Annotated in this window: 55 protein-coding genes (2 of these 55 only partly in view); 26 read left to right on the top strand and 29 right to left on the bottom strand. The window is 58.8% G+C overall.

Annotated features, from left to right (window positions below):
• The 3 genes from AC07ZE_RS24265 to AC07ZE_RS24255 form a co-directional block, all read left to right on the top strand.
• A protein-coding gene (locus tag AC07ZE_RS24265) for a nuclear transport factor 2 family protein (RefSeq protein WP_207266947.1) crosses the window boundary here: on the top strand, positions 1–377 show its 3' portion. The gene continues 94 nt to the left of window position 1, outside the view; the window shows 377 of its 471 coding nt (coding positions 95–471); the start codon falls outside the window, past its left edge; its stop codon occupies positions 375–377.
• A gap of 40 nt (positions 378–417) precedes the next feature.
• Positions 418–729 carry a GIY-YIG nuclease family protein gene (locus AC07ZE_RS24260; protein ID WP_404940873.1) on the top strand — a complete coding sequence of 104 codons (312 nt, stop codon included), beginning with the start codon at positions 418–420 and terminating at the stop codon, positions 727–729.
• Between the two features lie 88 nt (positions 730–817).
• Positions 818–1,753, top strand: coding sequence for a glutathione S-transferase family protein (locus AC07ZE_RS24255; RefSeq protein ID WP_207266945.1), 936 nt, complete (start codon positions 818–820; stop codon positions 1,751–1,753).
• 147 nt (positions 1,754–1,900) lie between these two features.
• Here AC07ZE_RS24255 and AC07ZE_RS24250 read toward each other — a convergent pair whose 3' ends face one another.
• Positions 1,901–2,251, bottom strand: coding sequence for a glutaredoxin family protein (locus tag AC07ZE_RS24250; RefSeq protein WP_207266944.1), 351 nt, complete (start codon positions 2,249–2,251; stop codon positions 1,901–1,903).
• On the bottom strand, positions 2,251–3,255 hold the full coding sequence (gene yejK / locus AC07ZE_RS24245; RefSeq protein WP_207266943.1) for a nucleoid-associated protein YejK: 1,005 nt from the start codon (positions 3,253–3,255) through the stop codon (positions 2,251–2,253). The genes AC07ZE_RS24250 and yejK overlap by 1 nt, the downstream gene beginning before the upstream one ends.
• Positions 3,256–3,649: 394 nt before the next feature.
• Between yejK and AC07ZE_RS24240 the strand changes: the two genes are divergently transcribed.
• Complete coding sequence (locus tag AC07ZE_RS24240; protein WP_003221909.1) at positions 3,650–3,931, top strand: HU family DNA-binding protein; 282 nt, start codon at positions 3,650–3,652, stop codon at positions 3,929–3,931.
• A 110-nt stretch (positions 3,932–4,041) separates the two neighbouring features.
• Here the strand turns inward: AC07ZE_RS24240 and rlmF are convergent, their stop codons facing one another.
• The 5 genes from rlmF to AC07ZE_RS24215 all read right to left on the bottom strand — a co-directional run bounded on the left by rlmF (position 4,042) and on the right by AC07ZE_RS24215 (position 11,888).
• Positions 4,042–5,067: a 23S rRNA (adenine(1618)-N(6))-methyltransferase RlmF gene (gene rlmF, locus AC07ZE_RS24235; RefSeq protein WP_207266942.1), complete on the bottom strand. Its 1,026-nt coding sequence runs from the start codon at positions 5,065–5,067 to the stop codon at positions 4,042–4,044.
• 133 nt (positions 5,068–5,200) lie between these two features.
• Positions 5,201–8,047, bottom strand: coding sequence for a valine--tRNA ligase (locus AC07ZE_RS24230; protein WP_207266941.1), 2,847 nt, complete (start codon positions 8,045–8,047; stop codon positions 5,201–5,203).
• Positions 8,048–8,260: 213 nt separating this feature from the next.
• Entirely contained in the window at positions 8,261–9,577 is a 1,317-nt protein-coding gene (locus AC07ZE_RS24225; protein WP_095193053.1) for an MFS transporter, read from the bottom strand.
• A gap of 241 nt (positions 9,578–9,818) precedes the next feature.
• Positions 9,819–11,063: an HlyC/CorC family transporter gene (locus AC07ZE_RS24220; protein ID WP_207266940.1), complete on the bottom strand. Its 1,245-nt coding sequence runs from the start codon at positions 11,061–11,063 to the stop codon at positions 9,819–9,821.
• Between the two features lie 12 nt (positions 11,064–11,075).
• Entirely contained in the window at positions 11,076–11,888 is an 813-nt protein-coding gene (locus AC07ZE_RS24215) for a cytochrome C assembly family protein (RefSeq protein ID WP_207266939.1), read from the bottom strand.
• 210 nt (positions 11,889–12,098) lie between these two features.
• On the opposite strand from AC07ZE_RS24215, the gene ffh reads away from it, so the two are divergent.
• The 10 genes from ffh (at position 12,099) to AC07ZE_RS24165 (ending at position 21,201) form a co-directional block, all read left to right on the top strand.
• Entirely contained in the window at positions 12,099–13,475 is a 1,377-nt protein-coding gene (ffh, locus tag AC07ZE_RS24210; protein ID WP_095193056.1) for a signal recognition particle protein, read from the top strand.
• 250 nt (positions 13,476–13,725) lie between these two features.
• Positions 13,726–13,977 carry a 30S ribosomal protein S16 gene (gene rpsP, locus AC07ZE_RS24205; protein ID WP_003198088.1) on the top strand — a complete coding sequence of 84 codons (252 nt, stop codon included), beginning with the start codon at positions 13,726–13,728 and terminating at the stop codon, positions 13,975–13,977.
• Between the two features lie 5 nt (positions 13,978–13,982).
• Positions 13,983–14,519 carry a ribosome maturation factor RimM gene (rimM, locus tag AC07ZE_RS24200; protein WP_207266938.1) on the top strand — a complete coding sequence of 179 codons (537 nt, stop codon included), beginning with the start codon at positions 13,983–13,985 and terminating at the stop codon, positions 14,517–14,519.
• A 2-nt stretch (positions 14,520–14,521) separates the two neighbouring features.
• The gene (gene trmD / locus AC07ZE_RS24195; RefSeq protein ID WP_047532757.1) at positions 14,522–15,274 is read left to right on the top strand and encodes a tRNA (guanosine(37)-N1)-methyltransferase TrmD; all 753 of its coding nucleotides are present in this window, start codon (positions 14,522–14,524) and stop codon (positions 15,272–15,274) included.
• Positions 15,275–15,319: 45 nt separating this feature from the next.
• The gene (gene rplS, locus AC07ZE_RS24190; RefSeq protein WP_003175895.1) at positions 15,320–15,670 is read left to right on the top strand and encodes a 50S ribosomal protein L19; all 351 of its coding nucleotides are present in this window, start codon (positions 15,320–15,322) and stop codon (positions 15,668–15,670) included.
• A 99-nt stretch (positions 15,671–15,769) separates the two neighbouring features.
• Positions 15,770–16,666, top strand: a complete 897-nt coding sequence (xerD, locus tag AC07ZE_RS24185; protein ID WP_207266937.1) for a site-specific tyrosine recombinase XerD — start codon at positions 15,770–15,772, stop codon at positions 16,664–16,666.
• Positions 16,667–16,924: 258 nt separating this feature from the next.
• Positions 16,925–17,656 (top strand): bifunctional protein-disulfide isomerase/oxidoreductase DsbC, encoded by a 732-nt coding sequence (gene dsbC, locus AC07ZE_RS24180; RefSeq protein WP_207266936.1) that lies wholly within the window; start codon positions 16,925–16,927, stop codon positions 17,654–17,656.
• 134 nt (positions 17,657–17,790) lie between these two features.
• A complete protein-coding gene (locus tag AC07ZE_RS24175) occupies positions 17,791–19,095 on the top strand; it encodes a homoserine dehydrogenase (RefSeq protein ID WP_095193059.1) in 1,305 nt (434 codons plus the stop codon).
• 105 nt (positions 19,096–19,200) lie between these two features.
• Positions 19,201–20,610, top strand: a complete 1,410-nt coding sequence (gene thrC, locus AC07ZE_RS24170) for a threonine synthase (protein WP_207266935.1) — start codon at positions 19,201–19,203, stop codon at positions 20,608–20,610.
• 303 nt (positions 20,611–20,913) lie between these two features.
• Positions 20,914–21,201 carry a DUF3509 domain-containing protein gene (locus AC07ZE_RS24165; RefSeq protein WP_207266934.1) on the top strand — a complete coding sequence of 96 codons (288 nt, stop codon included), beginning with the start codon at positions 20,914–20,916 and terminating at the stop codon, positions 21,199–21,201.
• A 170-nt stretch (positions 21,202–21,371) separates the two neighbouring features.
• On the opposite strand, the gene AC07ZE_RS24160 is transcribed toward AC07ZE_RS24165, so the two are convergent.
• Positions 21,372–22,340: a TIGR02285 family protein gene (locus tag AC07ZE_RS24160; RefSeq protein ID WP_207266933.1), complete on the bottom strand. Its 969-nt coding sequence runs from the start codon at positions 22,338–22,340 to the stop codon at positions 21,372–21,374.
• Positions 22,294–23,493, bottom strand: a complete 1,200-nt coding sequence (locus AC07ZE_RS24155; RefSeq protein WP_207266932.1) for a CaiB/BaiF CoA transferase family protein — start codon at positions 23,491–23,493, stop codon at positions 22,294–22,296. The genes AC07ZE_RS24160 and AC07ZE_RS24155 overlap by 47 nt, the downstream gene beginning before the upstream one ends.
• A gap of 148 nt (positions 23,494–23,641) precedes the next feature.
• Here AC07ZE_RS24155 and AC07ZE_RS24150 point away from each other — a divergent pair, with 148 nt between their 5' ends.
• From AC07ZE_RS24150 to AC07ZE_RS24140, 3 genes are all read left to right on the top strand, one after another.
• Positions 23,642–24,184, top strand: a complete 543-nt coding sequence (locus tag AC07ZE_RS24150; RefSeq protein WP_007971297.1) for a YaeQ family protein — start codon at positions 23,642–23,644, stop codon at positions 24,182–24,184.
• 62 nt (positions 24,185–24,246) lie between these two features.
• Positions 24,247–25,956, top strand: coding sequence for a single-stranded-DNA-specific exonuclease RecJ (gene recJ / locus AC07ZE_RS24145; protein WP_207266931.1), 1,710 nt, complete (start codon positions 24,247–24,249; stop codon positions 25,954–25,956).
• A gap of 266 nt (positions 25,957–26,222) precedes the next feature.
• Positions 26,223–27,329 (top strand): NADH:flavin oxidoreductase/NADH oxidase, encoded by a 1,107-nt coding sequence (locus AC07ZE_RS24140; RefSeq protein ID WP_207266930.1) that lies wholly within the window; start codon positions 26,223–26,225, stop codon positions 27,327–27,329.
• Between the two features lie 70 nt (positions 27,330–27,399).
• Here the strand turns inward: AC07ZE_RS24140 and glpD are convergent, their stop codons facing one another.
• The 4 genes from glpD to AC07ZE_RS24120 all read right to left on the bottom strand — a co-directional run bounded on the left by glpD (position 27,400) and on the right by AC07ZE_RS24120 (position 32,517).
• Positions 27,400–28,938, bottom strand: coding sequence for a glycerol-3-phosphate dehydrogenase (gene glpD, locus AC07ZE_RS24135; protein ID WP_207266929.1), 1,539 nt, complete (start codon positions 28,936–28,938; stop codon positions 27,400–27,402).
• Positions 28,939–29,233: 295 nt separating this feature from the next.
• The gene (locus AC07ZE_RS24130) at positions 29,234–29,989 is read right to left on the bottom strand and encodes a DeoR/GlpR family transcriptional regulator (RefSeq protein WP_095193067.1); all 756 of its coding nucleotides are present in this window, start codon (positions 29,987–29,989) and stop codon (positions 29,234–29,236) included.
• A 95-nt stretch (positions 29,990–30,084) separates the two neighbouring features.
• The gene (gene glpK, locus AC07ZE_RS24125; protein WP_207266928.1) at positions 30,085–31,590 is read right to left on the bottom strand and encodes a glycerol kinase GlpK; all 1,506 of its coding nucleotides are present in this window, start codon (positions 31,588–31,590) and stop codon (positions 30,085–30,087) included.
• Between the two features lie 75 nt (positions 31,591–31,665).
• Complete coding sequence (locus AC07ZE_RS24120; RefSeq protein WP_207266927.1) at positions 31,666–32,517, bottom strand: MIP/aquaporin family protein; 852 nt, start codon at positions 32,515–32,517, stop codon at positions 31,666–31,668.
• A gap of 360 nt (positions 32,518–32,877) precedes the next feature.
• On the opposite strand from AC07ZE_RS24120, the gene ybaK reads away from it, so the two are divergent.
• On the top strand, positions 32,878–33,348 hold the full coding sequence (gene ybaK / locus AC07ZE_RS24115; protein WP_207266926.1) for a Cys-tRNA(Pro) deacylase: 471 nt from the start codon (positions 32,878–32,880) through the stop codon (positions 33,346–33,348).
• 102 nt (positions 33,349–33,450) lie between these two features.
• On the top strand, positions 33,451–34,233 hold the full coding sequence (locus AC07ZE_RS24110; protein ID WP_207266925.1) for a PhzF family phenazine biosynthesis protein: 783 nt from the start codon (positions 33,451–33,453) through the stop codon (positions 34,231–34,233).
• Positions 34,234–34,364: 131 nt separating this feature from the next.
• Here the strand turns inward: AC07ZE_RS24110 and AC07ZE_RS24105 are convergent, their stop codons facing one another.
• Positions 34,365–35,474, bottom strand: a complete 1,110-nt coding sequence (locus tag AC07ZE_RS24105) for an ABC transporter ATP-binding protein (protein WP_207266924.1) — start codon at positions 35,472–35,474, stop codon at positions 34,365–34,367.
• A complete protein-coding gene (argF, locus tag AC07ZE_RS24100) occupies positions 35,471–36,391 on the bottom strand; it encodes an ornithine carbamoyltransferase (RefSeq protein ID WP_207266923.1) in 921 nt (306 codons plus the stop codon). The genes AC07ZE_RS24105 and argF overlap by 4 nt, the downstream gene beginning before the upstream one ends.
• 455 nt (positions 36,392–36,846) lie before the next feature.
• On the opposite strand from argF, the gene AC07ZE_RS24095 reads away from it, so the two are divergent.
• Positions 36,847–38,955, top strand: coding sequence for a molybdopterin oxidoreductase family protein (locus AC07ZE_RS24095; protein ID WP_207266922.1), 2,109 nt, complete (start codon positions 36,847–36,849; stop codon positions 38,953–38,955).
• 97 nt (positions 38,956–39,052) lie between these two features.
• Entirely contained in the window at positions 39,053–39,394 is a 342-nt protein-coding gene (gene grxD, locus AC07ZE_RS24090; RefSeq protein WP_007938922.1) for a Grx4 family monothiol glutaredoxin, read from the top strand.
• 122 nt (positions 39,395–39,516) lie between these two features.
• Here grxD and bfr read toward each other — a convergent pair whose 3' ends face one another.
• On the bottom strand, positions 39,517–39,993 hold the full coding sequence (bfr, locus tag AC07ZE_RS24085) for a bacterioferritin (RefSeq protein ID WP_207266921.1): 477 nt from the start codon (positions 39,991–39,993) through the stop codon (positions 39,517–39,519).
• Positions 39,994–40,191: 198 nt separating this feature from the next.
• The gene (locus AC07ZE_RS24080; protein ID WP_008057530.1) at positions 40,192–40,410 is read right to left on the bottom strand and encodes a bacterioferritin-associated ferredoxin; all 219 of its coding nucleotides are present in this window, start codon (positions 40,408–40,410) and stop codon (positions 40,192–40,194) included.
• Between the two features lie 302 nt (positions 40,411–40,712).
• Here AC07ZE_RS24080 and AC07ZE_RS24075 point away from each other — a divergent pair, with 302 nt between their 5' ends.
• On the top strand, positions 40,713–41,315 hold the full coding sequence (locus AC07ZE_RS24075; RefSeq protein ID WP_207266920.1) for a peroxiredoxin: 603 nt from the start codon (positions 40,713–40,715) through the stop codon (positions 41,313–41,315).
• An 85-nt stretch (positions 41,316–41,400) separates the two neighbouring features.
• Here the strand turns inward: AC07ZE_RS24075 and rnt are convergent, their stop codons facing one another.
• Positions 41,401–42,078, bottom strand: a complete 678-nt coding sequence (gene rnt / locus AC07ZE_RS24070) for a ribonuclease T (protein WP_095193077.1) — start codon at positions 42,076–42,078, stop codon at positions 41,401–41,403.
• Positions 42,075–43,121 carry a dihydroorotase gene (gene pyrC / locus AC07ZE_RS24065; RefSeq protein WP_207266919.1) on the bottom strand — a complete coding sequence of 349 codons (1,047 nt, stop codon included), beginning with the start codon at positions 43,119–43,121 and terminating at the stop codon, positions 42,075–42,077. The genes rnt and pyrC overlap by 4 nt, the downstream gene beginning before the upstream one ends.
• A gap of 159 nt (positions 43,122–43,280) precedes the next feature.
• Between pyrC and AC07ZE_RS24060 the strand changes: the two genes are divergently transcribed.
• Both AC07ZE_RS24060 and AC07ZE_RS24055 read left to right on the top strand, forming a co-directional pair.
• On the top strand, positions 43,281–44,186 hold the full coding sequence (locus tag AC07ZE_RS24060) for a flagellar protein MotY (RefSeq protein ID WP_207266918.1): 906 nt from the start codon (positions 43,281–43,283) through the stop codon (positions 44,184–44,186).
• Between the two features lie 129 nt (positions 44,187–44,315).
• Entirely contained in the window at positions 44,316–45,533 is a 1,218-nt protein-coding gene (locus AC07ZE_RS24055; RefSeq protein ID WP_095193080.1) for an argininosuccinate synthase, read from the top strand.
• Positions 45,534–45,658: 125 nt separating this feature from the next.
• Here AC07ZE_RS24055 and AC07ZE_RS24050 read toward each other — a convergent pair whose 3' ends face one another.
• Entirely contained in the window at positions 45,659–46,339 is a 681-nt protein-coding gene (locus AC07ZE_RS24050) for a hypothetical protein (protein WP_207266917.1), read from the bottom strand.
• A gap of 547 nt (positions 46,340–46,886) precedes the next feature.
• On the opposite strand from AC07ZE_RS24050, the gene AC07ZE_RS24045 reads away from it, so the two are divergent.
• Entirely contained in the window at positions 46,887–47,513 is a 627-nt protein-coding gene (locus AC07ZE_RS24045; RefSeq protein WP_095193082.1) for a response regulator transcription factor, read from the top strand.
• Positions 47,514–47,603: 90 nt separating this feature from the next.
• Here the strand turns inward: AC07ZE_RS24045 and AC07ZE_RS24040 are convergent, their stop codons facing one another.
• The 8 genes from AC07ZE_RS24040 to metG all read right to left on the bottom strand — a co-directional run bounded on the left by AC07ZE_RS24040 (position 47,604) and on the right by metG (position 54,492).
• Positions 47,604–47,783, bottom strand: a complete 180-nt coding sequence (locus AC07ZE_RS24040; RefSeq protein ID WP_095193083.1) for a PA3496 family putative envelope integrity protein — start codon at positions 47,781–47,783, stop codon at positions 47,604–47,606.
• 106 nt (positions 47,784–47,889) lie between these two features.
• Positions 47,890–48,528, bottom strand: coding sequence for an endonuclease III (nth, locus tag AC07ZE_RS24035; protein WP_095193084.1), 639 nt, complete (start codon positions 48,526–48,528; stop codon positions 47,890–47,892).
• A 25-nt stretch (positions 48,529–48,553) separates the two neighbouring features.
• On the bottom strand, positions 48,554–49,141 hold the full coding sequence (locus tag AC07ZE_RS24030; protein ID WP_207267881.1) for an Rnf-Nqr domain containing protein: 588 nt from the start codon (positions 49,139–49,141) through the stop codon (positions 48,554–48,556).
• Positions 49,134–49,745: an RnfABCDGE type electron transport complex subunit G gene (locus AC07ZE_RS24025; protein WP_207266916.1), complete on the bottom strand. Its 612-nt coding sequence runs from the start codon at positions 49,743–49,745 to the stop codon at positions 49,134–49,136. The genes AC07ZE_RS24030 and AC07ZE_RS24025 overlap by 8 nt, the downstream gene beginning before the upstream one ends.
• Positions 49,742–50,728, bottom strand: coding sequence for an RnfABCDGE type electron transport complex subunit D (locus tag AC07ZE_RS24020; protein ID WP_207266915.1), 987 nt, complete (start codon positions 50,726–50,728; stop codon positions 49,742–49,744). The genes AC07ZE_RS24025 and AC07ZE_RS24020 overlap by 4 nt, the downstream gene beginning before the upstream one ends.
• Positions 50,715–51,731: an electron transport complex subunit RsxB gene (gene rsxB / locus AC07ZE_RS24015; protein WP_207266914.1), complete on the bottom strand. Its 1,017-nt coding sequence runs from the start codon at positions 51,729–51,731 to the stop codon at positions 50,715–50,717. Before rsxB ends, AC07ZE_RS24020 begins: the two co-directional genes overlap by 14 nt.
• The gene (locus tag AC07ZE_RS24010) at positions 51,728–52,297 is read right to left on the bottom strand and encodes an Rnf-Nqr domain containing protein (RefSeq protein WP_207266913.1); all 570 of its coding nucleotides are present in this window, start codon (positions 52,295–52,297) and stop codon (positions 51,728–51,730) included. The genes rsxB and AC07ZE_RS24010 overlap by 4 nt, the downstream gene beginning before the upstream one ends.
• Positions 52,298–52,440: 143 nt before the next feature.
• A complete protein-coding gene (gene metG / locus AC07ZE_RS24005; RefSeq protein ID WP_207266912.1) occupies positions 52,441–54,492 on the bottom strand; it encodes a methionine--tRNA ligase in 2,052 nt (683 codons plus the stop codon).
• A 188-nt stretch (positions 54,493–54,680) separates the two neighbouring features.
• Between metG and apbC the strand changes: the two genes are divergently transcribed.
• A complete protein-coding gene (gene apbC / locus AC07ZE_RS24000) occupies positions 54,681–55,775 on the top strand; it encodes an iron-sulfur cluster carrier protein ApbC (RefSeq protein ID WP_207266911.1) in 1,095 nt (364 codons plus the stop codon).
• A 127-nt stretch (positions 55,776–55,902) separates the two neighbouring features.
• On the opposite strand, the gene AC07ZE_RS23995 is transcribed toward apbC, so the two are convergent.
• Positions 55,903–55,973 carry the end of an SDR family oxidoreductase gene (locus tag AC07ZE_RS23995; protein WP_207266910.1) on the bottom strand. The gene runs 688 nt beyond the window's last position, so only the last 71 of its 759 coding nucleotides appear in the window; its start codon lies off the right edge, out of view; it ends in the stop codon at positions 55,903–55,905.

The raw sequence follows: 55,973 nt of genomic DNA, 5'->3' as shown, positions 1-55,973 counted from the left end.
TGGTATTCAGTGATCCGGCGTTCGGCGAGCTTCGCGGTCGTGATGCCAGCGATATGTGGCGCATGCTCACCACCCGTGCCAAGGACTTCTCCCTGACCTTCGATAATGTGCGCAGCGACGAGCGCACCGGTGGCGCCCATTGGATCGCGACTTATCTGTTCAGTCAGACCGGCAACACCGTGGTCAACGACATCCAGGCTCGCTTCGTTTTCCGAGACGGCAAGATTTGCGAACATCATGATCGTTTCGATATGTGGACGTGGTCCCGACAGGCGTTGGGTTTCAAAGGCTTGCTGCTGGGCTGGACGCCGCTGGTGCGCAACGCCGTTCGCGCACAGGCGCTCAAGGGGCTGAAGGCATTTCAGGCCAATCGCTGATAAGATTGCGGCTTGTTTCCCTTCAAGCCTTGATCGATCCGTGACCACCCACAGCGAAAATCCTGTCGACGCTGACGCTCCCATGAGCAAGCCCTGGTTCGTTTACCTTGTGCGCGCGGCCAATGGTTCGCTCTACTGCGGGATCAGCGATGATCCGATACGGCGTTTCGCCACTCACCAGAGTGGCAAGGGTGCGCGGTTCTTCCTTTCCAGCCCGGCCGTGGCCTTGGTGTACACCGAAGCGTGTCGCGACAAGAGCGAGGCGCTGCGTCAGGAACGCCTGATCAAAAAACTCAGGAAAAGCGCCAAGGAATGTCTGGTAGCCAGTGCTGCTGCCGGCTTATCAATCTGACTGATCGGTTCCCATCAGGCGGATCTGTAGGCTGCCAACCGATTGCGCGCTAAGCTGGAGGCTCATTTTGAGTGCGGCGGAGCCGAGCATGTCCGAGTTGATTCTTCATCATTACCCGACGTCCCCCTTCGCCGAAAAGACCCGACTGATGCTGGGATTCAAGGGGCTGTCCTGGCGCTCGGTGAAGATCTCGCCAGTGATGCCAAAACCTGATCTCACGTCCCTGACCGGTGGCTACCGCAAGACCCCGGTGTTGCAGATCGGCGCGGATATTTATTGCGATACAGCGTTGATCGCCCGTCGTCTTGATCAGGAAAAGGCCCTGCCGGCATTCTTCCCGGAAGGCCAGGAAATGATCGCCGCAACCTTCGCTGCCTGGGCCGATTCGGTGGTGTTCCAGCATGCGGTCAGCCTGGTGTTTCAACCGGAATCGATCGCTTTTCGTTTTGGCAATTTGCCGCAGGAAGCGATCAAGGCATTTCTGGCAGATCGCGCGGGTTTTTTCAGCGGAGGCAGCGCTACAACGTTGACGGCGGGGCAAGCGCGGCATCAATGGCCGACGATCATGGCGCGTCTGGAGCAACAGTTACAACGCGAGGAAGGTGATTACCTGTTTGGCGAGCCGTCGATTGCCGACTTCGCCATGGCGCATCCACTGTGGTTCCTCAAGGCAACACCGGTGACGGCGCCGCTTGTGGATAACTATCCGGCCGTGTCGGCCTGGTTGGCACGGGTGCTGGGTTTCGGCCATGGGGCGCCGAGCGAGATGACTTCGGAAGAGGCGCTGGTGGTAGCACGCAACGCTACGCCGGCTGCTTTACCGGAGGAGCAGTTCATCGATCCGAACGGGTTCGAGGTTGGTCAAAAGGTGGTGATCGCGGCGACTGACTATGGCGTCGATCCGGTGGCGGGGGAGTTGATGTTTGCCGGTAGCGAGGAATTGATCGTGCGTCGCGAGGATGAACGTGGTGGTTTGGTGCATGTGCACGTTCCGCGGCTGGGCTTCCGCATCGAAGCACAGTAGGCGCGAACTACCGGTTTTGGGGTCATGCACTAACTTGTGGGAGCTGGCTTGCCTGCGATAGCGGAGTATCAGACAACATCAATGTTGTTGGACTGACGTCATCCAGGCAAAGCCAGCTCCCGCAGGGGACGGTGTCGGCCTGATCAGCTATTTCAGGGCCGCCAGAATCGCATCCGGGTCATACCCGCGAATCAGCGTTCCGTTCACATCGATGAACGGAATCCCTCCACCGCCCAGCGCCTCGTAAGCCTTGCGTGCCTCGGCATCTTTTTCGATATCGAATTCCTTGTACGGAATGCCTTTCTGATCGAGAAAGCGCCGAGTCAGTTTGCAGTAGCCGCACCATTCGGTGGTGTAGAGCACGACATTGGCCGTGGCCTGGGTCTGCTCGGACACCACCTGCGAGGGATTGAACAGCCGCTCGATCTTGCCCCAGTTCTGATAAGCGACCACCACCAGCAGGATCAGCAGTACTTTTTTCAGTACGTTACCCAGCATCAGTTGCGGCGCTTGAGCTGGTCGGTGAGCGAGGTCGGCAAGCCTTTGATGATCAGGGTGCCGGCTTCTTCGTCGTACTCGATCTTCGAGCCCAGCAAATGCGCTTCGAAGCTGATCGACAGACCTTCTGCGCGACCGGTGAAGCGGCGGAACTGGTTCAGGGTGCGTTTGTCGGCCGGGATCTCCGGCGACAGGCCGTAATCCTTGTTGCGGATGTGATCGTAGAAGGCTTTCGGGCGTTCCTCGTCGATCAGTTCCGACAGCTCCTCCAGGCCCATGGGCTCACCGAGCTTGGCCTGGCTGCTGGCGTAATCCACCAGGGTCTTGGTTTTTTCCCGGGCAGAGTCTTCCGGCAGGTCTTCGCTTTCGACGAAGTCACTGAAAGCCTTGAGCAGGGTACGGGTTTCGCCCGGGCCATCGACGCCTTCCTGGCAGCCGATGAAGTCACGAAAATACTCAGAGACTTTCTTGCCGTTCTTGCCTTTGATGAAGGAAATGTACTGCTTCGATTGCTTGTTGTTCTGCCATTCCGAGACGTTGATGCGCGCCGCCAGATGCAACTGGCCCAGGTCCAGGTGACGGGACGGGGTTACGTCCAGTTGCTCGGTTACCGCCACGCCTTCGCTGTGGTGCAGCAGGGCGATCGCCAGATAGTCGGTCATGCCTTGCTGATAGTGCGCGAACAGTACGTGGCCGCCGACCGAGAGGTTGGATTCTTCCATCAGCTTTTGCAGATGTTCCACCGCCACGCGGCTGAATGCGGTGAAGTCCTGGCCGCCATCAAGGTATTCCTTCAGCCAGCCGCTGAATGGAAAGGCGCCGGACTCCGGGTGAAACAGACCCCAGGCTTTGCCTTGTTTGGCGTTGTAGCTTTCATTGAGGTCGGCAAGCATGTTCTCGATGGCTGCGGACTCGGCCAATTCAGAGTCGCGAGCGTGGAGAACCGCTGGAGTACCGTCGGGTTTTTTGTCGATCAGGTGGACGATGCAATGACGGATCGGCATGGGCTTCTCGGCTGGTTGGAGAGAGCAGGGCGGGCTCCCTGAAAAAGCGCCAAGTGTACCGCAACCGCTGGTTTTGGCGCGGCACGAAGGGCAATTGCACGGCGCCCCGGGGTGCTTATGCGTTTTTTTGCCGATTTAGAGCAATAAAGCTGACCAAATGGGTAGCTAGAGGCGGATATTTCCCCGTCTCTGTGCTAGTTTTGCCCGGTCTTACGCGAAGTCACTGCGTTAAGCGTGCAGTCAGCAATTGTCAGGTCGAACCAAACCCTGATTTCGGCATCTATAACCCGACTCGTCGCGGTTATCGCCGAGGGTGCCAGATCCAGAAGATCGGGCTCGATGGCTGACACTGCACTCTGCAATCCATATGAATTTGATAGGGAAGGAACACTACATGGCTCTTACTAAAGACCAACTGATCGCCGACATCGCTGAAGCTATCGACGCGCCAAAAACCACCGCGCGTAACGCTCTGGACCAACTGGGCCAAATCGTTGCCGATCAGCTGGAAAACGGCGGCGAAATCACTTTGCCAGGCATCGGCAAACTGAAAGTGACTGAGCGTCCTGCCCGTACCGGCCGTAACCCTTCGACTGGCGCAGCCATCGAAATCCCTGCCAAGAAAGTGATCAAGCTGGTTGTGGCCAAAGGCCTGACCGACGCTGTGAACAAGTAAGACGCAGCGATAAAAAACCGTGCGCCGGAGCAATCCGGGCACGGTTTTTTTGTACCTGTCGATCGGGTAAAAGCAGACGCAGCGATCAAGCGCCTCAGCTTCGCCTGAAATCAGCCTTTGCGAACCCAGCGTTCACGACGCCAGATCTGCTGCTCGGACTTGGTCTGGAAGGTCCAGGCGACGAAGCGGCTCTGCTTCTGCCCTTGGGACATTTCCACCACCTGGCTTTCCAGCACGCCGGCCTTTTTCAGCGCCGTTTCGATGGCGGGCAGGTTCGAGGCTTTCGAGACCAGGGTGCTGAACCACAGCACCTTGTGCTGGAAGTTGGCACTTTCGGCGATCAGTTGTGTTACGAAGCGCGCTTCACCGCCTTCACACCACAGTTCGGCCGACTGACCACCGAAGTTCAATACCGGCAGTTTGCGTTTCGGGTCGGCCTTGCCCAGGGCTCGCCATTTACGCTCGCTGCCTTTGGTCGCCTCGTCCATCGAGGCGTGGAACGGCGGGTTGCACATGGTCAGGTCAAAGCGTTCACCAGGTTCCAGCAGGCCGATCAGGATGTGTTTGCGGTTCTCCTGCTGGCGCAGCTTGATGACTTTGTTCAGATCGTTGGACTGGACGATGGCTTTGGCGGCGGCCACGGCCGTCGGGTCGATTTCCGAGCCAAGGAAGTGCCAGCGGTATTCGCTGTTACCGATCAGCGGATACACGCAGTTGGCGCCCATGCCGATATCCAGCACATTGACGATGGCGCCGCGCGGAACCACGCCGTCGTTGTTGCTGGCCAGCAGGTCAGCCAGGAAGTGTATGTAGTCGGCACGGCCCGGCACCGGTGGGCACAGATAATCTGCCGGGATGTCCCAATGCTGGATGCCGTAGAACGACTTGAGCAGCGCCCGGTTGAACACACGCACCGCGTCGGGGCTGGCGAAGTCGATGCTTTCCTTGCCGTACGGGTTGATGATCACGAACTTCGCCAGTTCCGGCGTGGTTTTGATCAGCGCCGGGAAGTCGTAACGACCCTGATGGCGATTGCGCGGGTGCAGGCTGGCCTCTTTTCGCGGCTCCACGGGCTTGGCCGGGGTGGCGGGATCAGGCTTCTTGTGCGCGGGGCGAGGTGTGCGGGGGGCGTTCATGGGCGTGGTCGATTCGGGTATGGCTGAAAGTGGCGGGTATTGTCCCACAGGGGATCGTGTTGTAGGCCGGAAAAGTGCCAGGCACAAAAAAGGGAGGCCGTTGCGGGCCTCCCTTGTTCATTGCGATTTACCGTTACAGGCTGGCAATCCGCGCATGTTGCTCGGCCAGCTTGCCCAACGCCTGTTCGGCCTCGGCCAGTTTGGCGCGCTCCTTGTCGATGACTTCAGCCGGCGCCTTGTCGACGAAACCAGCGTTCGACAGTTTGCCGCCGACACGCTGCACTTCGCCTTGCAGACGCTGGATTTCCTTGTCCAGGCGTGCCAGTTCCGCACCTTTGTCGATCAGGCCGGCCATCGGCACCAGCACTTCCATCTCGCCGACCAGCGCGGTCGCGGACAGCGGTGCTTCTTCACCGGCGGCCAGTACGGTGATCGACTCGAGGCGTGCCAGTTTCTTCAGCAGCGCTTCATTTTCGGTCAGGCGACGCTGATCTTCGGTGCTGACGTTCTTCAGGAACAGCGGCAGCGGTTTACCCGGGCCGATGTTCATCTCGCCACGGATGTTGCGCGTGCCGAGCATCAGGCCCTTGAGCCATTCGATGTCGTCTTCGGCGGCCTGATCGATGCGCTCTTCGTTGGCCACTGGCCAAGGTTGCAGCATGATCGTCTTGCCTTCGATGCCAGCCAGCGGCGCGATGCGCTGCCAGATTTCTTCGGTGATGAACGGCATGAACGGATGCGCCAGGCGCAGGGCCACTTCCAACACGCGAACCAGCGTGCGACGGGTACCGCGCTGGCGTTCGACCGGTGCGTTTTCGTCCCACAGCACAGGTTTGGAGAGCTCCAGGTACCAGTCGCAGTACTGGTTCCAGATGAACTCGTACAAGGCTTGTGCGGCCAGGTCGAAACGGAACTGGTCGAGCTGGCGGGTCACTTCCGCTTCGGTGCGCTGCAGCTGCGAAATGATCCAGCGATCAGCCAGCGACAGCTCGTAGGCTTCGCCGTTCTGGCCGCAGTCTTCGCCCTTGTCCAGCACGTAGCGCGCGGCGTTCCAGATTTTGTTGCAGAAGTTGCGATAGCCTTCGACGCGGCCCATGTCGAACTTGATGTCGCGACCGGTGGATGCCAGCGAGCAGAAGGTAAAACGCAGGGCGTCGGTGCCGTAGCTGGCGATGCCGTCGGCGAACTCGTCACGGGTCTGCTTCTCGATCTTCTTCGCCAGTTTCGGCTGCATCATGCCGGAGGTGCGTTTCTGCACCAGCTCTTCCAGTTCGATGCCGTCGATGATGTCCAGCGGGTCCAGGACGTTGCCCTTGGACTTGGACATCTTCTGGCCCTGGCCATCACGCACCAGGCCGTGCACGTAGACGGTCTTGAACGGCACCTGCGGCGTACCATCCTCGTTCTTGATCAGGTGCATCGTCAGCATGATCATCCGGGCAACCCAGAAGAAGATGATGTCGAAACCAGTGACCAGCACGTCGGTGGAGTGGAATTTCTTCAGGAATTCGGTCTTTTCCGGCCAGCCCAGGGTGGAGAAGGTCCACAGGCCTGAGCTGAACCAGGTGTCCAGTACGTCGTTGTCCTGCTGCAGCGCAACGTCCGGGCCGAGGTTGTGCTTGGCGCGCACTTCGGCTTCGTCGCGACCGACGTAGACTTTGCCCGACTCGTCGTACCAGGCCGGAATCCGGTGGCCCCACCACAGCTGACGGCTGATGCACCAGTCCTGGATGTCGCGCATCCACGAGAAGTACATGTTTTCGTACTGTTTCGGCACGAACTGGATGCGACCATCTTCAACGGCGGCAATCGCAGGCTCGGCCAACGGCTTGGTGGACACGTACCACTGGTCGGTCAGCCACGGCTCGATGATGGTGCCGGAACGGTCGCCTTTCGGCACCTTCAGGGCGTGATCGTTGACGCTGACCAGCAGGCCGGCAGCCTCGAAAGCAGCCACGATCTGTTTGCGCGCTTCGAAACGGTCCAGGCCGGCATATTCGGCCGGGATCTTGCCGTCGATGCTCTCGTTCAGCGTGCCGTCGAGGTTGAACGCCTGGGCGGCTGGCAGGACGTTGGCGTTCTTGTCGAAGATGTTCAGCAGCGGCAGGTTGTGGCGCTTGCCGACTTCGTAGTCGTTGAAATCGTGGGCCGGGGTGATTTTCACGCAGCCGGTGCCGAATTCCGGGTCGCAGTAATCGTCGGCGATGATCGGGATGCGGCGGCCGACCAGCGGCAGCTCGACAAACTTGCCGATCAGGGCTTTGTAGCGTTCGTCGTTCGGGTTAACGGCCACGGCGGAGTCGCCGAGCATGGTTTCCGGACGAGTCGTCGCGACGATCAGGTAATCGTTGCCTTCAGCGGTCTTCGCGCCGTCGGCCAGCGGGTATTTCAGGTTCCACAGGAAACCTTTTTCGTCGTGGTTCTCCACTTCGAGGTCGGAAATCGCCGTGTGCAGCTTGGTGTCCCAGTTGACCAGACGCTTGCCGCGGTAGATCAGTCCGTCTTCGTGCAGGCGGACAAAGGCTTCCTTGACGGCTTCCGAGAGGCCGTCGTCCATGGTGAAGCGCTCGCGGCTCCAGTCGACGGACGAGCCGAGGCGGCGGATCTGGCGGCTGATGTTGCCCCCGGACTGATCCTTCCATTCCCAGACTTTCTCGAGGAACTTGTCGCGGCCCAGATCGTGGCGATTCTGACCCTGGGCTTCGAGTTGACGCTCCACCAGCATTTGCGTGGCGATACCGGCGTGGTCGGTGCCCGGCTGCCACAGGGTGTTGCGACCCTGCATGCGACGGAAACGGATCAGGGCGTCCATGATCGCGTTGTTGAAGCCATGACCCATGTGCAGGCTGCCGGTGACGTTCGGCGGCGGGATCATGATGGTGTAGGACTCGCCCGCGCCTTGCGGGGCGAAGTAATTCTCGGACTCCCAGGTGTTATACCAGGAGGTTTCAATGGCGTGCGGCTGGTAGGTCTTATCCATGCGCGGCGGGACCCTATTGGCATTTATTCAGGAAAAGCCGATGAGTATAGCGGGGATAAGCTGCTACGCGTAGAGCGAGAGGCCATTGGATAGGGGAAAATTCGCGACGGGCCGGGGGTATGTTTGGCCTGTCCCGACGCCTTCGCGAGCAGGCTCGCTCTCACCGAGGTGTGCAATCAGTGTGGGAGCGAGCCTGCTCGCGAAGGCAATCTATCAGGCAACCCGATTCAAATCGTTATGCCGCGTTTCCTTGAGACATAGCACGGCAATCAAACTCAGCACCGCCGCCCCGGACACATACCCCCCGACATAACTCAAACCACCCATTGCCACCAGTTTCTGCGCGAAGAACGGTGCCGCCGAAGCCCCGACAATCCCGCCCAGGTTGTAAGCAGCCGATGCGCCGGTATAGCGCACGTGGGTCGGAAACAGCTCCGGCAACAGTGCGCCCATGGGAGCAAATGTTACGCCCATCAGAAACAGTTCGATGCACAGAAACAGCGCCACGCCCCAGGTCGAACCCTGGGTCAGCAGCGGTTCCATCAGAAACCCGGACAGGACCGCCAGCACGCCCCCTATGATCAGTATCGGTTTGCGCCCGTATCGGTCACTGGCCCAGGCCGACAGTGGTGTAGCCGCGGCCATGAACAGGACGGCGAAGCACAGCAGGCCCAGGAAGGTTTCACGGCTGTAACCGAGAGTCGACACGCCATAGCTCAGGGAAAACACTGTGGAGATGTAAAACAGCGCGTAACACACCACCATCGCGCCCGCCCCCAGCAGCACCGGCAGCCAGTATTGGCTGAACAGTTCGATCAGCGGGATTTTTACCCGTTCCTGGCGCGCCACGGCGTTGGCGAACACCGGTGTTTCGTGGAGTTTGAGGCGTACATACAGGCCGACCATCACCAATGCGGCACTGAGCAGAAACGGAATGCGCCAGCCCCACGAGCGGAACTGCTCATCGTCCAGGACCATAGCCAGTGTCAGGAACAGGCCGTTGGCCGCGAGGAATCCAATGGATGGGCCGAGCTGCGGGAACATGCCGAACCAGGCTCGTTTGCCCTTGGGCGCGTTCTCCGTGGCCAGCAACGCCGCGCCACCCCATTCGCCGCCCAGTCCAAGGCCCTGGCCAAAACGCAGTACGCAAAGCAGGATCGGCGCCCAGGCTCCGATGCTGTCGTAGCCCGGCAGCACGCCGATCAGCGTGGTACACACGCCCATCAGCAGAAGGGAGGCTACCAGTGTCGATTTACGGCCGATGCGGTCGCCAAAGTGACCAAACAGCGCCGAACCCAGAGGGCGGGCGAGGAAGGCGATACCGAAGGTGAGGAAGGCCGACAGCATCTGTGCCGTGCCGGAGGTCTGTGGAAAGAACACCGGGCCGATCACCAGCGCCGCGGCGGTGGCGTAGACATAGAAGTCGTAGAACTCGATAGCGGTGCCGATGAAACTTGCCGTAGCTACGCGAGTGGCGGAGTTGGTCGGTTGCGCGGGTGTGGAGTCGCTGTAAGTCGTGCTGGTCGTCATGCGGTTATCCCTGACAGTCATGTTGCCCCAGTGGAGCGAATTATTATGGTCGAACACCCAGGGATGTGGGCTTTAAGCGGGGTGCGGGTAGCACAGGGGTAGGGCGGCTTGGGTAAGCGGCTCGATTATAGGAAGGAGGCTAACGAATCAACAAGTGCGGATGTTTCGAAAAGACCGCAGTCTGCAGGATGTACGCATTCCAAGTGTGGGAGCTGCCGCAGGCTGTGATCTTTTGACTATCTCAGGGGGCTGACACAATCGCGGGAGCTGAGCTTGTATGCCAGATCAAAACCCGTGTGACGCGATTCTCTTCCGTCTCAAGGATTTCCAGGCGATAACGACCGATCTTCAGGCATACCGCGCTCTCCGGAATGGTTTCCAGCGCTTCCGTCACCAGGCCGTTGAGGGTTTTCGGACCGTCGCTTGGCAGGTGCCAGCCGAGGCTCTTGTTCAGGTCGCGTATCGATGCGGCGCCATCGATCACCAGGCGCCCGTCGGCCTGTGGATGGATATGCGGGTTGTCCAGGCTTTGCTGGCTTTCGAATTCGCCGACGATTTCTTCGAGAATGTCTTCCAGAGTCACGATGCCGAGTACTTCGCCGTATTCGTCGACCACCATGCCCAGGCGTCGCTGCTGCTTGTGGAAGTTCAGCAACTGCAGTTGCAGCGGGGTGCTTTCCGGAACGAAATAAGGTTCGCGACTGGCCGCCAGCAGCGCTTCCAGCGTCAGGCTTCCATCGGGGAGCAAATGGGCGATTTGCCGGGTGTTGAGCACGGCTTCGACCTGGTTGATATCACTGTGGAACACCGGCAGGCGTGTGCGCTTGTTGTGGCGTAACTGCTCGACGATTTCCTCGATCGGGTCGTCGAGATTGATTCCGTCGACTTCACTGCGCGGTACCAGAATGTCGTTGACCGTGATGTTGTCCAGCGCATGGATGCCTGGCAGCGAATGTGGGCGGCAGACGACGGGGTCACGATCGTCGTGCCGTTCATTCGGCACCTCGTCTTCGCTCTGTTGCACCACCTTGGCTTTGCGAGCGAACGGGCGCAGCAGCAACTGGCTGATGGCATCGAGCAGCCAGGCGGCTGGATAGACGATTTTCAACGGCACGGGAAGCAAGGTGTTGCCCAAGGCCAGGATTGCATCCGGATGGCGGACGGCAAGGGCGCGCGGCAGGTAGTCGGCAAACACCAGCACAATGGCTGCTGCGCCGAGGCAGGCAACCCACGGACCGTTTTCGGCCCAGGTGAAAATCGCCAGCAAGGTGCAGAGAACGACTACCAAAGTGCGGCACAGGGTATTGCAGAAGATCAGGCTGTCGAGTGGGAAATTCAGCCGGGCCAGCGGCTTGTCGCTTGAGCGCGAAGCCGTGCGCTTGGCCAGCAAGTGCAGGTGTGCTGATTCGATGGCGGAAAACAGGCCTGACCATAAAATCAGCAGGGCCACCACTGCAAGCATCGGCCCTAAGGGCAAGTCGTCCATTAATGCCGCCCGTCAAATGTGCAGGATGTATTCACGGACCAGCTTGCTGCCGAAATACGCCAGCATCAGCAGGCAGAAACCGGCGAGGGTCCAGCGAATGGCTTTGTGTCCGCGCCAGCCGAGACGGTTACGGCCCCAGAGCAGCACGCTGAAGACGACCCAGGCCAGGCAGGCGAGCAAGGTTTTGTGTACCAGATGCTGCGCGAACAGGTTTTCGACGAACAACCAGCCGGAGATCAGCGACATCGACAACAGGGTCCAGCCGGCCCAGAGGAAGCCGAACAGCAAGCTTTCCATGGTTTGCAGTGGCGGGAAATTCTTGATCAGCCCGGAGGGGTGCTTGTGTTTGAGCTGATGGTCCTGAACCAGCAGCAGCAAGGCCTGGAACACCGCAATGGTGAACATGCCGTAGGCGAGAATCGACAGCAGGATGTGGGCAAGGATGCCTGGTTCCTCATCGATCACTTGCACGGTGCCGGCCGGGGCGAACTGGGCCAGCAGCACCGTGATGGCGCCCAACGGAAACAGCAGCACCAGCAGGTTCTCCACCGGAATCCGTGAGCAGGCCAGCAGGGTCAGGGTGATGACCGCTGCGGCGATCAGGCTCGAAGCGCTGAAAAAGTCCAGCGCCAGACCGATCGGGGTCAGCAGGTGGGCGAGCAGGCTGGCGCCGTGGGCCAGCACGGCGAGTACGCCAAGCGTAACCAGCAGGCGTTTGTTGGCCTTGGCGCAGGTAGCCAGGCGAGTGCCCTGATAGAGAGTCGCAGCGGCATATAAGCAGGCGGCGGCGAGGGTGGTCAGCAAACTGGGTGACAAGGGGAGCATAAGTCCTGTTAGGCAAGCCCGAAAGTCGCTGAGTTTGGCATAGAACCCCCGCGCCACGAAAGACCAGACAAGCTGACGGCGAGGTGTCCGCCAGGCGCAGTCTTCGCTATAATCCGCGACCTGCCCACGCCGCAGGCTCGCCGAGCACATGTTTAGTCCGGTTCGGGCCGCCATTATCCCGGTCTACACAGGGCCTGAAAGGATCGCGCAATGTTTGAAAACTTAACCGACCGTCTCTCGCAGACGCTGCGCCATGTCACCGGCAAGGCCAAGCTGACCGAGGACAACATCAAAGACACCCTGCGCGAAGTGCGCATGGCGTTGCTCGAAGCCGACGTCGCCTTGCCGGTGGTGAAAGACTTCGTCAATTCGGTCAAGGAGCGCGCCGTCGGCACCGAAGTGTCGCGCAGCCTGACGCCGGGGCAGGCCTTCGTGAAAATCGTCCAGGCCGAACTTGAAAGCCTGATGGGCGCGGCCAACGAAGACCTGAATCTGAGCGCCGTTCCGCCTGCCGTCATCCTGATGGCTGGTTTGCAGGGGGCTGGTAAAACCACTACCGCCGGTAAGCTTGCGCGCTTCCTTAAAGAGCGCAAGAAGAAGTCGGTCATGGTCGTGTCCGCGGACGTTTACCGTCCGGCGGCGATCAAGCAGCTCGAAACCCTGGCCAGCGACATCGGCGTGACCTTCTTCCCGTCCGACCTGAGTCAGAAACCGGTCGACATCGCCCAGGCGGCTATTAAAGAAGCAAAACTCAAATTCATCGACGTTGTCATTGTCGATACCGCCGGTCGCCTGCACATCGATGAAGAGATGATGGGCGAGATCAAGGCCCTGCACGCCGCGATCAACCCGGTCGAAACCCTGTTCGTGGTCGACGCCATGACCGGCCAGGACGCCGCCAACACGGCCAAGGCCTTCGGTGATGCGTTGCCGCTGACCGGTGTGATCCTGACCAAGGTCGACGGCGATGCCCGCGGCGGTGCCGCCCTGTCGGTTCGTGCCATTACCGGCAAGCCGATCAAGTTCATCGGTATGGGCGAGAAGAGCGAAGCGCTCGATCCGTTCCATCCTGAGCGTATCGCTTCGCGCATCCTCGGCATGGGCGACGTGCTCAGCCTGATCGAGCAGGCGGAAGCGACCCTCGACAAGGACAAGGCCGACAAGCTGGCCAAGAAGCTGAAGAAGGGCAAAGGCTTCGACCTCGAAGACTTCCGCGATCAGCTGCAACAAATGAAGAACATGGGCGGCCTCGGCGGTCTCATGGACAAGCTGCCGAACATGGGCGGTGTGAACCTGGCGCAGATGGGCAACGCCCAGAGTGCGGCAGAGAAACAGTTCAAACAGATGGAAGCCATCATTAACTCCATGACCCCGGCCGAGCGCCGCGACCCTGAACTGATCAGCGGTTCGCGCAAGCGTCGTATCGCCATGGGCTCCGGCACTCAGGTGCAGGACATCGGTCGCTTGATCAAGCAGCACAAGCAGATGCAGAAGATGATGAAGAAGTTCTCCGCCAAAGGCGGGATGGCCAAAATGATGCGCGGCATGGGCGGTATGTTGCCCGGCGGCGGTATGCCCAAGATGTAAAGAATCCGCGCCGGTCATCGCACCGGCGCAGACCCGCAGGGAAGCGGGATCTCCAGCAAACCCGCACTTGGCGGGAGCTGACCGGCCGTTTTCAACGACGGCTCTATAGCAAATCTGCATGGCGGCCGGTAGGTCGCCGGAAAAAGTCATTTGCAAAAGTCCGGATATTCCTTAGAATATGCGGCCTTTCGGGCACCCATGCCCGCTGTGCCTTTAGATTTGCAGCACCGACTACAGGAACGATGTTCACATGCTAACAATCCGTCTTGCCCTTGGCGGCTCCAAAAAGCGCCCGTTTTACCACTTGACCGTAACCGACAGCCGCAACCCGCGCGACGGTTCGCACAAGGAACAGGTTGGTTTCTTCAACCCAGTTGCTCGTGGTCAAGAAGTTCGTCTGTCCGTGAACCAAGAGCGCGTAGCCTACTGGCTGAGCGTTGGTGCACAACCTTCTGAGCGCGTTGCTCAGTTGTTGAAGGAATCTGCCAAGGCTGCGGCCTGAGCAATATGAACGCGACGCCAGCTGTTGCTGATGATTTGATCGTTATCGGCAAGATTTACTCTGTTCACGGCGTTCGCGGCGAAGTGAAGGTGTATTCCTTTACTGATCCGATCAAGAACCTGCTGGATTACAAAACCTGGACGCTCAAGCGTGACGGCAATGTAAAGCAGGTAGAGCTGGTCAGCGGACGCGGGAATGACAAGTTCCTGGTCGCAAAGCTCAAGGGTCTCGATGATCGTGAAGAAGCTCGTCTTCTGGCCGGTTATGAGATCTGCGTGCCGCGCAACCTGTTCCCTGAACTGACCGACGGCGAGTACTACTGGTACCAGCTGGAAGGTCTCAAGGTCATCGACACCCTCGGGCAACTGTTCGGGAAGATCGATCACCTGCTGGAGACCGGCTCGAACGATGTAATGGTGGTCAAGCCTTGCGCTGGCAGCCTGGATGATCGCGAACGCCTGTTGCCTTATACGGAGCAATGCGTGTTGGTCGTCGACCTGGTCGCAGGCGAGATGAAGGTGGATTGGGATGCGGACTTCTAAGCGTGGCTAACTTGCGCGTAGAAGTGATCAGTTTGTTTCCCGAGATGTTCTCCGCCATCAGCGAGTACGGCATCACCAGTCGTGCGGTGAAACAGGGGCTCTTGCAGCTCACCTGTTGGAATCCGCGAGACTACACGACGGATCGACATCACACTGTGGATGATCGCCCATTTGGCGGTGGTCCGGGCATGGTGATGAAGATCAAGCCCCTGGAAGATGCTCTGGTTCAGGCCAAGGCAGCCGCCGGGGAGGGTGCGAAGGTGATCTACCTGTCGCCCCAAGGCCGTCAACTGACTCAGTCGGCGGTACGCGAGTTGGCGAATCTGGATGCATTGATCCTGATTGCCGGCCGCTACGAAGGCATTGACGAGCGGTTTATTGAAGCTCATGTCGATGAAGAGTGGTCGATTGGCGACTATGTACTGTCTGGCGGCGAGCTGCCGGCGATGGTCCTGATCGATGCGGTTACACGACTGCTGCCTGGAGCTTTAGGGCATGCGGACTCCGCCGAGGAAGATTCCTTTACGGATGGTTTGCTGGATTGCCCGCACTACACCCGACCGGAGGTGTATGCGGATCAGCGTGTTCCCGACGTATTGCTAAGTGGCAATCACGCGCACATCCGGCGTTGGCGTTTACAGCAGTCCCTTGGTCGGACCTATGAACGACGCGCCGATCTTCTGGAAAGCCGCTCGCTTTCTGGAGAAGAGAAGAAGCTGCTCGAGGAATACATCCGCGAGCGGGACGATAGTTAACAACGTATCGATGGTAGATCCGACGATTTACCTTAGGAGCACAGCATGACTAACAAAATCATCCTTGCACTCGAAGCAGAGCAGATGACCAAAGAGATCCCTACCTTTGCCCCGGGCGACACCATTGTCGTTCAGGTGAAAGTGAAGGAAGGCGACCGTTCGCGTCTGCAAGCGTTCGAAGGTGTTGTTATCGCCAAGCGTAACCGCGGCGTAAACAGTGCATTCACCGTTCGTAAAATCTCCAACGGTGTTGGCGTAGAGCGTACTTTCCAGACCTACAGCCCGCAAATCGACAGCATGGCTGTCAAGCGTCGCGGTGACGTACGTAAAGCCAAGCTGTACTACCTGCGTGATCTGTCGGGTAAAGCCGCTCGCATCAAGGAAAAACTGGCTTAAGTCCAGCTTCCGATGCAGAAAAAAGCAGCCTACGGGCTGCTTTTTTGTTGCCCGCGATTTATCTTCCTTGGCCGTATTACCGGTCTTGCCTGAGCCTTTATGCCTGCCATTGATCATCCACTGATAGACCAATTCCTTGATGCCCTGTGGTTGGAAAAAGGTCTTTCCGATAACACTCGCGATGCTTATCGCAGTGACCTCGCGCTGTTCAACGGCTGGTTGCAGGAAAAAGGCCTGGAGCTGGCCAACGCTGGCCGGGAGTTGATCCTCGATCATTTGGCCTGGCGCGTGGAGCAAAACTACAAGCCCCGATCCACCGCGCGATTTCTCTCGGGCGTGCGAGGTTTCTATCGCTATTTGTTGCGGGAAAAGTTGATCGCCGTTGATCCGACCCTTCGCGTCGATATGCCGCAGCTTGGCAGGCCGTTGCCCAAATCCTTGTCGGAAGCGGATGTCGAGGCCTTGCTGGCGGCACCGGATTTAAGCGAGGCAATCGGTCAGCGTGATCGGGCCATGCTCGAGGTGTTGTACGCCTGCGGCCTGCGGGTGACGGAGCTGATCAGTCTGACACTGGAGCAGGTAAACCTGCGCCAGGGCGTGCTGCGGGTGATGGGCAAAGGCAGCAAAGAGCGATTGGTGCCGATGGGCGAAGAGGCGATTGTCTGGGTCGAGCGTTACCTGCGCGATGGCCGTGGCGAGTTGCTCGGCGGCCGTCCCAGCGATGTGCTGTTCCCCAGCCAGCGCGGCGAGCAGATGACCCGCCAGACGTTCTGGCACCGGATCAAGCATCAGGCCAAGGTGGCGGGGATCGGCAAGTCCCTGTCGCCGCACACCTTGCGCCATGCGTTCGCCACGCACCTGCTCAATCACGGTGCTGACTTGCGGGTGGTGCAGATGCTGTTGGGTCATAGCGACTTGTCGACCACACAGATCTATACCCATGTTGCCCGGGCGCGCTTGCAGGATCTGCACGCCAAGCACCATCCCCGAGGCTGATCGCAAATCCCTGTGGGAGCGAGCTTGCTCGCGAAGGCGGCGTGTCAGTCGACATCTTCTTTGACTGGTATACCGCATTCGCGAGCAAGCCCGCTCCCACATTTGATCCTGCGCAGATCATGTTGTCTTGCGACAGGCGCATTCGGCCCCACGGGCCTTATGTGGTAGGCTTTGCCGGTTTGCACGATGGGCGGTTATGACCCGGTGTTTCGGTACCGGCGTTCTGGTCGTCCCATTTGTCCGCCTTCAGGAGTTCTCATGCGTCTGACCCAGATTTTCGCCGCCGCAGCCATTGCGTTGGTCAGCACCTTTGCCGTCGCCGATGACGCGGCCGACAAAGCCATCCGTAAAAGCCTGGAAAACCTCCAGCTCGAAGTGCCGGTAGAAACCATCACCGCCAGTCCGTTGCCGGGCCTGTACGAAGTCAAGCTCAAGGGCAGCCGCGTGCTGTACGCCAGCGCCGACGGCCAGTATGTGGTCCAGGGCTACATGTACCAGCTCAAGGACGGCAAGCCGGTCAACCTGACCGAGAAGACCGAACGCCTGGGCATCTCCAAGCTGATCAACGAGATTCCGGTCGCTGAAACCGTGGTCTACCCGGCCATCGGCGAAACCAAATCGCACATCACCGTGTTCACCGACACCACCTGCCCGTATTGCCACAAGCTGCACGCCGAAGTGCCCGAGCTGAACAAGCGCGGCATCGAAGTACGTTATGTGGCGTTCCCGCGCCAGGGCCTGGGCTCGCCGGGTGACGAGCAACTGCAAGCGGTGTGGTGCTCGAAAGACAAGAAAGCGGCCATGGACAAGATGGTCGACGGCAAGGAAATCAAGGCCGCCAAGTGCGATAACCCGGTTTCCAAGCAGTTTGCCCTCGGCCAGTCGATCGGCGTGAATGGCACACCGGCCATCGTTTTGGCTGACGGTCAGGTCATTCCGGGCTACCAGCCTGCGCCACAAGTCGCCAAACTGGCGTTGGGCGCGAAGTAAAATTCGCATCGTCACGGCACGCCTTGACGATCATGGTCCGGCAGCGACATCGCCGGGCCATCAATAGAGAGCCGCGAACCTGCGGCTGTTTTCACGGCCGGCCCTCGAGTCGGCCGTTTTATGGGGAGTTCACAGTGAAACCGGTCAAAGTAGGCATCTGTGGGTTAGGGACCGTCGGTGGCGGTACCTTCAACGTACTTCAGCGTAACGCCGAGGAAATTGCTCGTCGTGCCGGGCGTGGGATCGAAGTGGCGCAAATTGCCATTCGCACGCCAAAGCCTCAGTTCCAAACGACCGGTATTGCGATTACCAACGATGTCTTCGATGTGGCCACGAACCCTGAGATCGACATCGTCATAGAGCTGATGGGCGGCTACACCGTTGCCCGCGAGCTGGTACTCAAGGCCATCGAGAATGGCAAGCATGTGGTCACCGCGAACAAGGCGCTTATCGCTGTTCACGGTAATGAAATTTTCGCCAAGGCTCGCGAGAAGGGCGTGATCGTTGCGTTCGAAGCGGCCGTGGCCGGCGGCATTCCGGTGATCAAGGCGATCCGTGAAGGCCTGTCCGCCAACCGCATCAACTGGGTCGCCGGCATCATCAACGGCACCGGCAACTTCATTCTCACGGAGATGCGTGAGAAGGGCCGGACCTTTGAAGACGTGCTGGCTGAAGCCCAGGCTTTGGGTTACGCCGAAGCCGATCCGACCTTCGATGTCGAAGGCATCGATGCGGCGCACAAGCTGACGATCCTGGCATCCATCGCGTTCGGGATCCCGTTGCAGTTCGACAAGGCCTACACCGAAGGCATCACCAAGCTGACCACCGCTGACGTGAACTACGCCGAAGCCCTGGGCTATCGCATCAAGCACCTGGGCGTGGCGCGCAGCACCGCGACCGGTATCGAGTTGCGCGTGCACCCGACGCTGATTCCGGCCGATCGCCTGATCGCCAACGTCAACGGCGTGATGAACGCTGTGATGGTCAATGGCGACGCCGCCGGTTCGACCCTGTTCTACGGCGCAGGCGCCGGCATGGAGCCGACTGCTTCGTCGGTGATCGCCGATCTGGTGGACGTGGTTCGCGCCATGACCTCCGACCCGGAAAACCGCGTACCGCATCTGGCTTTCCAGCCGGATTCGTTGTCGGCTCACCCAATCCTGCCGATCGAAGCCTGTGAAAGCGCCTATTACCTGCGCATTCAGGCCAAGGATCATCCGGGCGTACTGGCCCAGGTGGCGAGCATCCTGTCCGAGCGCGGGATCAACATCGAATCGATCATGCAGAAGGAAGTCGAGGAACACGACGGCCTGGTGCCGATGATCCTGCTGACCCATCGTGTGCTGGAGCAGCATATCAACGATGCCATCCAGGCACTGGAAGCTCTTCAGGGCGTGGTTGGGCCGGTAGTCCGGATTCGCGTCGAACATTTGAATTAACACAGCTGCAAGCCGCAAGCTGCAATCTGCAAGTAAAAGCCAAGCTGCTTTTAACTTGTAGCTTGTAGCTTGTAGCTTGAAGCCCAAACCGAAGGTTTGCCCCCCATGCGCTACATCAGCACCCGCGGCCAGGCACCGGCCCTGAATTTCGAAGACGTCCTGCTGGCCGGTCTGGCCACTGACGGCGGTTTGTACGTCCCGGAAAACCTGCCACGTTTCACCCAGGAAGAAATCGCTTCCTGGGCCGGCCTGCCGTATCACGAGCTGGCTTTCCGCGTCATGCGCCCGTTCGTCACCGGTAGCATCCCTGATGCCGATTTCAAAAAAATCCTTGAAGAAACCTACGGCGTGTTCGCCCACAGTGCGGTGGCGCCGCTGCGTCAGCTGAGCGGCAACGAATGGGTGTTGGAGCTGTTCCACGGCCCGACCCTGGCGTTCAAGGACTTCGCCCTGCAACTGCTCGGTCGTCTGCTCGACTACGTGCTGGAAAAGCGCGGCGAGCGCGTGGTGATCGTCGGTGCCACGTCCGGTGATACCGGTTCGGCCGCCATCGAAGGCTGCAAGCACTGCGAAAACGTCGACATCTTCATCCTGCATCCGCACAACCGCGTTTCCGAAGTACAGCGTCGGCAGATGACCACCATTTTCGGCGAGAACATCCACAACATCGCCATCGAAGGCAACTTCGATGACTGCCAGGAAATGGTCAAGGCGAGCTTCGCCGACCAGGGCTTCCTCAAGGGCACACGCCTGGTGGCGGTGAACTCGATCAACTGGGCGCGGATCATGGCCCAGATCGTTTACTACTTCCACGCAGCACTGCAACTGGGAGGCCCGGCGCGTTCGGTGTCATTCTCGGTGCCGACCGGCAACTTCGGCGACATCTTCGCCGGCTACCTGGCGCGCAACATGGGCCTGCCGATCAACCAGTTGATCGTCGCCACCAACCGCAACGACATCCTGCACCGCTTCATGAGCGGCAATCAGTATGTCAAGGAAACCCTGCACGCCACGCTGTCGCCGTCCATGGACATCATGGTGTCGTCGAATTTCGAGCGTCTGCTGTTCGACTTGCACGGTCGCAACGGCGCGGCGATTGCCGGGCTGATGGACAGCTTCAAGCAGGGCGGTGGCTTCAGCGTTGAGCAGGAGCGCTGGACCGAAGCACGCAAACTGTTCGACTCGCTGGCTGTGGATGATGCGCAAACCTGCGAAACCATCGCCGAAGTCTACGAGCAGACCGGCGAAGTGCTGGACCCGCACACCGCCATCGGCGTCAAGGCCGCACGCGAATGCCGCCGCAGCCTGGATATCCCGATGGTGATCCTCGGCACGGCCCATCCGGTCAAGTTCCCGGATGCGGTGGAAAAAGCCGGTGTAGGAAAAGCGCTGGAGCTCCCTGCGCATCTTTCCGATCTGTTTGAGCGAGAAGAGCGTTGCACCGTGCTGCCGAACGATCTCAAAGCCGTGCAGACCTTTGTCAGCCAGCACGGCAATCGCGGCAAGCCCTTGTAACCGGCGATAGCTAAACATCGCGAGTGGGCCTCGTATTCCTTTGGGAGCGAGCCTGCTCGCGATAGCGGTCTTTCATTCAAAATAAGACTGGCTGACTCACCGCCTTCGCGAGCAGGATCACTCACACAAGGGCGGCTGCTCAGCGACCCCGACAGACGTGATACGCCTGTTTTTTCCCTGTCATCTTTCCAATGCATCCTCTATCGACCAGAGAGCTTTCAGAACTTTCTTCTCGGGCCGGCGGTCATTTACTGTAGACACGCCCCAGGCACTTTGTTTTCGGACTATTGAGTGGTGATCGAGATGGAAAGTATCAGTCTCTTGCTCGGTGAGGCTCTGAGCCCGTACCAGGTGACGTTGACCCCGTCAGGCCTTCATGGCGAATGCCGGGTGATATTGAGGAATGCGACCGGTGTGGTCGTGGTCGATCGGGCTTTCAATCAGGCGCAGTTGACCGACAAGCGTTCGCTGACCGATGTGGTCGATGGCTTGCATCGTGATGTGCTGATCGCGGAAGGACGCCTGGAGCCCTGTGTTATCGCGGCATTGCGCAATGCTGCTCAAGACAAGCTGCTGGCCAGCAGAAATTGAATTGTCGTTGGCGGGAACCTTCCTGCCCCCAAGTCAGTCAGACCCCATAACAGCAGGATCAAGCATTGTGCTCCGGTGCTTGTAGCTTGCTGTTACGGGTCTTTATGTAGGCCACGTTTAACCCCGAGTCGTCTCCCCACTTCTCGGGGTTTCTTTTTGCCTGGAATTTGTCATTGCCCGGCCTGCTGTTCGAAAAATTGCCTGGAGGCTTCCAGGTACTCGCTGCGACTTTCCGGGTCGAGCCAGGCGGCGTAGGCCTCGCTCAGGTGATCGCGGGGCAGGGTGCGCAGCAATTGGTTGATTTCGATGATTGCCTGCCGGCCTTGGGGGGTGTTGGTACAGCCGATATAGCCGGACAGGTATTTGCCCGTGCCGCGAATCGGATAGAACTGCAATTCATCCTCCGTAATCCCTTGCTGTTCGGCCTGGTAGCGGATCTCCGGACGATAGCCCAACAGCAACTGCAAGCGCCCAAGGCGTTGCATCTGCAACAGGCTGCCCAAGGCGTCGTTGCCGTAATGAAGCGTCAGGGCTTTCGGCGGAGCTTGTTTGATGAGTGCGTCGAGGAAGACGCCATAGTTGCGTTCGGCAACAATGCCCAGGCTTACCCTGCCAGTGGCCAGCAGCGCCGCCAGGTCCACCTCGCCATCCTTGATGAACGGCGTCAGCACCTCCCGATCAACGCGTTTCACCGCCAGGCCATTGCTCATTGCACGGAAGACCGGGATGGAAAACGCTATCCAGCTTTCGCGCTCCTTGCTCCAATTCAGCGCTGCGTCGCAGACAAGGGATGGCTCGTGAAGCATCTGCAAGCCGCGAGCACGATTAACCTTCATCACGCTGTGCTGGTACTTGGGCATACCGGCAATCAACCGTGACAACAGTTGATCGATGACCCCCTGGCCTTTTTTCGGTCCGTCGAAAATGAACAGTGGCGGCAGATCCCGCTTGAGCCAGAGCAGGGATTCCTTGGATTGGGCCAGCGCAGGCATGGCCAGAACAGTGATCAACAACAGGCCTGCAAACGCGCACAAAACCCGCCCGTAACGCAACAGGCGATAGTTGTAGGGGCGCGCACGCAGACGTTTCAGCTCAAATGGCTCCGTCTTTGCGCAGCTGTGTGATCTGCGACGCGTCATAGCCAAGTTCCTGGAGTACCTGGGTGTTATGCTCGCCCAGTTGCGGCCCGACCCATTCACATTCACCGGGTGTCTCAGAGAGTTTCGGCACGATTCCCGGCATCTTGAAATCTTTGCCATCGGGCAGCTTGGCCTGCAGAAACATTTCCCGGGCGAGGTATTGCGGATCGCTGAACATGTCTTCGGCGCTGAAGATCCGGCTGGCGGGCACGTCAGCTTGATTCAGGTGCTCAAGGACCGTGTCCAGCGGTAGCGAGTTGACCCAGCGATCGATGACCCCGTAGAGCTCGTCGCGGCGACTGTCGCGGCCGTCGTTGCTGGCCAGCATCGGGTCATTGGCCAGGTCTTCGCGGCCAATGATCAGCATGAAGCGCTTGAAGATTGCATCGCCGTTGGCACCGATCTGCACGTGTTTGCCATCGGCACTGGTGTGGATCGAAGAGGGGGTGATGCCGGGCATGATGTTGCCGGTGCGTTCGCGGATGAAACCGAATACATCGAACTCCGGAACCATGCTTTCCATCATGGCGAAGATCGCTTCATACAGCGCCACGTCCACCACTTGCCCCTGTCCGCCATTTACCTCGCGGTGACGCAGGGCCATCAGCGCGCCGATCACCCCCCAGAGCGCGGCAATCGAGTCGCCGATGGAAATCCCGGTGCGTACCGGTGGCCGGTCTTCGAACCCGGTGATGTAGCGCAGGCCGCCCATGGATTCACCGACCGCGCCAAATCCCGGCTGATCTTTCATAGGGCCGGTCTGGCCGAAGCCCGAGAGCCGCACCATCACCAGTTTGGGGTTCAGTGCGTGCAAGGTGTCCCAGCCCAGGCCGAGTTTTTCCAGGACGCCCGGACGGAAATTCTCGATCAGGATGTCCGCTTCGCTCAGCAGTTTTTTGAGAATTGCCAGACCCTCCGGATGTTTCAGGTTCAGGGTCAACGACTTTTTGTTGCGTGCCTGCACAAACCACCACAGCGAAGTGCCCTCATACAACTTGCGCCATTTGCGCAGCGGATCACCACCGTCCGGGGATTCGATCTTAATCACCTCGGCACCGAATTCAGCGCAGATACGCGAGGCAAACGGGCCGGCAATCAAGGTGCCCAACTCAATGACTTTCAGACCTGAGAGCGGTTTGGAGGTGAACGGCATACGGGATCCTGTAGGGCGAGAGACTTGGCGAATACAGACTTTTAACATAGCCGACTGTCAGGCGCTCAAGGTAGATCGCCATCAATTCGATGATTGCCTGTCGCATCGGTTAGACTTGCCGCCTTTCCACGTATCAAGAAGCCCGTTCATGGCCCAGCCGTCCACGACCTACAAGTTCGAACTGAATCTCACCGACCTCGACCGCAGTGTCTACGAGAGCGTCAAGCAGACCATCGCCCGTCACCCTTCTGAAACCGAAGAGCGCATGACCGTGCGCCTGTTGGCCTACGCCCTCTGGTACAACGAGCAGCTGTCTTTTGGCCGTGGCCTGTCGGAAGTGGATGAGCCAGCCTTGTGGGAAAAAAGCCTGGATGACCGTGTGCTGCACTGGATCGAAGTCGGTCAGCCGGATGCCGAACGCCTGACCTGGTGTTCGCGTCGTACCGAACGCACCAGCCTGCTGGCTTACGGCAGCCTGCGTGTCTGGGAAGGCAAAGTGGTGCCGGCGGTAAAAAACCTGAAAAACGTCAACATTGCCGCCGTACCCCAGGAAGTCCTGGAAACCCTGGCCAAGGACATGCCCCGCGTCATCAAGTGGGACGTGATGATCAGCGAAGGGACGATTTTCGTCACCGACGACCGTGGTCAGCACGAAGTCCAGTTGCAATGGCTGGCCGGCGAACGCGGCTGATTGTTCGCAGCCCGCGTCACCCAATTTAATCCTGTGTACTTGAGAGAAGCCCCCGTTACCCCATGCGCATCGAACCTCGCCTGTTGCCCGACACCCTGCCATTGCTCGGTGATATTCCGCCGCTGCTGACCCGGTTATACGCGGCGCGGGGCGTACAGTCCGCAGCCGAGCTGGACAAGAGCCTGGCGCGGTTGATTCCGTTCCAGCAGCTCAAGGGCATCGATGCCGCCGTGGATTTGTTAGTGGTGGCGCTGGAGCAGCGGCAGCGGATCCTGATCGTCGGCGACTTCGACGCCGACGGCGCCACGGCCAGTACCGTGGGTACGCTGGGCTTACGCCTGCTGGGTGCCGCGCACGTCGATTACCTGGTGCCCAATCGGTTTGACTACGGCTACGGCCTGACCCCGGAAATCGTCGCGGTGGCGCTGGAGCGCCAGCCACAGTTGTTGATCACCGTGGACAACGGCATTTCCAGCGTCGAAGGCGTGGCGGCGGCGAAGAAGGCCGGGCTCAACGTGTTGGTCACCGACCACCACTTGCCTGGTGATGAACTGCCGTTGGCCGATGCCATCGTCAATCCGAATCAGCCGGGTTGTGGCTTCCCAAGCAAGGCACTGGCCGGCGTCGGGGTGATTTTCTATGTGTTGATGGCCCTGCGCGCGCGATTGCGCAGCCTGGGCTGGTACGAAACCAGGCCGCAGCCGAACATTGGCGAATTGCTTGATCTTGTGGCTTTGGGCAGCGTCGCCGACGTGGTGCCGCTGGATGCCAATAACCGGATTCTGGTGCATCAGGGCCTGGAGCGGATTCGGGCCGGACGTGCCCGGCCGGGGATCAAGGCGATTCTCGAAGTGGCCAAACGTGATCATGCGCGCATCACCTCGACGGATCTGGGGTTCATCGTTGGCCCGCGCCTCAATGCAGCGGGGCGTCTGGATGACATGAGCCTGGGTATCGAATGCCTGCTCACCGAAGATGCCGGTTTGGCACGGGAAATGGCCGCACAACTGGACGGCATGAACCAGGACCGCAAATCCATCGAGCAGGGCATGCAGCGAGAAGCGCTGGCCCAGCTCAAGGATTTACCGGTGGAATCGATGCCGTTCGGTTTGTGCCTGTTCGATCCCGAGTGGCATCAGGGTGTCATCGGTATCCTGGCGTCGCGTATGAAAGAGCGTTACTTCCGTCCAACCATCGCGTTTGCCGATGCAGGCGACGGCTTGCTCAAGGGCTCGGGGCGTTCGGTCCAGGGCTTTCATATTCGTGATGCCCTGAGCGTGGTGGCAGCGCAGCATCCTAACCTGATCACCAAGTACGGTGGCCATGCAATGGCTGCCGGCCTGACGTTGCCCGAAGCAAATTTTCCATTGTTCGCCGAAGCCTTTGATGCCGAAGTGCGTCGTCAATTGCGCGAAGAAGACCTGACCGGGCGCCTGCTCTCGGACGGCACCCTGGCCGTCGAGGAGTTTCACCTGGAACTGGCCCGTGCCCTGCGCCATGCGGGGCCCTGGGGGCAGCACTTCCCCGAACCGCTGTTTCACGGAGTGTTTCAGTTGGTCGAGCAACGGGTGGTCGGCGAACGGCACCTGAAGGTGGTGCTCAGAAGTGAATGTGGCTCGGTCAAGCTCGATGGCATTGCCTTTGGGATCGACCGCGACATCTGGCCGAATCCGACCATCAAGTGGGTGGAATTGGCCTACAAACTCGACGTCAACGAGTTCCGCGGTAACGAGACCGTTCAGCTGATGATTGCCCACATCGAACCGCGTTGACCCCTTCGCGAGCAGGCTCGCTTCCACAGGTTCAGTGCCCCCTCGTGGGAGCGAGCCTGCTCGCGAAAGCAATTTCCCACTCACCGAGTCCGTTGGAACCCTCCGCTGTCCCCCGATGTCGACTAGGCTCTAATCACTGCTTGATTTTCCTTGTGACGTCTTGTCCAATTTTTTGCCCGCGGGGGCGGGTGCTGTACCTTTTTCCTGTCACTCGTCGACTTTCAAACAGAACCCTGGAGCCTGCCCACTGATTCGAGAGGTGCCCCATGAGTCTGCTGCTTGAACCCTATACCCTTCGCCAACTGACCCTGCTCAACCGTATCGCGGTATCGCCGATGTGCCAGTATTCCAGCGTCGATGGCCTGGCCAATGACTGGCACCTGGTCCACCTCGGCAGCCGTGCCATCGGCGGGGCGGGGCTGGTATTTACTGAAGCCACGGCGGTCACCGCCGACGGGCGCATTACCGCGCAAGACCTTGGCCTGTGGAACGATGAACAGATCGAACCACTGCAACGCATCACCCGCTTCATTGCCGCTCAGGGTGCCGTTGCGGGCATCCAGCTGGCCCATGCGGGACGCAAGGCCAGTACCTATCGTCCCTGGCTGGGCACACATGGCAGTGTGAAACCCGCAGACGGCGGCTGGGTACCAGTCGGCCCGTCATCGATCGCTTACGACCCTGAACACACAAAACCCAAGCAGCTCGAAGAGCGCGAGATAGCCGACATTATTCAGGCCTTCGTCGATGCGGCCAAACGCGCACTCACTGCCGGATTCAAAGTGGTCGAAGTACACGCGGCTCATGGCTATTTGCTGCACCAGTTTCTTTCGCCCCTGAGTAATCAGCGGCGTGACCAGTACGGCGGTTCATTCGAAAATCGCATTCGTCTGGTGTTGCAGGTCACCGAAGCGGTGCGCGCGGTGTGGCCTGAAGAGCTGCCGTTGTTTGTCCGGGTTTCGGCCACCGATTGGGTGGAGGATGGCTGGAATCCTGACGAAACCGTGGAGCTGGCGCGGCGGCTCAAGTCCCTGGGTGTGGACCTGATCGACGTCTCGTCGGGCGGTACGGCGGTCAACGCGGAAATTCCGACAGGGCCTGGCTATCAGACCCGCTTCGCTGAGCGCGTACGCAAAGAAGCTGGGCTTGCTACCGGCACCGTAGGAATGATTACCGAACCGGCACAGGCTGAGCACATTCTGCGCACCTGTCAGGCAGACATCATTTTTCTGGCCCGGGAGTTGTTGCGTGATCCGTACTGGCCGCTGCATGCGGATGACGACCTCGGTGGACACAAGGCCGTCTGGCCCGCGCAATACCAACGGGCTACCCATCGTGAACAGCCTATTCATGAATCGGATTTACGTGATTGATTAAAAACAGCGCAACAAAAAAGCCCCTGAACCGTGAGGTTCAGGGGCTTTCGTTTTTTTGGATATCCGATCAGGCCGCTTCGATCTTGCTGCGGTTCTGCTCGACCTTGTTCAGGTAATCCTTGAGCTTGTCCTGCTCTGCGGCGGTGGTGAACAAGCCAAGCTTGCTGCGACGCCAGAGGATGTCGTGGGCGGTGGTGGCCCACTCTTCGCTGCACAGGTAATCGACTTCGCGGGTATAGAGACCGCCGCCGATGTGCTCGCCCAGATCGCTCAGGTTTTGTACGCCTTCGAGCATGCGCCAGGTCCGGCTGCCGTAGGTGGTGGCCCAGCGGCGCGAGATCTCCGTCGGAATCCAGTCGTACTTGTCGCGGATCTGCGAGCTCAGCGCTTGCGGAGTGGTCATGCTTTCGCCGCCCGGCAAGGTTTCATTGGCCGTCCAGCTCGGCTTGATGTGTGGGAAGTAGGACGCCAGTTGCGCCAGCGCCGACTCGGCCAGCTTGCGGTAGGTGGTCAGCTTGCCGCCAAACACCGACAGCAGCGGCGCTTCCTCACCGCTGCCCGACAGCGCCAGGGTGTAGTCGCGGGTGACGGCCGACGGGTTGTCGGACTCGTCGTTGCACAGCGGACGCACGCCGGAGTAGCTGTGCAGGATGTCGTCGCGGCTGATCTGCTTTTTGAAGTGGGCATTGACCACTTGCAGCAGGTAATCGGTTTCGCCTTCGGTGATCGCCACTTTGGCCGGATCGCCGGTGTACTCGCGGTCGGTGGTGCCGATCAGGGTGAAGTGGTTCAGGTACGGAATGGTAAACACGATGCGCTGATCTTCGTTTTGCAGAATGTGCGCGTGTTCGCCTTCGTACAGCTTTGGCACGATCAGGTGGCTGCCCTGGATCAAGCGGATGCCGTAGGGCGATTCCATTTTCAGGTCATCACGAATGAACTTGGCGACCCAAGGGCCGGCCGCATTCACCAGTGCCTTGGCGCGGATCGAAAACAGACTGCCATCGGCGCGCTCAAGGTGCAGGTGCCACAGGCCTTTGGTGCGACGTGCGCTGACACAGCGGGTCTGGGTGTGGACGTGAGCGCCTTTTTCCCGGGCAGCCATCGCGTTCAACACCACCAGGCGTGCATCGTCGACCCAGCAATCGGAGTATTCGAAGCCTTTGGTGATTTCGCTTTTCAGGGCGCTGTCCGGGCCGAACTTCAGGCTTTTCGAACCTTTGAGTTGTTCCCGTTTGCCGAGGTTGTCATACAGGAACAGGCCGGCGCGGATCATCCAGGCCGGACGCAGGTGCGGGCGATGTGGCAGTACGAAGCGCATTTGCTTGACGATATGCGGCGCCTTGGACAGTAGCACCTCGCGCTCGGCCAGAGCCTCGCGCACCAAGCGGAATTCATAGTGTTCGAGGTAGCGCAGACCGCCGTGGATCAGCTTGCTGCTGGCCGAGGACGTATGGCTGGCCAGATCATCCTTTTCGCAAAGGAACACCGAGAGTCCGCGACCGGCGGCATCCGCTGCGATCCCCACGCCATTGATCCCGCCACCGATGACGGCGATATCGTAGACCTCGGCAAGAGGGGGCGTAGGCAAGGTAGAAGTGGGCATCGGCTAAGGCCTCGGAATTCTTTGATTTTCTGTATTTGAATTCGAACATGAATGTTCATTTGCGAAAATATTAGCCCATAAAGACGCGCACAGCCAGTCGGCTTCGATTGAAAAAACTCATCGAAGGGCGGTTAAAGGAAAATATTCGAACATTCAGGTGCGTGCCGGGGCGCAGGAGGGAAGTGCTTTTGAGATTGCCTTCGCGAGCAGGCTCGCTCCCACCCGTTCAGCGTTACCCTTGTGGGAGCGAGCCTGCTCGCGAAGGCGTCGTGACAAACGACGAAGAGGTGCGGCGTTAAACGACTTCCAGCCGAATCTTGTGCTGATTCAATAGCTGTGTGAGCGCCGGCACGGGCTGTTGATCGGTGACCAGGCAGTCGATCAGGCTGATCGGCCCCAGTCGGATCATGGCGTTACGCCCGAACTTGCTGGAGTCGGCGGCGAGGATCACTTTGCGGGCGTTGGCGATGATCGCCTGGGACACCCGCACTTCCTGATAGTCGAAATCCAGCAGGCTGCCGTCCTCATCGATGCCGCTGATGCCGACCAGGGCGAAGTCGACCTTGAACTGGTTGATGAAGTCGACACTGGCCTGACCAACCACGCCACCATCGCGTCGCACGTTGCCGCCGGTCAGCAGAACGTCGAAATCGTCCTTGGCGCTGAGCATCGAGGCCACGTGCAGGTTGTTGGTGATGATCTTCAGATGGCTGTGATTGAGCAATGCGCGGGCGATGGATTCGGTGGTGGTGCCGATGTTGATGAACAGTGAGGCGTGATCGGGGATCTGCGCCGCGATGGCTTCGCCGATCCGCTGCTTCTCATCGCGCATCTGATCGGCGCGCATGGCGTAGGCGGTGTTTTCGACACTGGAATCGTAAGCCGCGCCGCCGTGGTAGCGACGCAGCAGATTGGCTTCCGCCAGTTGATTGATATCGCGGCGGATGGTTTGCGGAGTAACGACGAACAGCGTGGCCATTTCCTCGATGCTGACATAGCCGCGCTCACGGACCAGTTCAAGGATTTGCTGCTGACGGGGAGGCAGATTCATGGGGCGTCCTTTGGGCTGCCGTGCAAAATTTGCCCATGATGCCGCACGAATCCTCTCCCTGCCAGTTACATGCAGATTCCTGTCTGAGTCGTGGCTTATTCAGCCCCTTCCTGTGGCTCCCAGTCGCGGGTGCGGCTGACGGCTTTTTTCCAGCCGGCGTAGAGTTTTTCCTTCGCCGTTTCGTCCAGTGTCGGTTCGAACTGGCGCTCGATCACGGCCTTGCCGCGCAACTCTTCCAGGCTGCCCCAGAAACCGCAGGCCAGGCCCGCCAGATAAGCGGCGCCCAACGCCGTGGTTTCGCGCATTTGCGGACGCTCGACCTGGGTGCCGAGAATGTCGGCCTGGAACTGCATGAGGAAGTTGTTCGCGACCGCACCGCCATCCACGCGCAGGGCCTTGAGGCGTTCGCCGGCGTCCTGCTGCATGGCATCGAGTACGTCGCGGGTCTGGTAGGCAATCGACTCCAGTGCAGCACGGATGATGTGATCGACGCGCACGCCACGGGTCAGACCGAACAGCGCACCGCGGGCATACGGATCCCAGTACGGAGCACCGAGGCCGGTGAAGGCGGGGACCAGGTACACGCCGTTGCTGTCCTTGACCTTGTTGGCGAAATATTCGGTATCGTGGGCGTCGTTGATGATCTTCAACTCATCGCGCAGCCACTGCACGGTGGACCCGCCGTTGAACACCGCGCCTTCGAGTGCATAGGCCACTTCGCCACGGGGACCACAGGCGATGGTGGTGAGCATGCCATGGTTGGATTTTACGGCTTTGTCGCCGGTGTTCATCAGCAGGAAGCAACCGGTGCCGTAGGTGTTTTTGGCCTGACCGGCTTCGACGCACATCTGGCCGAAGAGTGCCGCCTGCTGGTCGCCGGCAATACCGCCGATGGCGATACCGCTTTTGGTGTGACCGTAGATTTCCGAAGAGGATTTCACCTGCGGCAGCATTTCCCGCGGGATATCCAGCAGCTCCAGCATCTTCGCGTCCCACTCCAGGGTGTGGATGTTGAAGAGCAGGGTGCGCGAGGCGTTGGTGTAATCGGTGACGTGCACCTTGCCGCCGGTAAATTTCCAGATCAGCCAGCTGTCGACCGTGCCGAACAGCAATTCGCCGTTGCGTGCGCGTTCACGACTGCCTTCGACGTTGTCGAGGATCCACTTGAGCTTGGTTCCGGAGAAATACGGGTCGGTGACCAGGCCGGTGGTTTCGCTGATGTACTGCTCGTGGCCATCGCGTTTGAGCTGCTGACAGATCTCGGTGCTGCGTCGGCACTGCCAGACGATCGCGTTGTAGATCGGGCGGCCGGTGTTCTTGTCCCACACCACGGTGGTTTCACGCTGGTTGGTGATGCCGATGGCCGCCACCTGATCGTGATGCAGACCAGCTTGCGCCAGGGCCTCGACCATCACCGCGCTCTGGGTGGCGAAGATTTCCATCGGGTCATGTTCGACCCAACCGGCTTGCGGGTAATGCTGCGCGAACTCGCGCTGTGCGGTGCAAACCACGTTCGCATCGCGGTCGAAAATGATCGCGCGGGAGCTGGTCGTACCCTGATCGAGGGCAATGATGTAGTTCTTATTCTGAGTGTCATTCATGTCGATTGCCTTGGACGAAAAAAGGGAGTGAGGTCTGGCGCGCGATCTGTTTGGCAGGATCATGCGCCAACGGTATCAATAAATTCTCGGTTTGCCGTCAACGGCTGGTGTTGAGTCCTTCGTAGCCGATACGGCGCTTGGCAGATGGCGGGCGATGACCCCGCGATAAGCCGCGGCACCGAGGCAGGCACCGACGATCGGTGCAAAAACCGGAATCAGGAAATACGGGATATCACGTCCGCCGGTGAAGGAAATGTCGCCCCAACCGGCGAAAAAAGTCATCAGTTTAGGACCGAAGTCACGGGCCGGGTTCATCGCGAAACCGGTCAGTGGCCCCATCGAACTGCCGATCACCGCAATCAGCAGGCCGATCAGCAGTGGCGCCAGCGGGCCATTGGGCAAACCATTGTTATCGTCGGTCAATGACATGATCACGCCCATCAGAATGGCCGTGATGATGACTTCGACCAGAAAGGCCTGGGATGTGGACAGGCTCGGATTGGGGAAGGTGGAAAACACCGACGCCAATTCAAGGCTGGCTTCGGTGCCGCGAACCATATGGTGAGTTTGTTCGAAATCGAAGAACAGATTGCTGTACAGCGTGTACACCAGCAAGGCACCGCAAAAGGCGCCAGCCACCTGGGCGAAAATGTAAAACGGCAGTTTGCGCTTTTCAAAGTCGGCAAAAATGCTCAGCGCGATGCTGACGGCAGGATTGAGGTGGGCGCCGGAAATCCCCGCCGTCAGGTAGATCGCCATGCTGACGCCGACACCCCAGATAATACTTATTTCCCACAGACCGAAGCTGGAACCCGCGACCTTGAGCGCGGCAACGCAACCGGTACCAAAGAAAATCAGCAGCGCAGTGCCCAGAAACTCGGCCATGCATTGGCTCGAGAGCGACGGTTGTTGTAAAGCAGTTGTCATCGAAACCTCATTTTTTTTCTTGTCTGGCGCTTGCGCTCCAACAGGGTCAAAGCGCGTTTTTCACCGAGGCAGGATCCCCATCCTGTTCCCGGGTTACAGCTGGGCACTGCGGTAAGACTTTTCGTACAGTTTCACAAACGAAAAAATATAGACAAGAAACACTGCTGTCAAAGGTCGAAAGTGAACCGTTGGTCACAAAGTAACTATTAGTTCTATGAATGATTGCGTTGCCGAGAAGCCAAAATCGACTCAATCGAACGTGCCTGACATTTTGTAACGGCGGTGCGATAGAGCCTTTTTTGGATCAATGTCCTAGAATCCGGCGCAGTATTTTTTACTGCCGCCATGTCTGGAGCTGTCATGACACCCGCATTGGATTTGCTGAAAAAGGTTCGGGCCGAACACCGAGTGCACAGTTATGAACATGACCCGAAGGCTGCGTCCTATGGGTTGGAGGCCGCGGAAAAGCTCGGGTTGGATCCGGCGCAGGTGTTCAAGACCCTGCTGGCAGCCAGTGAAAAAGGCGAGTTGCTGGTGGCGGTGGTGCCGGTGGGCGGAAGTCTGGATCTGAAAGCCCTGGCCCAGGCGGCCGGCGTGAAAAAAGTCGAAATGGCCGACCCGGCCGCTGCACAACGCTCTACGGGTTACCTATTGGGTGGCATAAGCCCGCTGGGGCAGAAGAAGCGGTTGCGCACCTTTATTGATCATTCAGCCCAGCCTTTCTCCAGTATCTTCGTGAGCGCCGGCCGTCGTGGCTTGGAAGTCGAACTGGCCCCCGCCGTACTGGCCGAACATACCCAGGCAAAATTCGCTGATATAGGTCGTTCCTGAAGGGCGAGCCGCGCCGCTGTAGGGTGGAAAAAGACCGACTCTGTCACGGGTGCGTTTTTTTTAGCGACTTCATGCTCAGTGGCCTGACAAAGGGAGAATGTTATGCAACTCGAGTTTCATCAGGTCGACGCGTTCAGCGACCGAGCGTTCAGTGGTAACCCGGCGATGGTCTATCGGCTGGATGCCTGGCTTGACGATGAGTTGATGCAAAAAATCGCCGCCGAGCACAATCTGGCCGAAACGGCTTTTGTCGTGCGTGAAGGGCAGGGCTGGCACATTCGCTGGTTTACCCCGACCACCGAAGTGCCGTTGTGCGGTCACGCGACCCTGGCCAGCGCTTATGTTTTGTTTGAAATCTACAAGGAGCCTGTCGAGCGCCTGGATTTCACCTGCAAGTCCGGTCCGCTGAGCGTAAGTCGTGAGAGCGGGCGTCTGTGGCTGGATTTTCCAGCGATCGTGCCATCGGAAGTGGGCGTGACCCTGGACGTCGAGCGCGCGCTTGGCGTGGAAGCCGTCGATGTGCTGGGTTCGAATGAGTTATTTGTGGTGCTCGAATCCGAACAGGCCGTACTCGACTGTCAGCCGGACATGGTTGCCCTGTCGAAGCTGCCTTGGCTGGGTGCCATCGTCACCGCCCGGGGCAGCAAACAGGATTTCGTGTCGCGCTACTTCGCCCCGGCCATTGGCATCAATGAAGACCCGGTAACCGGATCGACCCATTGCAGTCTGATTCCGTATTGGGCCAAGCGCCTGGGCAAATCGAGTCTGACGGCGTACCAGTCCTCGACTCGCGGTGGAGAACTGTTCTGCCGGCTGGAAGGGGATCGGGTGAAGATTGGCGGGCATGCGACGCTGGTGGCCAGTGGAACGCTGATGTTGGGTTGACGAAAAACAACCGTGGGAACGGCGGTGCGACGATTCGACTTGCTCGCGAAGGCGGAGTGTCAGTCAACAAAGATATCGACTGACCGGACGCTTTCGCGAGCAAGCCCGCTCCCACATTGGGTCTGTGCTTATCAGCTGGCGGTGCTGTAGCGCCGAACACCGGATTCCACGACCGGGATCTGCGCGGCGATACTGCTGGGGGCTTGAAACAACACTAAATGTTCTGCCGCGACACGAATGCCAACCTCAGCGCCGACCAAGTGATCGACATGACTGGGGAAGATCGATTCCAGTTGTGCGCCGGTCGGCATCTGCAGGCGATACAGCGTCGATGCACCCTGGAACGATTTGCCCACGATCCGTGCCCTCAAGCTGCTGTCTGGGGCATAAACGATATCATCGGGACGCAGCAGCACATCCACCGCGCCACCGACCGGCCAGGTGTAGGCACGGTTGCCGCGCAACTCACCCAGTTCGGTCTGCACCGACTCCGGGCTGCTCAGCTGGCCTCGGATGAAATAGCCCTGGCCGATGAAGCTGGCCACATAGGGTGTCAGCGGTTCGTGGTACAGGTTGTACGGCGTATCCCATTGTTCCAGCCGTCCTTCCTTGAACACGCCGACGTGATCGCTGACCGCGAATGCTTCTTCCTGATCGTGGGTGACCAGAATCGCGCTGGTGCCTCGAGCCTTGAGAATGTCGCGAACTTCGTGGCTTAGCTTGCGACGCAATTCACCATCAAGATTGGAGAACGGTTCGTCCAGCAGCAACAGTTGCGGTTCCGGCGCCAGGGCGCGGGCCAGTGCGACACGTTGTTGCTGACCACCGGAAAGCTCATGGGGGAAGCGCTTGCCGAGGTTCTTCAGGTTGACCAGTTCCAGAAGCTCTTCGACGACGCGATCCTTTTGCGGATGCTTGCGAATGCCGAAGGCGATGTTGTCGGCCACGCTCAAGTGTGGAAACAGTGCGTAGTCCTGGAACACCATGCCGATGCGACGTTTCTCCGGTGCGAGGGTGAAGCCGGCGCTGGAGATCGTCTCGCCCGCCAGCTGGATGTCACCTTCGTGTACCGGTTCGAAACCGGCAATCGCACGCAGGGTGGTGGTCTTGCCGCAGCCGGAAGAGCCCAGCAGGCAACCGATGTCACCGGCGTTCAAATGCAGGTTGAGGTTTTGCACCACACGCTGGTCTTGATAGCCGCAGGCGAGGTTGCGCAGGTTGAGCAGTAATGGCTGGCTCATGCGTGGTGGTACGCCGGCTCGACGAGAAACTCGAGCAGGGCCTTTTGTGCGTGAAGACGGTTTTCTGCTTGGTCCCAGGCCACCGAGCGCGGGTCGTCGAGCAGGTCCATGCTGATCTCTTCACCGCGATGGGCTGGCAGGCAATGCATGAACAACACGTCGCTGGCGGCCAGGTCAAGCAGGGCACGGTTGACCTGGTACGGGGCGAACAGCTGCAGGCGCTTGGCGGTTTCTTCTTCCTGGCCCATGGAGGTCCAGACGTCGGTGCTCACCAGATGGGCGCCGCGCACGGCGTCTTTCGGATCGCGAACGATGGTCACTCGATCGCCGGCCAGGGCCACGAACTTCGGGTTCGGCTCGTAGCCCTCCGGGCAGGCGATGCGCAACTGGAAGTCGAACTGGATCGCCGCTTCTATATAACTGTTGCACATGTTGTTGCCATCGCCGATCCAGGCCACAGTCTTGCCCTGGATGGAGCCGCGGTGTTCGAGGAACGTCTGCATATCGGCCAGCAACTGGCAGGGGTGCAGGTCATCGGACAGACCGTTGATCAGCGGGACGCGCGAATTGGCGGCGAATTCGGTCAGGGTACTGTGGGAAAAGGTACGGATCATCACCGCATCGAGCATGCTTGACATAACGATGGCGGCATCGCTGATCGGCTCGCCCCGGCCCAGTTGGGTGTCGCGCGGCGACAGGAAGATCGCCTGGCCACCGAGCTGGATCATGCCGGCTTCGAACGAAATGCGGGTGCGGGTCGAGGATTTTTCGAAAATCATCCCGAGCACGCGGTTTTTCAGGGGCTCGAACAGTACACCGCGGTTACGCAGGTCTTTGAGCTCAACGCCTCGACGGATCACGCTGACCAGCTCTTCGGGCGTGCAATCCATCAGGGAGAGAAAGTGCCTTGCGCTCATCATTGACTACCTTTTTGCTACAAACCGCAGATGCTCAAAGCCTTGTTTAACGGAACAACGGGCGAGACCTGCGGCGTAAGCCGCACGGGGCGACGAAATAGGGGAAGGCGCGATCTTATAATTAAATGTCGCGTCTTACCAATAGGGCTACGGTTTTTAGGGGATTTCAGAGGGGCTACGGGATAACCGCAGTAGCGCTTATGAAGCCTGTTTCCGGACAGCAGCCAAGCATTTGTACACCGCGCCCGCGCAGCTTGGCAATCGAACGGGACGGTGGTGGCGTGCTGACGGTCGGTTTCTGACCTGTTGTCCGCTGCTGATCCCCCCGTGCTCATCCGCTGGCCTGATGGCCATCAATTCACAAGACGAACGTCGCTGGCGCGGTAGCGGTGCAAGCGCCATAGTTTTGTTCCCGCGGCCGAAATTGCCCGCCCAGAACAAGACAGAGACTGGCCATGACCAAGACTCTCCATCACCGTGCCTGCCACCTGTGTGAAGCCATCTGCGGCCTGACCATCGAAACCACCGAGGTCGAGGCTGGTAATGTGCAGATCACTTCGATCAAGGGCGATCCCCTGGATACGTTCAGTCGCGGGCACATTTGCCCCAAGGCTGTCGCCCTGCAAGATATTCAGAACGATCCGGATCGCCTGCGTCAACCGATGCGGCGGGTGGGCGGCGAATGGCAGCCCATCGAGTGGGAAGATGCTTTCAATCTTGTGGCCGAACGCCTGTCAGCGATTCAGGAGCGTCACGGGCAAAACGCGGTGGCGGTCTATCAAGGCAATCCCAGCGTGCACAACTACGGGCTGATGACTCACAGCAACTACTTTCTTGGCCTGCTGAAAACCCGCAACCGTTTTTCCGCAACGTCGGTCGACCAATTGCCCCATCACCTGACCAGTCATTTGATGTACGGCCACGGTTTGTTGCTGCCAATCCCGGACATCGATCACACCGACTTCATGCTGATTCTCGGTGGCAACCCGCTCGCGTCCAACGGCAGCATCATGACCGTGCCGGATGTGGAAAAACGCTTGAAAGCGATTCAGGCCCGTGGCGGTAAAGTCGTGGTGGTCGACCCGCGTCGCAGCGAAACGGCGGCCATTGCCGACCAGCATCTGTTTGTGCGTCCTGGTGGTGATGCGGCGCTGTTGTTTGGCCTGCTCAATACCTTGTTTGCCGAAGGCCTGACCTGCGACAGTCATTTGCCGGTGGACGGTGTGGATGAGGTGCGCAGAGCAATCGCCCATTTCACTGCCGAGGCCATGAGCCCGTTGTGCGCGGTGCAGGCCGAACAGATCCGCCAATTGGCGCGGGACTTCGCCGCAGCGCCGAGCGCAGTTTGCTATGGCCGCATGGGTGTCTCGACCCAGGCATTCGGCACGCTGTGTCATTGGCTGGTGCAGTTGATCAACCTGGTCACCGGCAACCTCGATCGTGTGGGTGGTGCCTTGTGCACTGAGCCGGCGGTGGATCTGGTGGCCTCCACGTCGGGCGGGCATTTCAATCTGTGGCAGAGCCGGGTGTCCGGGCTTCCGGAGTACGCTGGCGAACTGCCGGTGTCGGCACTGGCCGAAGAGATGCTGACCGAAGGGGAAGGGCAGGTTCGGGCGTTGATCACCGTGGCGGGCAACCCGGTGTTGTCCACGCCGAACGGCCGTCAGCTGGAACAGGCGCTGGACGGGCTTGAGTTCATGGTCAGTGTCGACTTGTACATCAACGAAACCACGCGTTACGCCGACCTGATCCTGCCGTCCACCTCGGCGCTGGAAAACGATCATTACGACACGACATTCAACATGTTCGCTGTACGCAACGTCAGTCGATTCAATCGGGCGATTCTGCCCAAGCCCCAGGGAGCCCTGCACGACTGGGAGATATTCGTCGGGCTGGCGAAGGCATTCGCCACGAAAACCGGCAAGGACTTGAAGCCGACCATCCCCCCGGCCCAAATGATCGATCGTGGCTTGCGCACGGGCTTGTATGGCGATGCGTCGGAGCATCAGCTGTCGTTGACGACCCTGTTCGACCATCCCCATGGTGTCGATCTGGGGCCGCTCAAGCCCAATCTGGCTCCACGCCTGAAAACCGCCAATCAGCGTGTCCAGGCCGCCCCGGCCGAGATTCTCGCCGACCTGGCACGTTTCGCAGCATTGCAGGCACCCGCCGCCGATGAGTTGTTGATGATCGGTCGCCGACATGTGCGCAGCAACAATTCGTGGATGCACAACTATCACCGTCTGGTAAAGGGCAAGCCGCGCCATCAGTTGTTGATGCACCCGGATGACCTGGCCAGTCGCGGACTGAGCGACGGTCAGCGAGTGCGGGTCAGTTCGCGGGTCGGGGTGATTGAAGTGGAAGTGCTGGGCAGTCTGGATATGATGAAAGGAGTGGTCAGCCTTCCGCATGGTTGGGGCCATGCGCGGCCAGGCGTACAAATGACGATTGCCAGTGGCCAGCCGGGGTCCAGTGCCAATGACCTGACAGACGAATGTCAGCTCGATGAGTTGTCGGGGAATGCTGCGTTGAATGGGGTTCCGGTGACCGTGGCGGCGGCTTGATCGTATCTGACGGAGAGACCGAGCATGGCCCTCGGCTTTCCGTTACAATGCGCCACCGTGCCGACCCATGAGTCGGAAAGTTCAGCCGAGGTGCTCCATGGATATCATCGAAACGATTAAAGAGCAGATTGCCAACAACACCATTCTGCTTTACATGAAAGGCTCGCCGAATGCCCCGCAGTGCGGCTTCTCTGCGAAAGCCGCGCAGGCTGTGATGGCTTGTGGTGAAAAGTTTGCGTACGTGGACATCCTGCAGAACCCGGAAATCCGCGCCAACCTGCCAAAATACGCCAACTGGCCAACCTTCCCGCAACTGTGGGTCGCTGGCGAGCTGGTCGGCGGTAGCGACATCATGACCGAGATGTCTGCTGATGGTTCGTTGCAGGCGCTGATCAAAGACGCTGCCGCTAAAGCTGCAGCTGCAAAAACCGAAGCCTGATCTCGTATCTTTGTAGGCGCAATCGAGCGTCGACCGGCTGCTCCTACAAAGAGCAAGAGCAAAAAAGCCCCGCCTCTTTAAAGAGAGCGGGGCTTTTTATCGCGTCGAGAATAATGGCGTAATTATTCGTCTTCACCCATCTGCGATTGCAGATAGTTCTCGATACCGATCTTGTCGATCAGGCCGAGTTGAGTTTCCAGCCAGTCGATATGTTCTTCTTCAGACTCAAGGATATCTTCAAGCAGTTCACGGCTACCGAAGTCACCCACCGACTCGCAATGCGCGATGGCGACTTTAAGATCGGCGTGGCCGGTTTTCTCGATGCGCAGGTCGCACTCGATCATTTCCTTGGTGTGTTCGCCGATGTGCAACTTGCCCAGGTCCTGGACGTTCGGCAGGCCTTCAAGAAACAGGATGCGCTTGATCAGCTTGTCCGCGTGCTTCATCTCGTCGATGGATTCGTGGTACTCGTGTTTACCGAGCTTGTTCAGGCCCCAATCTTCATACATGCGTGCATGCAGAAAGTATTGATTGATCGCGACCAGCTCATTGGCAAGGATCTTGTTGAGATGCTGGATGACTGTAACGTCGCCTTTCATGATGGGGTCCTGCCCTGTATTAGCTGTCAATAAGGCAGAGTTTGAGCCGCACAACTAAGAGTGTCAAACCTAAGTTATTGAAACTTAAATGAAAATTAATCGGAATAAGAATGTTTGTGTTCCGCGTCTAGAGCCTAAGCAGTTGATTTTCAGACATAAAAAAACCGGACATGAGTCCGGTTCTTTGAAATACGGTAATTATGCGGCTGTAAATTCAACAGGAAAAGGAATCGCGGCCTGGGCCGTCTGCAATTTTGTCAGGGTCTCGCGGACCACTTCCTTGGCGAGGCAGGCACACTTACCGCACTGACTGGCAACGCCGGTGGCCTGGCGGACTTCCTTGTAGCTGCAGCATCCTTCATAGATCGCATCGCGGATTTGGCCGTCGGTGACGCCAGTGCAGAGGCAAACATACATAAGTGAAAACCGTCGCTCGTTTATGTCTCGAATGCGATGGATCTTAATGTTAACGAGAATGATTGTCAAAGTTCATTGGGAAGGCTTTTCCCAAGGCTGACGAACGGTATTTTTCGATGGACCCAGAAAGGAAACACGTTCCGGCATTTCCACCCTGTGGGAAAAACCGTTGAGGACAGGCCAAACACGCAGTGTATGATGGCCGGTCTTTGCGAAACGGGTTCGTGTCACAGGGCTGTCGCTTGAGGGTGGCAGGCTGGCGCAAACCTTGTTTTTCACGTTTCTACACCAGGAGATATCCAATGAGCGTACTCGTAGGCAAACAAGCCCCTGACTTCACCGTACCGGCCGTACTCGGCAATGGCGAAATCGTAGACAGCTTCACCCTGTCCTCTGCCATCAAAGGCAAATACGGCCTGGTGTTCTTCTACCCACTGGACTTCACCTTCGTTTGCCCGTCGGAGCTGATTGCTCTGGATAACCGCATGTCTGAGTTCAAGGCACGCAACGTTGAAGTGATCGCTGTGTCCATCGACTCGCATTTCACCCACAACGCGTGGCGCAACACCCCGGTCAACAATGGCGGTATCGGCGAAGTCCGTTACACCATGGCTGCCGACATCAAGCAGGAAATCATGAAAGCCTACGACGTTCAGTCCGCTGATGGCGTGGCCTTCCGTGGTGCGTTCCTGATCGACGACAAAGGCGTTGTCCGTTCGCAGATCGTTAACGACCTGCCGCTGGGTCGTAACATGGAAGAGTTGCTGCGTCTGGTCGACGCTCTGCAATTCCACGAAGAGCACGGCGAAGTCTGCCCTGCGAACTGGAAAAAAGGCGACAAGGGCATGAACGCTTCGCCAGAAGGCGTCGCGGCCTACCTGACCGAGCACGCTGCTGCGCTGTAAGGCACACGCTCCTGCTACAAAAAGCAGGTACAAAAAAACCGGCCCTTGAGGCCGGTTTTTTTATGGGTGGGATGAGTGCGACGGATCAGTCGTCGAAGTCTTCCCAACCGCCCATTTGTTTCCAGCGATTGACGATGCCGCAGAACAGCTCGGCGGTCTTCTCCGTGTCATAGCGAGCCGAGTGGGCCTCGCGACCGTCGAAGTCGATGTCGGCTGCCTGACAGGCTTTGGCCAGCACCGTTTGACCATAAGCCAGGCCGGCGAGGGTGGCTGTGTCAAAGCTGGAGAACGGGTGAAACGGGTTGCGCTTCATGTCCAGGCGCGCGACGGCAGCGTTGAGGAAGCCCAGGTCGAAGCTGCTGTTGTGACCGACCAGAATCGCCCGCTTGCAACCGTTGGCTTTGAGCGCCTTGCGTACACCGCGGAAGATATCGTTCAGCGCCGACTCTTCGCTCACGGCCATGCGAAGCGGGTGATCGAGCTTGATCCCGGTGAACTCCAGCGCTGCCGCTTCGACGTTCGCACCTTCGAAAGGCTCGACCCGGAAGAAGTAGGTGTGATCAGGGTAGACAAAGCCCTTTTCATCCATGGCGATGGTAGTCGCGGCGATTTCCAGCAGGGCGTCAGTGGCCGAGTTGAAGCCACCGGTTTCTACGTCGACGACAACCGGCAGGTAACCACGAAACCTGGCAGCCATTGGATGACGAGGACCGCCTCCGCCGCCTTGACCTTCCTGTTCATCGTCGAAATGGTCTTCGCTCACGCGTGTTCCTCCAGCAGGCGCCAGCGCAGTTTTTCACCGGCGCGCAGCGGGATAACGGTCAGCTCGCCAAACGGCAGGCTGGTTGGGGCGGTCCATTCTTCGCGGACCAGGGTGATGCGATCGGTGTTCACCGGCAGGCCATAGAAGCGAGGGCCGTTGAGGCTGGCGAACGCTTCGAGCTTGTCCAGCGCATTGCGCTGTTCGAAGGCTTCGGCATACATCTCGATCGCAGCAAAAGCGGTGTAGCAACCGGCACAACCGCAGGCGGCTTCCTTGGCGTGCTGGGCATGGGGGGCCGAGTCGGTGCCAAGGAAGAATTTTTCACTGCCGCTGGTGGCGGCATCGAGCAACGCTTCCTGGTGCGTGTTGCGCTTGAGAATCGGCAGGCAATAGAAGTGCGGCCGAATCCCGCCCACCAGCATGTGGTTGCGGTTGTACAGCAGGTGATGCGCAGTGATGGTTGCGCCAACGTTGGCCGAAGCCGAGTTGACGAACTGCACGGCGTCAGCGGTGGTGATGTGTTCGAACACTACTTTGAGGGTCGGGAAACGCTCGACCACGCGACGCATGTGCTCATCGATGAAGATTTTTTCGCGGTCGAACACGTCGACATCGCCACGGGTGACTTCGCCGTGGATCAGCAAGGGCATTCCCACTTCGGCCATGGCCTCGAGTGCAGGGAAGATCTTGTCGATGCTGGTGACGCCAGAGTCCGAGTTGGTGGTCGCGCCGGCCGGGTACAGCTTGGCGGCGTGAATGAAACCGGTAGCCTTGGCCTCGCGAATTTCTTCGGGCTGGGTGCGGTCGGTCAGGTACAGGACCATCAGCGGTTCGAACCGGCTGCCGGCCGGGCGGGCAGCGAGGATGCGCTGGCGGTAGCCATCGGCCTCAGCCGCATTGCGGACAGGAGGTACCAGGTTGGGCATGATGATGGCGCGACCAAAGGTGCGCGCGACATCCGCGACGGTATTGGTCAACACGGCACCATCGCGAAGATGAATGTGCCAGTCGTCGGGACGCAGCAGGGTCAGGCGGTCGGACATGAGGGGATTCCAGGCGGGTCAAACTGAGGGGAATGCTACCGGAAAAGACTCTTGCAGGCACTCGCTATCAAGTTTTGCAGGAAGCTTCCGATATCCAACAGGTATGCCGTAAACATCTGTGTGTCGGTCTTTTTGTTGTAGAAGCCAGTGGAGCCTCCCGTGCGCCAGCGTTATTTAGCCTTGCTCAGTGTGTTTGCCAGCCTTCCCGCGATGGCGCTCACTTTCCAGACCCGTCTGGAGAGCATTGAGTGGACGGTCGAAGGCGACAAGTTCGAGTGCCGCCTGACCCAGCCGATCACCGATTTCGGCTCGGGACAGTTCGTGCGTCGAGCCGGAGAGCAGGCGACGTTTCGTCTGAATGCCTACAACGCCGTGATGGGTGGAGGTTCGGCTACCTTGCTGGCCGCCGCAGCGCCCTGGCAACCGGGGCGGGGCGATATCAATCTGGGTACAGTGAGAATCGGCAGTGGTAACGTGTTGTTCAACAGCTCACACGCTCAGGCCGGACGCTTGATCAGTGGCCTGATGGATGGGCGCAGTCCCGTGGTCCGGCATGCCTCTGGCGATGGGCGGGTGTCGGAAGTGCGCCTGTTACCGGTCAAGTTCAATAAAGCGTTTGCCGACTACCAGGGGTGTGTCGCCAAGCTGTTGCCACAGAATTTCGATCAGGTGAAGCAGTCCGAAGTCGGATTCCCCGGCGGCGGCATCGAGCTCGATGCTGCCGCGAAAGCCAGGCTGCAGGTGATGCTCGAATTCATGAAGGCCGATCCGACGGTCAATCACATCGAACTCGACGGCCATTCCGACAACAGCGGCAATCGCCTGACCAACCGTGACCTGTCACGTCGCCGCGCCCTGGCCGTCATGGAGTTCTTCAAGGCGAACGGCATCCAGGAGTCGCAGATCACCGTGCGCTTCCATGGCGAGCGTTATCCGCTGGCACCCAATACCAACAACGCCAATCGCTCGAAGAACCGCCGGGTTGCGGTGCGTCTGGAGCGGGGAGCACCACCGGAACAAGTGGCGCCTCAAGCCACTAAGCCGGCCGCTTCGGCAACATCCTGACTCCTTGGTCATCGTCGCGCTCTCGACATAATCTGTCGCTTCGTCGTCATAAGCTGTCGCGCCACTGTAAATTATCCTGCATGAGCGGTAGACTTCCCGGCTTTCCGTAGAACCCCGTGGAGTGATGGCATGGCGGACGTAAACAAGGTCGTTCTGGCGTATTCCGGCGGCCTGGACACTTCGGTGATCCTCAAGTGGCTGCAGGATACTTATAACTGTGAAGTGGTGACCTTCACCGCTGACCTGGGTCAGGGCGAAGAGGTCGAACCGGCACGCGCCAAGGCACAGGCCATGGGCGTGAAAGAAATCTACATCGACGACTTGCGCGAAGAGTTCGTGCGCGATTTCGTGTTCCCGATGTTCCGCGCCAACACCGTTTACGAAGGCGAGTACCTGCTGGGTACTTCCATCGCTCGTCCGCTGATCGCCAAGCGCCTGATCGAAATCGCCAACGAAACCGGCGCTGACGCCATTTCCCATGGCGCCACCGGCAAAGGCAATGACCAGGTTCGTTTCGAACTGGGCGCCTATGCCCTCAAGCCTGGCGTGAAAGTGATCGCCCCATGGCGCGAATGGGACCTGCTGTCCCGTGAGAAGCTGATGGATTACGCTGAAAAGCACGCAATCCCGATCGAACGTCACGGCAAGAAAAAATCCCCATACTCGATGGATGCCAATCTGCTGCACATCTCCTATGAAGGCGGCGTGCTGGAAGACACCTGGACCGAGCATGAAGAAGACATGTGGCGCTGGACTGTCTCCCCGGAGAACGCTCCTGACAAGCCGCAGTACCTGGAGCTGACTTACCGCAACGGCGACATCGTGGCCCTGGACGGCGTCGAAATGACCCCGGCTACCGTGCTGGCGACCCTGAACCGTATCGGTGGCGAACACGGTATCGGACGTCTGGATATCGTCGAGAACCGTTACGTGGGCATGAAATCCCGTGGCTGCTACGAGACGCCCGGCGGCACCATCATGCTGCGCGCCCACCGTGCGATCGAATCGATCACCCTGGACCGCGAAGTGGCTCACCTCAAGGACGAGCTGATGCCGAAGTACGCCAGCCTGATCTACACCGGCTACTGGTGGAGTCCTGAGCGTCTGATGCTGCAACAGATGATTGATGCGTCCCAGGTTCACGTGAACGGCGTCGTGCGCCTGAAGCTGTACAAGGGCAACGTGATCGTCACCGGTCGCAAGTCCGATGAGTCGTTGTTCGACGCCAACATCGCGACCTTCGAGGAAGATGGCGGCGCTTACAACCAGGCCGATGCGGCGGGCTTCATCAAGCTCAATGCCTTGCGCATGCGTATTGCTGCAAACAAAGGCCGCAAGCTGTTCTGAGTGGTTTGAGCCTGTGATGGATGTGTGGCCTCGTCATCGACGGGGCCACGCATCTGAAAGAGGTTTTTTAAATTTGCGATACGACGATTCACGTTTGACCTGATTCATACCTCCCCGTCCGCCTCTCACTGATCAACCCTATCTTGCTGCTGAGCGTTGTGTGTCAGTCGGCAATCGGGGTCCATGACAGTCATCCCCTGTGAACTCAAGTTGTAAGCCACACAGAAATGGGCGCTGCCGCGTTTTTTTGTCTGTTTGAAATATTTGAGTACACGTCCATTCAGTAATTTTTCGGATTCCGCGCCGGTAAGAAACAAAATTACGCGCGGCCGCTTTTCCTGTGTCCTTTGTATCTTCTCCAGCGAAGAGCTGAGATCGGGTTTGTTTTTCATCCCGCGTGTATCGATGATGTGCAGATCCCTCAGTAATTCGGGCAGGCGAATATGGAGCGGAGGCTGCAACCCGGTTTCGTCTGGCGGAGCCTGTGCACTGCCGGGAGAGGAGGCTGGCCGCAAGTCATTTACCGAAGCGTTATTTTTCTGCGTCTGCGCCTCGTTCATGGCCTTCAGAAAGTGCTCATCCTTTTCAAAGTCAGAAGGTGAATACAGAGATCGGTAATTGAAGTTGAGTGTGGCAAAGAAAAGGAACAGTAGATAAAAGGGAAAGCTGATTAGAAACCAGACGTAAATCTCTCTTTCCTGATTGTCCAGGAACGGAAGAGAGATTGCTGCCGATGTTTCAGACAGTGTTGCGAATGTCGCGATTATTGTCATGGGGTTGGTTATGCTTTTTTTTAGTTTGTTCATTTCTGTTACTCGTCGTGTTGTATCTTCTCGTTCGGAATGAGATGTAGTGCGCGTTGTTGAGGGTTATGTTATGCCATTCATTTGTCGTTTATGTCTTTAATGCCTTCGTGTCGATTGTAAGTCATGCTTGTTTTGTTTTTTTTGGGGTCGTGGTTTGTTGTTGGTTTGATAATAATTATCTATCTGGGAATTTTTGCTGTAAGAGTAAATGGGTGGTCGATGTGTGATATTTCTGGTGTGAGTGTTTTTAGTGGGTGGCGTCAGTTGCATTTTAGTGTCGAGTGTCCATTCGGATGTTGTTTGCCGGATTCTGGTTTTTAGTTTTTAAGTTGCAAGTTGATACTAAAAATGTTGTAAGGCGTAATTTATTCGCGCGGATACAATTTTTTTTGCATTGTGTTCGAGGGTGTTTTGTAGGACTAATCCGCGATTCTTGTAGGGAATGTCTCTTGGTGCAGGTCGTTGGGGGGGGCGGCATGCCATGGGTGAAACGACTAGGCTATTGTGCTGGCTCTAAAAATTCGAACAGCGAAAATTGGACTTGCCCATGAATAAAGTGCTGATCGTGGATGATCACCCCGTCATTCGTCTTGCGGTACGTATGCTAATGGAGCGTCATGGCTACGAAGTTGTTGCAGAAACCGATAACGGCGTGGATGCATTGCAACTTGCTCGCGAACACATGCCGGATATTGTCATTCTGGATATCGGAATACCGAAACTGGACGGTCTGGAAGTTATTGCGCGTCTTGCATCAGCGGCAATGCCTATGAAAGTTCTGATATTGACTTCCCAGGCTCCCGGACACTTTTCCATGCGCTGCATGCAGTCGGGGGCTGCGGGGTATGTTTGCAAGCAGCAGGATCTGACGGAGTTACTCAGTGCGATAAAAGCGGTTTTGTCCGGTTACAGCTACTTTCCCAATCAGGCTTTACATACCGTGCGCGCCAGTCTCGGGAACGCCAGTGAAGCCGATATGGTGGATCGCCTGTCAGGGCGGGAAATGATGGTCTTGCAACAGCTGGCCAGGGGTAAGACCAACAAGGAGATTGCCGATGGGATGTTTCTCAGCAACAAGACCGTCAGTACTTACAAGACGCGCCTGTTGCTGAAGCTCAATGCCCGCTCCCTGGTTGACCTGATCGAACTGGCTCAGCGCAATGGGCTAGTGTGATTTTATCCGGGGCGACCATACGTGATGAACGGGCATTTATCGCGGTTCGGCACACAGTAAAAAGCCTCCGTTTCGGGAGGCTTTCAGGTGTCATAAGTCAAAGTCGTAATCGGCCAATTGCTTTTGCAGTCGGCGCTCCTCCAGCAGATTGTCGATGGTACGCCGTTTGCTCAGGTTGGTTTTTGCGACTTCAACCACAGGTTCGGCATCATCAGCCTCAACGGCAGTGAATTCTTCATCTACGTCCAATTGCTCTTTGCCAGTGCTCATTTAGTTACTCCAGGCTAAGAAGGCCTTTGGGGCTCCTTATATCGACAATCTCCCGGCGGGTAAAAAAGATTTTTTCAATCGGCGAATCAATAAATTCAATAGTGGCTCAATCGTCCGAGGTCTTGTGCTTGTATTCGCACAAGTCTTCGATGCGGCAACTGCCGCACCGGGGCTTGCGGGCCAGGCAAACGTAGCGACCGTGAAGGATCAACCAGTGGTGGGAGTCGAGCAGGTACTCCTTGGGCACGAACTTCATCAGTTTTTTCTCGACTTCGACCACATTCTTGCCGGGCGCAATGCCGGTGCGGTTACTGACACGGAAAATATGGGTGTCCACGGCCATGGTCAACTGGCGAAATGCGGTATTGAGTACCACGTTGGCAGTTTTGCGGCCCACACCTGGCAGGGCTTCCAACTCTTCACGGGTCTGTGGCACTTCCCCGGCATGACGTTCCACCAGCAAGCGACAGGTCTCGATCACGTTTTTAGCTTTGCTGTTGAACAGGCCGATGGTCTTGATGTATTCCGACAGGCCTTCGACGCCCAGGGCATGGATTGCCGCAGGGGTATTAGCTATCGGGAACAGTTTTGCCGTGGCCTTGTTGACACCGACATCGGTCGATTGCGCCGAAAGAATCACCGCTATCAGCAGTTCAAACGGTGAGGAATAGGCCAGTTCGGTCTTCGGTTCCGGGTTGTCTTCATGCAGCCTGCGGAAAATTTCCAGACGTTTTGCGGCATTCATGGGCAGTGCGATTCCTCGAAAGCGATCAATGTGAAGGTGTCGGGCGCTGCCAGGCCTGCCATGCGGCGACCAGCAACCCCAGCAAAATGAAACCACCCGGGGCCAGTGTGGCCAAGCGCAAGCCTCCGTCGGCGGTCAGCACCCAGCCGCGCCAATCCGCTTGCGTCGCAGCAGCGAGCCACGGTAGATGATGACCCAGAGTCCCGTTGCCAATAAGTTCGCGCAGCACGCCCAGGCCCACCATCAATGCGCCGAACAGGCCGCACAGGCGCAGACGATCGCGCCAACTGTTCTGGAAGAAACCCGTGTGGTCGAGCACGACGCATTGCAATGCAATCAAAGCGGCATAGATTCCCACCTGTTGATGCCATTGCAACGACCAGATTTGCGCCCCGAGTTCCGCGCAACTGGTCAGCGTTGCGGCGAGCAGCACGCTTGCCGGCAAATGCGTCGCCGTATGCAAGCGAGAGCGCAATGCATTCATGCCCAGCCCAAAAACACTGATCACCACGATGAACATCAGCCAAAGGCCGAGCGCGCTCACCAGTGAACCGGTGGCGCCGATAAGCGGCGCGAGCATCAATGAATGCTGCAACAGCAATGATTTACTCATGGGAAGGGCTCCCAAGCAGTTTTTGTCGGTGCTCATCGAAGTAACGCAGCGCGTCATGGGTGGCGTTTATCACCGCTCTGGAAGTAATTGTCGCGCCTGCAATCTGGTCGAATTGCCCTTGATCTTTTTTCAAGGCCCAGCCGTTGTCGACCGGATCGGTTCGGGACTTGCCGGAAAACATTTGAAGCCAGGTATTGGGCCAGTCGGCGATCCGTGCGCCGAGCCCCGGTGTTTCCGCTTGCTTGAGCGTTTTGATGCCAATCAGCCTGCCGTTGGCGTCGATGGCGATCAGCAGCTCGATGGCGCCTGCGTAACCCAGGGTCTGGCTGCGCAGCAGCACGGCATACGCCTGCCCGGCCTTGGTTGCCCGGTAGCCCGTAAGCAGTGTGCTGTTGCCCAGTGCTGTGTTTTCAAGCGTGAGCGTTTGATCCAGCGGCTGATTGTCGTAGCTGCCGGGCGGTAGCAGGTCCAGCAGGTTACGACTGTCGATCAGGCGTTGCTCCGCCGCGATCCGTGGCTCGCTGCTGTGCTGCACAAGCCAGGTCAGGCCGATTCCGAGGACGGCCAGTAAGGTCAGGACGGCAACGCTCGAAGCCCGGTTCATGATGCAGTCCGCTGCTGTCTGACCGCGACAAACCGTTCCAGCGTCGGCACGCAGAGGTTCATCAACAGCACCGCAAAAGCCACGCCGTCCGGGTAGCCGCCCCACGTACGAATCAGATACGTCAGCAGCCCGACACCCATGCCGAACAGCAGTCGTGCGCCGGGGCTTTTGGCGCCGGACACTGGTTCCGTAACGATAAAGAACGCTCCCAGCATGCTGGCGCCGGTCAATAGATGAAACAGCGGTGAACCATGGGAATCGGAGCCTGAGCCGTTCCAGCACACTAGACTGATGATAAACAGGCTGGCGAGCATGCCGACCGGCGCATGCCAGCTGAACACGCGTCGTTGCAGCAGAAACGCGCCACCCGCGAGAAAGGCCAGGTTCACCCATTCCACACCGCGACCACCGAAATGGCCAAACGCCGGATTGGCCGAGAACAGTTCGTCCATGGTGAGGCTTTTATTGATCCGCAGGCTGTCCAGTGCAGTGGCCCGAACCCACGCATCCGGGGTTGGACCGAAACCGAACACTTGCTGTAAGCCGCCCGACAGATTCAGGCCGTGGGACGCGGGCCAGTGGGTCATCTCTTGCGGAAAAGCCACCATCACCAGGGCGAAACCGAGCATCGCCGGGTTGAACGGATTGCTTCCCACACCGCCATACAGGTGTTTACCGAACACCATGGCAAACGCGGCAGCACTGACCGTGAGCCACCACGGGCAATAGGGCGGCAAGGCCAGGGCCAGCAGGGTTGCACTGACGAGGGCACTGCCATCGTTCAAAGTCGGCTTGAGGGGGCGCTTGCGCAAGTGCAGTACCGCCGCTTCAACGGCCAGCACACTGGCGCTTGCCAGTAGCAAATTGATCAAGACCCCCCAGCCGTATAGCCAGAACAACGCCAGCATCCCTGGCAACGTAGCCAATAGAACCAGTTTCATGGCCTGCTGAAGGCGTTCGTCGACCGATTCAAGGGCTTGCATAGGCATCCACCTGGCGTTCGGCTTCACTGACTGCACGTTCCAGTGTTTCGATCTGCTCAGCGGGCGCTTCGGCAGTTTGGGCTTTTTTGAGTTCCGCGCGGCGCATGGCCAACTGGATCTTCGCCCGATTCAGGTCGGCATTCTTCGGTGGAGCAGCAACCGTGGCGGGTGCAGGGGACGACGGCGCTGCGTTTTCCAGTTGTGCCAAGGCTTGCTCGGCGGCTTCGAATTGCTGCTGCAGAACGATCAACTGCGACTGCTGTTCGAAGGTCGGCGGATGGCCAAAAGCCTTGAGTGACTTGGTCAGTTGCGCCCGACTCATTGCCAGATCGATCTTGGCTTTCTTCAGCGCCGCATCGGCATTGGCGGCTTTCTGTGCGCGGACGCGTTCGAGGGCGGCTTGCACGGGGTCAAGCGTCGCTTGCGCGGATTGGGCGGCGCGTTGCGCGCGGGCCTGGCGCTCGGCGGCTTTTTGTTGTTCTTCGTGCTGCAAACGGGCGTTGCGTTGCTCGAAACGGCGCCGTGCGTGATCGCGTTTGACGGCGCGTGCCCGTTGTTCTTCCAGGCTGAACGCCATGCCACCGACAATCGGCAGCACGGTGGCCTTCGGCAACGGATGCATTTCGATGCAATCCACAGGGCAGGGCGCCACGCAGAGGTCGCAACCGGTGCATTCGTCGATGATCACCGTGTGCATCAGCTTGGCCGCGCCGACGATGGCGTCTACCGGGCAAGCCTGGATGCACTTGGTGCAACCGATGCACTCGGCTTCGCGGATGTAGGCAATCTGTGCCGGGGCGGATCCACGGCTGAGATCCAGTTCCAGCACCGGTACCTTCAGCAGTTCGGCCAGGGCGTTGATGGTTTCGTTGCCGCCCGGTGGACACTTGTTGATCGGCTCGCCGTTGGCGATGCCTTCAGCGTAGGGCTTGCATCCGGGATGGCCGCACTTGCCGCATTGGGTCTGCGGCAAGAGGGCGTCGATGCGTTGAATCAGACTCATGTTTTGATCAGTCCGCTGAATCCTAGAAAGGCCACTGCGATCAGGCCGGCGCCGATCAGGTCGATCGGCAAGCCGCGAAAGGGCAGCGGAACATCGTTATCGAGAGTGCGTTGACGCAGGTCGTTGAACAGACTCAGCACCAGCCAGAATCCCAGGCCGCCGCCCAGGCTCAGGGCTGCGGCAGCAAAAAAGCCTTTGTCACCCTCAATGCCGAGAAGCGCCACCCCGAGTACTGCGGCGTTGCCCAGCAGCAGCGGCCAGAGACCGTCAAACGACAGCGTCGAAAATACCCGGGACAAGCCCTTGAGCAGAGGACCGATCAGCAGCACGCTCAGAGGCAGGAACACGAACAGGCGCAGCGAGGTCAATTCCAGCGGGATGAGCAGCCCATGATAGAGCGCATAACCGAGCAGGCCGACGATCAACATCAGGCAGGTCGTCGCCACGCCCAGGGCATGGGCTTGCTGACGTTGGCTGCCCAGCAGCGGATCGACACCCAGCGGCCAATGCAACACAAGGTTGTTGATCAGGGCGGTGCTGATAAGCGTGAGCAGTGTTTCGGTCATGATCGTGCCGGCAAGGACGGAGTTGTTTAACACCGCTGTCTAGAAAAGCTTAGGCATTATCCGGCAAGGGCGGAGGGTGGGCCAGACATGAAAATCCCACAGGCGCGCCAGGCACGACTGTGGGATCGGTTTGCCGCCGTGCCTTACTTGATCCGCTGACCAGGCTTGGCGCCGCTGTCAGGGCTCAGCAGATAGATTTCTTCACCGCCAGGACCGGCCGCCATCACCATGCCCTCGGAGATGCCGAATTTCATTTTGCGAGGCTTGAGGTTGGCGATCATCATGGTCAGGCGACCATTGAGCTTGGACGGGTCCGGGTAGGCGCTCTTGATCCCGGAGAACACGTTGCGTTGTTCGTCACCGATGTCGAGCGTCAGGCGCAACAGTTTGTCGGCGCCTTCCACAGCTTCTGCCTTGACGATCAGGGCAACGCGCAGGTCGACCGCAGCGAAGGTGTCGAATTCGATTTCCGGGGACAACGGATCCTTGGCCAGTTCGCCGTTGCCGGCGCTTGCAGCTTCGCCGGTGTCGGTCTGGCTGGCGGTCAGGTCTTCTTTCGAAGCGTCCGTCATGGCCTGCACTTTAACCGGGTCGATACGGGTCATCAGCGGCTTGAACTCGTTCAACTGATGGTTGGCAAGCCAGATCGTATGATCGTTCCAGGTCAATGGCGCGACGTTCAGGAATGCCTCGGCATCGGCAGCCAGAAGCGGCAGTACCGGCTTGAGGAAGATCACCAGCTGGCGGAACAGGTTGACGCCGGTGGCGCAGATGGCCTGGACTTCATCCTGCTTGCCTTCCTGTTTGTTCAGCGACCACGGTGCCTTGTCGGCGATCCAGGCGTTGGCGCGGTCGGCCAGGGCCATGATCTCGCGCATGGCGCGGGCAAAGTCGCGGGCCTCGTAGGCGTCGGCGATGCCAGGCGTGGCGGCCAGGAAGGCTTCGGTCAGCTCCGGCGCGGCATTGGTGTCGACCATGACGCCGGCATTGCCCTTGTGGATGAAACCGGCGCAACGGCTGGCGATGTTGACGACTTTGCCGACCAGGTCGGAATTGACCTTCTGCACGAAGTCTTCGAGGTTCAGGTCGAGGTCGTCGACGCCACGGCTCAGTTTGGCCGCGTAGTAGTAGCGCAGGTATTCCGGCGACAGATGATCCAGGTAGGTCCGGGCCTTGATGAAGGTGCCACGGGACTTGGACATTTTCTGGCCGTTGACGGTCAGGTAGCCGTGCACGTTGATGCCGGTCGGCTTGCGGTAGCCTGCGCCCTCGAGCATGGCTGGCCAGAACAGGGCGTGGAAGTTGACGATGTCCTTGCCGATGAAATGGTACAGCTCGGCGGTGGAGTCCTTGCCCCAGAACGCGTCGAAGTCCAGCTCCGGCGTACGGTTGCACAGGTTTTTGAAGCTCGCCATGTAGCCGATCGGCGCATCCAGCCACACGTAGAAGTACTTGCCCGGCTCGTCTGGAATTTCAAAGCCGAAGTACGGCGCATCGCGGGAGATGTCCCACTGTTGCAGGCCGGCATCCAGCCATTCGGCGATTTTGTTGGCGACGGCGTCTTGCAGGGTGCCGCTGCGGGTCCAGGCCTGCAACATTTCCTGGAAGTCTGGCAACTTGAAGAAGAAGTGCTGGGAATCCTTGAGCACCGGGGTGGCGCCGGAGATCGCCGACTTGGGATCTTTCAGGTCGGTCGGTGCGTAGGTCGCGCCGCATTTTTCGCAGTTGTCGCCGTACTGGTCTTGCGTGCCGCATTTCGGGCAAGTGCCCTTGATGAAGCGGTCGGCCAGGAACATTTTCTTTTCCGGGTCGAAATACTGCGTGATCGAACGCGTGGCGATATGCCCGGCGTCGCGCAGCTTCAGGTAGATCTGGCTCGACAGCTCACGGTTTTCTTCGGCGTGAGTGGAGTGGAAGTTGTCGAAGTCCACCAGGAACTCGGCAAAGTCGGCGCTGTGTTCAGCCTGGACGTTGGCGATCAGTTGTTCCGGGGTGATGCCTTCCTTTTCCGCGCGCAGCATGATCGCCGAACCGTGGGCGTCGTCGGCGCAGACATAAATGCATTGATTGCCGCGGTGCTTCTGGAAGCGCACCCACATATCGGTCTGGATGTATTCCAGCATATGGCCGAGGTGAATCGAACCATTGGCATAGGGCAGGGCGCTGGTGACGAGGATCTTGCGTGGCTCGGACATGGGGCTCGGCTACTTGATGAAACGGAGGTCGGCCACTATAAAGCGCCAGCGCATATTTTTCACCTTTGTGGCTGTTTCCTCCGATGATCAAGCCGGTTATGCCTGCAAAAGATCGCAGCCATCCCGCCCAACGATCAGAACAGGTACGATACCCGTCATCTTTTCCAGTCCCGTTTTCGGAGTTGCCCATGAGCGCCGTCAATCGCGCAGCGGTGGAAGCCGTCCTTCGCCAATACACCGACCCTTACCTGAACCAGGACCCGGTCAGCGCCGGGTGCGTGCGCAGCATCGACATTCAGGGTGACCGCGTCAGCGTTCAGCTTGAGTTGGGCTATGCCGCCGGCCTGTTCAAAAGCGGCTGGGCACAGATGCTGCAAATGGCCATTGAAGGCCTGGACGGCGTGACAACTGCCCGCGTTGATATCACCAGTGTGATTGCCGCGCACAAGGCCCAGGCACAGATTCCAGGCCTGGCCAACGTCAAGAACGTGGTGGCCGTGGCATCGGGCAAGGGTGGCGTCGGCAAATCCACCACCGCGGCCAACCTTGCGCTGGCCCTGGCCCGCGAAGGCGCCAAGGTCGGGATTCTCGATGCGGATATCTACGGCCCGAGCCAGGGCATCATGTTCGGTATACCTGAGCGCACCCGTCCCGAGGTCAAGGATCAGAAATGGTTCGTTCCGCTCAAGTCCCATGGCGTGGAAGTGATGTCCATGGCTTTCCTCACCGACGACAACACGCCGATGGTGTGGCGCGGGCCGATGGTCTCAGGCGCGTTGTTGCAACTGGTGACCCAATCCGCGTGGGGCGACCTGGATTACCTGGTCATCGACATGCCGCCGGGTACCGGTGACATCCAGTTGACCCTGGCGCAGAAAGTCCCGGTGGCCGGTGCCGTCATTGTCACCACACCGCAGGACCTGGCCTTGCTCGATGCACGCAAGGGCGTTGAAATGTTCCGCAAGGTCAACATTCCGGTGCTGGGCGTGGTGGAAAACATGGCCGTGCACATCTGCTCCAACTGCGGACATGCCGAGCATCTGTTCGGCGAGGGCGGCGGAGTGAAACTGGCCAACCAGTACGGTGTTGAACTATTGGCCTCGTTGCCGCTGTCGATGGTCATCCGAGAACAGGCCGATGGCGGCAAGCCGACGGTGATCGCCGAGCCGGACAGCCAGATCGCCATGGTTTACCAGGAACTGGCCCGCCATGTCGGTGCGCGGATCGTATTGCAGGAAGCGGCGACGCCAGCGATGCCGAACATCACCATCAGCGACGATTGATTCACTGAAATACAGCCCCTGTGGGGGCGAGCCTGCTCGCGAATGCGCAGTGTCAGTCAACGAATGTGTTGAATGTGAAACTGCTTTCGCGAGCAGGCTCGCTCCCACAGGGCTTTCGGGTTGGGGTTTAGATGCGCAACCCGCCATCCATTTCCAGAATCCGGCCGGTGTAATAGTCGTTCTCGAAAATGTACGCCG

The sequence above is a fragment of the Pseudomonas sp. GW101-3H06 genome (genome assembly GCF_059424605.1).
This window is presented reverse-complemented; position numbering and strand designations above follow the sequence as displayed.

Coding starts and splice junctions, on each gene's coding strand:
- argF (WP_207266923.1), bottom strand. CDS start 36,391: ATGAGCGCAAGGCACTTTCTCTCCCTGATGGATTGCACGCCCGAAGAG.
- recJ (WP_207266931.1), top strand. CDS start 24,247: ATGCGCATCGAACCTCGCCTGTTGCCCGACACCCTGCCATTGCTCGGT.
- AC07ZE_RS24150 (WP_007971297.1), top strand. CDS start 23,642: ATGGCCCAGCCGTCCACGACCTACAAGTTCGAACTGAATCTCACCGAC.
- ybaK (WP_207266926.1), top strand. CDS start 32,878: ATGACACCCGCATTGGATTTGCTGAAAAAGGTTCGGGCCGAACACCGA.
- rsxB (WP_207266914.1), bottom strand. CDS start 51,731: ATGAGTCTGATTCAACGCATCGACGCCCTCTTGCCGCAGACCCAATGC.
- AC07ZE_RS24120 (WP_207266927.1), bottom strand. CDS start 32,517: ATGACAACTGCTTTACAACAACCGTCGCTCTCGAGCCAATGCATGGCC.
- AC07ZE_RS24055 (WP_095193080.1), top strand. CDS start 44,316: ATGGCGGACGTAAACAAGGTCGTTCTGGCGTATTCCGGCGGCCTGGAC.
- AC07ZE_RS24095 (WP_207266922.1), top strand. CDS start 36,847: ATGACCAAGACTCTCCATCACCGTGCCTGCCACCTGTGTGAAGCCATC.
- AC07ZE_RS24075 (WP_207266920.1), top strand. CDS start 40,713: ATGAGCGTACTCGTAGGCAAACAAGCCCCTGACTTCACCGTACCGGCC.
- AC07ZE_RS24225 (WP_095193053.1), bottom strand. CDS start 9,577: ATGACGACCAGCACGACTTACAGCGACTCCACACCCGCGCAACCGACC.
- AC07ZE_RS24110 (WP_207266925.1), top strand. CDS start 33,451: ATGCAACTCGAGTTTCATCAGGTCGACGCGTTCAGCGACCGAGCGTTC.
- dsbC (WP_207266936.1), top strand. CDS start 16,925: ATGCGTCTGACCCAGATTTTCGCCGCCGCAGCCATTGCGTTGGTCAGC.
- rpsP (WP_003198088.1), top strand. CDS start 13,726: ATGCTAACAATCCGTCTTGCCCTTGGCGGCTCCAAAAAGCGCCCGTTT.
- AC07ZE_RS24040 (WP_095193083.1), bottom strand. CDS start 47,783: ATGAGCACTGGCAAAGAGCAATTGGACGTAGATGAAGAATTCACTGCC.
- nth (WP_095193084.1), bottom strand. CDS start 48,528: ATGAATGCCGCAAAACGTCTGGAAATTTTCCGCAGGCTGCATGAAGAC.
- AC07ZE_RS24230 (WP_207266941.1), bottom strand. CDS start 8,047: ATGGATAAGACCTACCAGCCGCACGCCATTGAAACCTCCTGGTATAAC.
- AC07ZE_RS24160 (WP_207266933.1), bottom strand. CDS start 22,340: ATGACGCGTCGCAGATCACACAGCTGCGCAAAGACGGAGCCATTTGAG.
- AC07ZE_RS24050 (WP_207266917.1), bottom strand. CDS start 46,339: ATGAACAAACTAAAAAAAAGCATAACCAACCCCATGACAATAATCGCG.
- AC07ZE_RS24165 (WP_207266934.1), top strand. CDS start 20,914: ATGGAAAGTATCAGTCTCTTGCTCGGTGAGGCTCTGAGCCCGTACCAG.
- AC07ZE_RS24030 (WP_207267881.1), bottom strand. CDS start 49,141: ATGAGTAAATCATTGCTGTTGCAGCATTCATTGATGCTCGCGCCGCTT.
- glpK (WP_207266928.1), bottom strand. CDS start 31,590: ATGAATGACACTCAGAATAAGAACTACATCATTGCCCTCGATCAGGGT.
- AC07ZE_RS24020 (WP_207266915.1), bottom strand. CDS start 50,728: ATGCAAGCCCTTGAATCGGTCGACGAACGCCTTCAGCAGGCCATGAAA.
- AC07ZE_RS24140 (WP_207266930.1), top strand. CDS start 26,223: ATGAGTCTGCTGCTTGAACCCTATACCCTTCGCCAACTGACCCTGCTC.
- AC07ZE_RS24045 (WP_095193082.1), top strand. CDS start 46,887: ATGAATAAAGTGCTGATCGTGGATGATCACCCCGTCATTCGTCTTGCG.
- yejK (WP_207266943.1), bottom strand. CDS start 3,255: ATGCCGATCCGTCATTGCATCGTCCACCTGATCGACAAAAAACCCGAC.
- apbC (WP_207266911.1), top strand. CDS start 54,681: ATGAGCGCCGTCAATCGCGCAGCGGTGGAAGCCGTCCTTCGCCAATAC.
- xerD (WP_207266937.1), top strand. CDS start 15,770: ATGCCTGCCATTGATCATCCACTGATAGACCAATTCCTTGATGCCCTG.
- AC07ZE_RS24010 (WP_207266913.1), bottom strand. CDS start 52,297: ATGACCGAAACACTGCTCACGCTTATCAGCACCGCCCTGATCAACAAC.
- AC07ZE_RS24215 (WP_207266939.1), bottom strand. CDS start 11,888: ATGCTCCCCTTGTCACCCAGTTTGCTGACCACCCTCGCCGCCGCCTGC.
- metG (WP_207266912.1), bottom strand. CDS start 54,492: ATGTCCGAGCCACGCAAGATCCTCGTCACCAGCGCCCTGCCCTATGCC.
- bfr (WP_207266921.1), bottom strand. CDS start 39,993: ATGAAAGGCGACGTTACAGTCATCCAGCATCTCAACAAGATCCTTGCC.
- AC07ZE_RS24025 (WP_207266916.1), bottom strand. CDS start 49,745: ATGAACCGGGCTTCGAGCGTTGCCGTCCTGACCTTACTGGCCGTCCTC.
- AC07ZE_RS24220 (WP_207266940.1), bottom strand. CDS start 11,063: ATGGACGACTTGCCCTTAGGGCCGATGCTTGCAGTGGTGGCCCTGCTG.
- pyrC (WP_207266919.1), bottom strand. CDS start 43,121: ATGTCCGACCGCCTGACCCTGCTGCGTCCCGACGACTGGCACATTCAT.
- AC07ZE_RS24080 (WP_008057530.1), bottom strand. CDS start 40,410: ATGTATGTTTGCCTCTGCACTGGCGTCACCGACGGCCAAATCCGCGAT.
- AC07ZE_RS24105 (WP_207266924.1), bottom strand. CDS start 35,474: ATGAGCCAGCCATTACTGCTCAACCTGCGCAACCTCGCCTGCGGCTAT.
- ffh (WP_095193056.1), top strand. CDS start 12,099: ATGTTTGAAAACTTAACCGACCGTCTCTCGCAGACGCTGCGCCATGTC.
- thrC (WP_207266935.1), top strand. CDS start 19,201: ATGCGCTACATCAGCACCCGCGGCCAGGCACCGGCCCTGAATTTCGAA.
- rimM (WP_207266938.1), top strand. CDS start 13,983: ATGAACGCGACGCCAGCTGTTGCTGATGATTTGATCGTTATCGGCAAG.
- rplS (WP_003175895.1), top strand. CDS start 15,320: ATGACTAACAAAATCATCCTTGCACTCGAAGCAGAGCAGATGACCAAA.
- AC07ZE_RS24155 (WP_207266932.1), bottom strand. CDS start 23,493: ATGCCGTTCACCTCCAAACCGCTCTCAGGTCTGAAAGTCATTGAGTTG.
- AC07ZE_RS24255 (WP_207266945.1), top strand. CDS start 818: ATGTCCGAGTTGATTCTTCATCATTACCCGACGTCCCCCTTCGCCGAA.
- glpD (WP_207266929.1), bottom strand. CDS start 28,938: ATGCCCACTTCTACCTTGCCTACGCCCCCTCTTGCCGAGGTCTACGAT.
- rlmF (WP_207266942.1), bottom strand. CDS start 5,067: ATGAACGCCCCCCGCACACCTCGCCCCGCGCACAAGAAGCCTGATCCC.
- AC07ZE_RS24250 (WP_207266944.1), bottom strand. CDS start 2,251: ATGCTGGGTAACGTACTGAAAAAAGTACTGCTGATCCTGCTGGTGGTG.
- AC07ZE_RS24240 (WP_003221909.1), top strand. CDS start 3,650: ATGGCTCTTACTAAAGACCAACTGATCGCCGACATCGCTGAAGCTATC.
- AC07ZE_RS24130 (WP_095193067.1), bottom strand. CDS start 29,989: ATGAATCTGCCTCCCCGTCAGCAGCAAATCCTTGAACTGGTCCGTGAG.
- grxD (WP_007938922.1), top strand. CDS start 39,053: ATGGATATCATCGAAACGATTAAAGAGCAGATTGCCAACAACACCATT.